Source organism: Collinsella aerofaciens (genome assembly GCF_015560135.1).
GTDB lineage: Bacteria > Actinomycetota > Coriobacteriia > Coriobacteriales > Coriobacteriaceae > Collinsella > Collinsella aerofaciens_AN.
This window is the reverse complement of record NZ_JADMRH010000002.1, coordinates 173,014-222,254: the sequence shown is the minus strand read 5'-3', so window position 1 is coordinate 222,254 and position 49,241 is coordinate 173,014. Positions and strand designations below refer to the sequence as shown.

The window sequence follows — 49,241 nt, the reverse complement described above, 5'->3', positions numbered from 1 at the left end:
CCCGACGGGAAACGAAAAAGCCCGGTTTTAAACCGGGCTCAACAAACACGCCTATTGACAATGGCTTTCTCATATTAGAGGGGTCGACGCCGTTAAGGCATTGACCCCTTAAACTGAGTAACGGCGCTGCCCAGCTCTTCACTACTTGGGCTGCCGTCGACTTTATTCTACCCACGGGTGCCAGGTTTAACAAATGGATTTTCGGTAACGAGGCCTCGGCAACCGCCGCCTTGATTGGCGACCCATGCTCTGCCACAGGCTGAGGGTTGTCGAAAAGTCGAACATTATAGCTACCCATAATATAGCCAGCTATAACGTCATTCGACGACCGGCGCAAACGCCCACGCGGACACGAAATGCGCTGCGGTGCCATTGGGGATTATGGGATGCGCTTTCCGCTCGAGGCCTCAACCGGAAACGGCATCCCGGTCTGAAGGTCAAATCCGGGGCGTAGTTTCCGCTTGAAGACCGATTCGGAAAGGTTGTCCCGTTCTGGAGCCAAATACTGGGTCGTAGTTTCCGCCAAGCATGCCATCCGGAAAGCGTGTCCCGTTCTGAGCCTGAATTCTGGGATGAACTTTCCACTGAAGCATCTACTGGAAAATGCATCCCGTTCCGAGGCTTAATTCTGGGATGCACTTTCCGCGGAGAGACTACCGTTTTTCGAAAAAGTACACGTCCCTAAACTTACCAGGTCTTCATAACTTGTTGCCGTTCACGGGAGCCGATCACCGCCCACCGATTCGAATGTAAAAATGTCGCCGAAAACAGGCCATCTACCTGCATGGTTAGATTTTGGTCAGCTTTTGGTCAGTTGGGCGGCAAGTTGCGGCTGATACGTTTTTTGCTACCCAAAAGGAGGCGGTAGCTCATGACCCATTGCAATGACCAACTCATCGACCAACTGCTCACTCAAGCCGAACAAGAGGGGCGCTGTCTGATTCCCCCGAGCACGGCAATCCGAAAAGCGCTCCTTCGGCGCATCGGCAGCGCGGTCGTCTCGCCCATGCCGGGACTGTTCGCGCGCAAAATGCGCTGGGATGAACTCAACCGGGCACAGCGTCATTGCGAGATTATTCGCGCCCTTGCGATCATCCACCCCGATTGGACGTTCTGCTCGTTTTCGGCCGCCTGCCTGCTGGGGCTCGAGGTCTCGTGGCGACATCTGAACGTTGTGCATGTCTGCAGCTCGACAAAGCCGTCGGCTCGCCCGGGCGCGCATATTCAGCGGCATCAGATCGAGCCGGCCGGAGCAATCCGTCTATCCGGCACATCAGTAACGCCGCCCATCCAAACGGCTACAGATTGCCTGCTGCAAACTGGCTTTGCAGACGGCATGCCCATTGCCGATTCGGCGATCTCAAAGCTCGGCCTTACGCGAGAGCAGTTGATGGAGGCCGTCGAACAACGAGCGACCGCCCGCAATGGTCGCGCGATTCGCACTGCCCTCACGACACTTCGATATGCCGACGCCCGCGCCGAGAGCGGTGGAGAATCGGTCGCCCGAGCCGTCATGATCGAGACGGGCTTTGCGCCCGACTGGCTTCAATACGAGCTGACGGACCCCTTCGATTCGGCCAAGCCCATACGAACGGACTTTGCCTGGGAGCGCCAGACGCGGGAACTCACACTGGGCGAGCTCGACGGGCTCATCAAATATACCGACCAGACCATGTTGGCCGGACGCACCACCGCCGAGGCGCTCGTTGCCGAACGACAGCGCGAGGCGCACCTATCGCTCTACGGTCACCCTCTGCTGCGCTTTACCATGAGCGAAGTCCGCTCGGCGGGTCTGCTCGCGAAAAGGCTGCAGACGGCAGGCATCCGGCAGACCGCTCTGCCGGCATGGCTCAACGAGGTGGAGTTGTAGGAGCTGTTGAGCTTATGCCCGTCTGCCTGCCAAACCGGGACACACTTTCCGGTTGAAGCTCCAACCGGAAAGTGTGTCCCACTCTGGAGCCGAATTCCGGGATGCGCTTTCCGCCAGAGGCTCTACCGGAAAGTGCATCCCATTCTGAGCATCGATTCTGGGATGTAATTTCCGCCGAGGGCTCCAAGGGGAAACTGCATCCCATTCTGAGCGCTCATTTCGGGACACGCTTTCCGCTCCAAGCAAAAGGCCCCGGCTCACGATGGAGCTGGGGCCAAAGGTGCAGCATATACAGTTGGTGTTGTGCGCGAACAGCCCATCAGCAATGCCGTCTGCGCCCTACCCACGGTGACGGGCGCGGCTGTACGGCGTATCCACCATGGGCAGATCCGGACGCAGCTTGCCGTCGAATGCGCGATAGGCGTTCTGCACGGCGGGCGCCGTGGGGATCGTTGCGATCTCGCCGATGCCCTTGCCGCCGTATGCCACGGGCAGCAGTTCGTCCTTCTCCACGTAGATGGCGTGGATATCCGGAATCTCGGGCGCGCGGAACAACCCGAGCGTGCCGTACCTTGCCTGGGGCACGCAGTCCTTGAGCGGCCAGTCCTCGGTAAGCGCATAGCCCATACCCATGAGCACGCCGCCTTCGATCTGACCCTGGATGGAGATGGGGTTGACCACCTTGCCGGAATCGTGCGCAGCATAGACCTCGCTCACGCGGCCGTCATCGTCCAAAATGACCACATGCGTGGCAAAGCCGTAGCAGATGTGGCTCTTGGGGTTGGGAACATCCGCACCCAGCTTGTCGGTCGGCTCCAAGTACACGTAGCCAAACTCGCATCCCTCGAGCGCCTTGATGGCGGTCGCGGGATCCTGAGGATGCATACCCTGACCGGAGACGAGCTCCTGCGTGCGCAGCTGGTAGGCGCGACCGTCGTCGTATTCGATCTTGACGCCGTCGCCATGCGCGCTCACAGGAGCATCAGGCGCAGGCTTACCAGCCTCGATGCCAACCATGGCATCGCGCAGCAGGAAGGCGGCGCCGCGCACGGCCTCGCCGGTCACGACCGTCTGACGCGAGCCAGACGTGGTGCCGGAGTCGGGAGCGTTCTCGGTGGAGCACTCGCCATTGGCAATGCAACTCAGCGGCAGACCGCACGCCTCGGCAACGTCCTGCAAAAAGACCGTGTTGCAGCCCTGGCCGATGTCGGACGTAGCGGCATAGACCACGGCCACGCCGTTCTCGACGCGGATCTTGCAGCGGCCGGCATCGGGCAGGCCCACGCCCACGCCGGCGTTCTTCATGGCGCAGGCAATGCCGGCATGTCCGGGATGCGCGTAGTAGGCATCCTTGACCTCGAGCAGCGTCTCCTTAAGTGCCGTGGAGCAGTCGGCAATCTGGCCGTTGGGCAAAACCTCGCCCGGCTCGATGGCATTACGGTAGCGAATCTCCCACGGATCCAGGCCGACCTTCTCGGCCAGCAGGTCGATCAGGCTCTCGAGCGCAAACTCGGACTGGCAAACGCCAAAGCCACGGTACGCGCCGGCAGGCGGGTTGTTAGTGTAGTAGCCGAAGCCGCGGATGTCGGTGTTCTGGTACTTGTAGGGGCCGACGGCATGCGTGCAGGCGCGCTCGAGCACCGGGCCGCACAGCGACGCGTAGGCGCCGGTGTCAAAGTTGATCTCGCAGTCCAGACCGGTAAAGTTGCCCTCGGCGTCGCAGCCCAGCGTAAAGGTGCCGTCCATGGCGTGGCGCTTGGGATGGAACGCGAGCGACTCGGCACGCGTGAGCTTGCACTTCACAGGACGCTGGAGCTTATAGGCAGCAAGCGCGGCCAGGTGCTGGATCGAAACGTCCTCCTTGCCGCCAAAACCGCCGCCCACAAGCATGGTCTCGACAACCACACGCTCGGGCTCGTTGTCCCAGCCAAACATGTGGGCGCACTCTTTGCGCGTATCGTAGGCACCCTGGTCGGTCGACTGCACCTTGACGCCGTTCTTGTACGGGAAGGCGACGGCGCACTCGGGCTCCAAGAAGGCATGCTCGGTAAAGGGCGTGGTAAAGCGCTGCGTCACGGTGAACGCGCTCTCCGCTAGCGCCTTGGCGGCGTCGCCGCGCGTCACGTGACGGCTCTGGCACACGTTGTCCTTGAGTTCCACCGTGTTGCCAAAGGCAAAGAAACTGTCATGCAGGCGCGGGGCGTCGGCAGCCCTAGCCTCGACAATGTTGCGCACGGGCTCCAGCGGCTCGTAATCAATCTTTACGAGCTTCTTAGCCTTCTCGAGCGTCGCCTCGTCCTCGGCAACCACCAGCACGATGGCGTCACCCACGCAGCGGGTGATATCGCCCTGGGCGATCATGACATCCCAGTCCTGGATAAGGTGGCCGACCTGGTTGACCGGCACGTCCTCGGCGCGCAGGATGCCCACCACACCGGGCAGGGCCTCGGCCTTGGAGGTATCAATGGAGAGCACGCGGGCGCGCGGATACTTGGAGCGCACGGCGCTAGCATAGGTCAGGCCCGGCTGATCGAGCTCGTCGATGTCGTCGGGATACTTGCCCTCGCCGAGCACCTTCTTGCGCACGTCGATGCGGAAGGCGCGCTTGCCCACACCGTAGTCGTCGCCGCGCTCCAGGTCCTCGTCGATCTGCTTTTCGCCGCGGAGCACCGCAGCTGCCAGCGAAATGCCCTCGATGATCTTCTTGTAGCCGGTGCAGCGGCAGACGTTACCGCGAATGGCGTACTTGATCTGCTCCTCGGTGGGCTCGGGGTCCTCAGCGATGAGCGCCGCGCCCGCCATGACCATGCCGGGGATGCAAAAACCGCACTGCACGGCGCCCACGGCACCAAAGGCGTACACAAAGGCCTCGCGCACGTCCTCGGGCAGGCCCTCGACGGTCACGATGTTGCGACCGGCGGCAAGAGCGGTGGTCAGTACGCACGCCTTGACGGCCGCACCGTCCACATGGATGGTGCAGGTGCCGCAAGCGCCTTCGGAGCAGCCATCCTTGGCGGAATGGATATGCAGGTCGTCGCGCAGGTAGCGCAGCAACGGTTTATTCTCCGTCGTCGTGCGCTCGACGCCGTTAACGGTAAAAGTGAATTCCTGTGCCATGGTGATTCCCTTCTACACGCCGGCGGCGATGCCGGTGCGGTCGTGGATGGCGCCATGCGGGCAGACGACGGCGCACATGCCGCACGACAGGCAGTCCACGCCGTCGATATGGGCGCAGTTGTCCTCGATGCGGATAGCGCCGGCAGGGCACTTTTTAGCGCACATGCCGCAACCGATGCAGCTCGTGTCGCAGATCTTGCGAGCGATGGCGCCCTTATCGGTGTTGTTGCAGCGCACCAGAATGTTCTGGTAGCCGGGAACGAAGGCAATCACGCGCTGCGGGCACGCCATGCCGCACAGGCCACAGCCCGTGCACTTGGAGCGATCCACGCGGGCGATGCCATCGACCAGCGCAATGGCGCCGTAGGGGCAGGCCGTGACGCAGGCGCCACAGCCAATGCAGCCTTCGCTGCAGCGGGCGTCGCCGCCTGCGGAAGCGCAACCACTTCCGCAGGCAACGTAGGCCACGTTATGTTGAATGGATTTGGCCATAAGAGACTCGCCTATTTCTTAAGAAGGTACGAATAGTTGTCGCGCACGGCCCTGATGGTCAGGCGGACGGCCTCGGGAAGACCGGTGTTGACGGCATCGACCGAGACGGTGCGGACCGTGCCGGCGACGCGAACCTTAAAGTGGTCCTCGTCCACGGCCAGGAAGCCCTCGTTCTCGGAGTTCTCCATGTCCTGCTCGCTCCAGAACAGGGTGAGCTTGTCCTTGTAGGGACGACCCTCCTGGTAGGGGCAGAACACGGCGCAGTTACCGCATTCGTTGCACATGCCGTCGACATGGACGACCTGATGCTTGGCCAGGCCCGGCACCTTAATTGCCACGTTGGCGCGGTTGGGGCACACATCGCAGCAGACCTCGCACACCGAGCCGCAGCCCAGGCAGCGGGTCTTGGTGCAGTTGCGCTTGTCGCGGCACAGCGACCCCTTGCGCTCGTAGCAGGTGTCCTCGCGGCCGGCCTGCTCGTTGCAGTCGGCGTACTTGTTAAAGTCCACGCCGGCGATGGCGCGGGCGACCTCGGCGGCGTCGGCGATAGCCTCGACCACGGTGGCCGGACCGCGACGGCAGTCACCGGCAGCCCAAACGCCCTCGACGCCGGTGGAGGTGGCGGCAAGGCGGCCGCGACGGTCGTGCTCGACGCCCGCGGCGTCGTACAGGCTGGCATCGATGCCCTCGCCCACGGCGCAGATCACCGTGGTGGCGGGAAGCTCGACGGTCTCGCCCGTGGCGACGGGGCTGCGGCGGCCGCTTGCATCCGGCTCGCCAAGCCCCATAACGTCGCAGGTCAGCACGGCGCCGTTGAGTGCCTTGGGCGCCAGCAGCTCGCAGAACTCAACGCCGTCGGCAAGAGCAAGATCAAGCTCTTCCTCGTCGGCGGGCATCTGCTTCTTGGTGCGACGATACACCAGACGCACGTTCTTCACACCAGCCAGGCGCTTGGCCACGCGAGCCGCATCCATAGCGGTGTTACCGGCGCCAATGACTACGACATCCTCGCCCAGCTCGAGCTTCTCGCCCTTCTTGGCGGCCTCGAGGAACTCCAGCACGTCGAGCTCGGCACCCTCGCCCAAGCCCGCAGAGCCGGGCATCCAGGCACCGGTGGCCACGACCACGTTGGTAAAGCCCTGGGCCTTGAGCTCTTCAATGGAATCCACGCGAGCATTGAGCTGTACCTTGGCGCCAAAGGCCAAGCAGAGCTCGGCATCGTGAGAGATATCGTCACTGGCGATACGGAACTCGGGGATCACGTGACGGACCACGCCGCCGAGCGAATCGCGGGCCTCGAAGATGGTGACGGGCACGCCGGCACGCGTCAGGAAGAACGCCGTCGCCAGGCCGGCCGGGCCGCCGCCGATAACGGCAACGTTGCGCTCGCCGTCGTTGGCGATGGCCTGGGCGCGCAGCTTGGGCAGCACGGCCGTCATGGCCTCGCGGGCGGCCTTGAGCTTGCTGGCGCGGATCTGGGCGCCCTCGGGCTCGTAGAACGCACGCTCGCAGGCACGGCCGCAGGGATGCGGGCAGATGGTACCGGTGATGAACGGCAGGGCGTTGCGCTCGATGATGATGTTGAGTGCGTCCTCGTAGCGGCCCTCGTCAACAGCCGCCAGATAGGCGGGAATATCCTGCTGGATGGGGCAGCTCGTGCGGCACGGCGTGGTAAAGCAGTCGGAAAGCGGGCTCTTGCCGGCGACCTTGCGGTCGGGCAGCGGGCGCAGCGGCTTCTTGTAGAGCGGGTTGGTGAGCGAGTCGGTCTGGATCGCAGTCACGGCCTCGAGAGAGACGCCCGCGAACGGCTTGCCATCCAGGTCGGTAAACTCGCCAGCCATCTGGCTAAAGCGCTCGTAGCCACCAGGCTTGAGTACGTCGGTCGCCAGGGTGACGGGCCAAATGCCGGCATCGTACAGGGCGCGGATGTTGTAGACCGTAGCACCGCCAGAGTAGCTAATGCGCAGCTTGCCATCGAACTGCTCGGTAATGCGGCGGGCGGCCTCGATGGTCAGCGAGAACAGCGAACGGCCGGACATGTACATCTCGGTGGAGGGCAGCTCGTTCCTCGTCACGTCGACGGGGAACGTGTTGGTCAGCTTGACGCCAAACTCCAGGCCGCGCTCGGCACACAGGGCAATCAGACGCTCAAACATGGGCACAGCGTCGACCCACTGCAGATCCTCGCGGAAGTGCGTGTCATCGAAGACGATGTAGTCGAAGCCCAGCTCGTTGAGGCGCTGGCGAGCAAACTCATAGCCCAGCAGCGTGGGGTTGCACTTGATGTAGGTGTTGAGACCCTTCTCGGTAATCAGATAGGTCGCGATGCGCTCGATCTCCGCCGGCGGGCAGCCATGCAGCGTGGACTCGGTAATGGAGTTGGAGACGCGCGCCGGGATGGACTCGACAAACGCGGCATCGACATTCTCAAACTTGTCCAGGTTAGCGAGCGCCCACGTGCGGCACTCGTTCCAAACCTCGGAGCCGCTGGCGTCCTTCATGCCCTCAATGTACGCATCGACCTTGGGGCTCTTGATGCCCTCGAGGTCATAACCCACGGACATGTTGAAGACAAAACCATCCGGGCTGCCCAGGCCGTACTCGCGAGCGATCAGGTGGCAGGCAAACCATGCCTTCACGTACTCGGCAAAGGCCTGCGGAACCTCGAGCTCGGTCGACCACTCGCAGTTGTAGCACTCGTCCTGCGCCACGATGCAGGGCTTGTTCACACACTTGGAGAGCTCCTCGCCGTCCATAACCTGAACGGTCTTGAGCTCAAAGAAGCGGGAACCGGCCACGTAGGATGCCACGATGTTCTGGGCCAGCTGCGTATTGGGACCGGCGGCCGGGCCAAACGGAGTCTCGATGCGCTCGTCAAAAATGGGAAGCGCGCCCTCCTGGTTGGTCGTGACCATCTTGCGCACGCCAAAGACGGCGCCCTGAGTCTTGTGCTCCTCGATGATCCAGTTCATCAGCTGCGAAAACGGGATCGGCCTCATGATGTCGCTCATAATGAGCTCCTCTCTGTAACGCCCGGCGAGACCGCGCGACGGGCGCAAATACGGTGTAGCGCTAGCACAGCGCCGGCGACCCCGCGGAGGCCGCCTATACGCGCGTCGAACGCGGCGAAACATCCGACGCGCGTGAATCTACTTGTAATTAGTAGGTGCGTTCGTTGAGCGTGCTCCAGAGCTTCTTGGACTCAGCCATGGTCCACGCGTTGATCTTGTCCTCATCAATGCCAACGAACTCGCGATCCTTGTACAGGACGCGGCCGTTGATGATGGTGGTGCGGCAGTTTTTGCCCATCATGCCAAAGAGCATGTGGCCGTCGATGTTCTCCTCGCTCAGCGGCGTAAAGGGCTTGTAGTCCATAACGATGACGTCGGCGGCAGCGCCGGCCTCGAGCACGCCGAGCTTGCGATCGAAGTACTTGCTCGCCATCTTGGCGTTGTTCTCGAACAGCATCGTCATGGCCTCGCACCAGCCCACGTTGGGCATGGCGGCGTTGTGGCGCTGAATGATCAGGAAGACCTTAAGGCTCTCGAGCATATCGTGGGTGTAGGCGTCGGTGCCCATGCACACGGGAATGCCGCGGCGGAAGAACTCGAGCACGGGGGCGCAGCCCACGGCGTTGCCCATATTGGATTCGGGGTTGTTGACGAGCCAGGTGCCGGACTCCTTGACGATATCCATCTCGGCAGGCGTCACGTGGATGCAGTGACCCAGCATGGTGTCGGGACCCAGCAGGTTGTGCTGCAGCAGGCGCTCGACGGGACTGATGCCGCCGCGGTTGAGGCGGGAGTCCCACACGTCGTTCATGCCCTCGCACACATGGATGTGGAAGCCGGTCAAGCCGTTGTTGGCCTCGGCCATCTTGTCCATGGTCTCGTCCGACAGCGTAAAGGTGGCGTGACCGCCAAACATGGCGGCGATCATGTGGTTGTCGTTATCGCGACGCTCCTTGGCGGCCCACTGGGCAAATTCGGCGTTCTCGGCAATGGCCTGGTCGCACTTTTCCTGACCGCGACGGTCGGAGACCTCGTAGCACAGGCACGAACGCATGCCCAGCTCCTGAGCTGCATCCTTAATGGTAAAGAGGCTTCCCGGGATCTCACAGAAGCTCGCATGGTGATCGAAGATCGTGGTGACGCCATCGCGGATGGAGTCAAGAATCGTGGCGTAGGCGCTGGCCTTGGTGCCGTCGAGTGTCAGGTTGTCGTCGATCTTCCACCACTGCTGCTCAAGATTCTCCAGGAAGTTAGTGGGGTTGCAGCCCTTAATGGCAAGGCCGCGGGCCAGACCCGAGTAGATGTGGGTGTGGCAGTTGATGAGTCCGGGCATGATGAGGTTGCCCTGGGCGTCGACGTACTCGGCATCCGGGTACTTGGCCTTGAGCTCGCACTCGGGGCCCACTTCGACGATCGTATCTCCGTCAATGGCGACCGCACCGTTTGGAATGAACGGGGCCTGAGCGTTGCGGGTAAAGACGGAACCGTTAGCGACCAGAAGCATGGATGCTCCCTTCGACATCAGAGGCGGGGTTTGACACCTCTGACATGGCGGAGTGCGAAGCGCCGGCCTACACCGGAAACGGGCCCTCTCCCGTCAACGCTTCACCAAAGGGACAAACCCTTTGAAGTGCGGCTTGGCGCCGCATGACGTCGGCGGACGAGGCGATGCGTCCACCGACGAATAGCACCGAATTGGTTACTTCTTGCTCTCGGGCAAGACCAGATCCACGGCAGCGTCCTTGGCAGCATCGATGTGTTGAGCCACGACCGGCGTCTGCGGAAGGATCAGGTTAAGGACAATGGCCATGATGGCGGTGGGAGTTACGGCATTGGAGCCGATGACGGTGGACACCCAGGCGGGCATACCCTCGCCGGCAAGGCAACCGCTGGCCATCCAGATACCCAGGCCAAAGACGACGGAGGTACCGACGATGGTGGTAGTGCGCTGCGTGAGGCCCTCGCGGGTGAACATGCGCACGCCGTTCATGGTGATGGTGCCAAAGACGCCGACGGTCGCGCCGCCGATGACGGGCTGCGGGATGGCGGAGAGCACGGCCGAGAGCTGCGGGAACAGGCCGGCGATGGCAAAGACGGCCGCGATGATCACAAAGACCCACTTGTTGACGACCTTGTTGGAGCAGATGATGCCCACGTTCTGGCCAAGGGCGCTGGTGGGAAGACCGCCCAGCAGGCCGCCGACCATAGAGGTGAGGCCCTGGGACACGATAGCGCCGGAGAGCTCGCGCTCGGTGGGCATACGGTCGATGGAGCCCAGGCAGGCGGCAGAGACGTCGCCGATAACCTGGATGGCAACCATGGGGAACACGACGGCGAGGGTAATGCAGACCTCGGGATCAAACTCGAGCGCATAGGGCATGAGCTTGGGAAGGGCGAAGACCTGGGCGGTGGCGACGCTGGAGAAGTCGATCATGCCAAAGGGGATGGAGACGATCATACCAACGATCATGCCAAAGAACACGGATCCCAGCTTGAGCGTGCCCTTGCCAAAGTTGGCGAGCGCAAAGACCACGGCGAAGGTGATAAGAGCGACGCACCAGGCCTGCGGGGTGCCCCACAGCGGCGTACCCATACCGCCGGCCATATACTTGACAGCCGTGGGATAGAGAGAGACGCCAATGGAGAAGATGACCGTACCGGTCACGACAGGCGGGAACAGCCACTTGATCTTGCTGTAGGCCAGACCAAAGAGGACCGCGACGGCGCCACCGACGATCTCGCCGCCCAGCAGCGCACCAAAGCTAAAGCCCGAGGCACCCATGGCCTGCAGGGCCGGCAGGAACGCGAAGGAAACGCCCATGACGATGGGCAGGCCGCCGCCGATGCGACGGAAGGGAGCGAAGGCCTGAAGGGCCGTATCGATCGCCGAAAGAATGAGCGCGACCTGGATGATGTCGGTGCTCTGCTGGCTATTAAAGCCGTAGACGCCGGCCATGATGACCGCCGGGGTAATGATGCCGGCAAACGATGCCAGTACGTGCTGAAGGGCACACGGGATCATTTCCTTAACGGGAGGCATGCCTTCGCGAGTGAACAGGGCTTCAGTGCCGTTCGTAACCGTCTCCTGGGTCATTTGACCACCAATCCTCGAAATAGTTGTTTTCGCATCTAACGCTCTATTGTGACGCAGTGCGGGGTTGAGGTTGTGCCTTCGTTGGATATCGTATTAAAGATGATTCTCATTCTCAATAATAATTTTTTGTTATCAGACTATTCTTAAGCTGAGATAACGAATTTCCGCAGGTCAGGAAAGTGTCCGGTCAAAATAGCATCTAACTTTTCTTTTGGTCAACCGTTTACCGCCAAATTCCTACCGTTCGTCTGTATTACGCAATGTACCTGCGAATATGCGAGATGAGGAATGGCGTGTTACCATGAGAAAAAATTGTTATGAACATTTCCGATTTCACCCCAAGGAGTTGCCCGTGAACGAGACCGTACGTCGCTTTTTGCCGATGGTCGATTTCCTGGAGCAGATACTCGGTAAGAACAGCGAAATCGTGCTGCACGATTTCTCAGATCCCGACCACGCCATCGTCGATATTCGCAACGGCATCGTGAGCGGCCGCAAGGTCGGCGGTCCCGCCACCGATCTGGCACTCAAGATCATGCACGACGCCAAGTATCGCGACCTGCCGTTTATTACGGGCTACGAGGGCCGCGGTGCCGGTGGCAAGACGTTGGAGTCGGCGACGTACTTTATCCGCGAGAATGACGAGATCGTCGGTATGCTCTGCGTCAACACCGACCTCTCGACCGTACGCTCCATCAACGCCATGGCGCAGCAGCTCATGGCGTGCTTCGACGCGGCGCCGACGCGCACGGAGCCCGCCCCTATCGAGGTCGAAAGCCTTTCGGAGTCCACACAGGAGCTCATCGACCGCAGCATTGCCGAGTTGCTGAGCGCGCGCGGGCTGGATGTAGCGTCGCTTGGTCAGGGCGACCGCGTGGACGTCATTCGCCACCTCAACGGCAACGGGGTGTTCATGCTCAAGGGCGCCGTGGCCTGCGCCGCCACCGCGCTGGGCATCTCGGAGCCCAGCGTCTACCGCTACCTGCAAAAAGTTCGCAAGGAGGGCTAACGAGCAAAATGGAGCGCAGCTCCACAAGCGATCCGTCACTTAACAAAAGACCCTGCAGCTCGCACGCGCTGCAGGGTCTTTTTGCATGTCATGTTTAGTTGTTGCCAACGCCTTAGAGAGCGGCGACGACCTCGATCTCGACCAGACCGCCAGCCGGAAGGGCGGCAACCTGGAAAGCGCTGCGCGCGGGGAACGGAGCCTCGAACTTGGAGGCGTAGATCTCGTTCACGGCAGCGAAGTCGGCAATGTCGGCCAGGTAGACCGTGGTCTTGACGACATCGGCAAACGTAGCGCCGGCGGCAGTCAGCAGGGCCTCGACGTTAGCAAGGGACTGCTTGGCCTGGGCCTCGACGCCCTTGGGCATCTTGCCAGTTGTGGGGTCGATGCCCAGCTGGCCGGACAGGAACACCATGTTGCCGGTCTGGATACCGGGGGAATACGGTCCGATGGCTGCGGGTGCGTTATCGGAAGACACGACGGTCTTGCTCATGTTTATCTCCTTACGGTTAACTAGAAAGCGTGAGCGCGGCGTTCGCACCGGGAGGCACAGTTCGGTCTGAACACCGCGCTTGATTGGGATAGTACTCAAGGTTTCCGCGCGATGCAAGATTATTATCAGTTTACGAGAATATTTTATCGCCCAACGGTTTCCCCGAACCGCTGAACGGTTCTCCACGGGGTCAGCCAGCCCAAGCTGCTGAAGACTTTATCCCGCTTGGAGCACGGGCATCGCCTGCCGCAACGGCACCACTATACTTTTGAATATCTGAGCATTTTGAAAGGCAGGATATGACCGCAACCGCCAGTCGAACCACCAACCGCAGACCCGAGCTTTTGGCGCCCGCCGGAGGGCCCGAGCCCTTTGCCGCCGCACTCGCCGCGGGGGCAGACGCCATCTATTGCGGCATGGGCAGCTTCAACGCCCGCCGCAAGGCCACCAACTTTACCGACGAGGCCTTTGAGCAAGCCTGCCGCGCCGCACATCTAGCCGGGTCGCGCGTCTACGTCACGGTCAACATCGTCATCAAGCAGTCCGAGATGGGCGATGCGCTGCAACTCATCCATCGCTGCTCCACGCTGGGCGCCGACGCCTTCATCATCCAGGACTGGGGCCTGTTCTTTGAGGTCAAGCGCACGATGCCCGGCATCGAGACGCATATCTCGACCCAGGCGAACATCCATGATGACCGCGGAACGCTTTGGTGCCGCGAGCAGGGCGCCGACCGCGTGACTCTCTCGCGCGAGCTCTCCATCGACGAGATCGCCGCCATTCACAACGCCGCGCCCGATGTGGACCTCGAGGTCTTTAGCCACGGCGCCATCTGCTTTTGCTACTCGGGTCTGTGCCTGCTGTCGAGCTTTGCCATGGCGGGCCGCTCGGCCAACCGCGGCATGTGCGCTCAGCCCTGTCGCCTGCCTTACGAGCTGATCGACGAGAACGGCCGCTCGCTCTCCCCTGCCGGTCGCGAGCGCGCGCTATGCCCGCGCGACACTAACACGTCGCAGCTTGTTCGCCGTCTGTATGACGCCGGCGCCGCATCGCTCAAGCTCGAGGGCCGCATGAAGGCTCCCGATTACGTGTACTCCATCGTCGATGTGTACCGTCACCAGATTGATGACATGCTGGCCGGGGTCGCCGTAGATAAGCACGAGGACGCCGCTCGCCAGCGCCAGCTCAAGCGCTGCTTTAATCGCGACTTTACGCACGCCTACCAGGATGGCACCTCGGGCGACGAGATGATGAGCTACGAGCGCTCCAACAACCGCGGCCAGATTGTGGGCACGGTGCTGGGCAGCCGTCTGGCCAACCGCGATGTACGCGGACTAAAGCCCGACGATCGCCGTCGCCGCGCCGCCATCGCCCGCATTGAGCTGCTTGAGCCCGTGGGCAAGGGCGACCTGCTGGAGCTTCGCCACGATAACGAGTTTGACCAGTTCCTGACCACCATTGCTGCCGATGATGCCGCCGCGGGCGACATCATCGAATGTCGCGTACCCCGCAGCATGCCCGAGGGCTGCCGCGTCCGCGTGATTCGCAGTCAGCGTGCCATCGACGCCGCCGGCGCCGCGCTCAAGCGCGATGTGCTGCGCCGCCGAGCTGTTGATGTGTCCGTCGTGGCGCGCCTGGGCGAGCCGTTTACCGTCACACTCACCTGCTGTGACAACCCCGCGCTCGCCGCCACCGCCACAGGCTTCACCGTCGAGGCCGCCAAGACTCGCGCCGTCGAGGCGGCAGACCTGGTTGAGCATGTGGGCCGTATGGGTTCCTCGCCCTTTGAGGCTGCGAGCTTTGACGTTTCGCTCGACGCCGGCTGCGGCATGGGCTTCTCCGCCGTGCACAAGGTGCGCGCCGCCGCCTGTAAAGCATTGGAGGAGACCATTCTGGCGCCGTACGAGGAGCGCGCGAAAACGCTCGAGATTCCGTTGCTCGACAAATGTACGCGCGCCATGCCCGAGCATTACCGCGATGAGCCGCAGATCTGCGCCGCCGTCACCACGCTCGAAGCCGCCGAGGCGGCTCGCGCCGAGGGCGCCGCGCGCATCTATATGACCACCGACGCGCTCGAGGCTGTCGGACTCTCCCCTGCCGATGCATTTGAGCAGGGTATCGTGCCCGTACTCGACGAGGTCTGCCGCGCCGTCGACCACGAGCGCGTCGATCCTTGGATCAATGCCGGAGCCACCGTCGCCGTCGGCAATATCTCCGAGCTCGCCGTAGCCGCGCATGCCGGCGCCACGGCCGAGATTCGCTCTTGCCTGCCGGTGCACAACATACCCTGCATGGAGGCGCTTGCCGAGCGCGGAGCCGGCGCATTTTGGCTCTCGCCCGAGATCACGCTCGACGAGATTGCCTCGCTCGGCGCCGCCGCGCCCGCGGCTCTGGGCATCACCGTCTTTGGCCGTCCGCGCGTTATGACGAGCGAACACTGCATTCTGCAGGTTGCCAACGGCTGCATCCACGATTGTGTCAACTGCCGTCTGCGTGCCCGCAAGCTCTCGCTCAAGAATATCGACGGAAAGGTCATGCCCGTCCGCACCGACATCCACGGCCGCTCTCGCCTGTACGATGCCTACCCCATCGACCTCACGCCGCAGGTTCCTCAGCTGCTCGATGCCGGTGTGCGTCGTCTCATGGTTGACGGAACGTTGCTCGAGACGGATGAGGTGAGCCGTGCCGTCGCCCGCGTCCGTCGTGCCGTCGAAGCGGCGCAGGCGGGCCGTAAGCCCGCCGCCCGTCTGCGCGGGGCGACCTCGGGCTGCATGTTTGTGGGAATCAGCTAACCGAAAGGCTTACACGTGAACGAAGAACCTCAAGTCCTCTACTGCGACGCCTGGCTCATGGCCATCGACAAGCCCGCCGGCATGATCGTCCACGGCGACGGCACCGGCGAGCGCACGCTCACCGACTACGCCAGCGACCTGCTGCTGGCGATGGGCGACGGCTTTGCCGCGACCGACATGCAGCCGCTCAACCGCCTGGACCGCGACACCACCGGCGTGGTGTTGTTCTCGCTCGACAAGCAGACGCAGCCCGCCTTTGACCAGATGGTCATCGACCACGCTTTCGAAAAGCACTACCTGGCGCTCGCCGAGGGCAAGATCGACTGGAACGAAAAGCTCATCGACAAGCCCATCGCCCGCGACCGTCACGACAGCCGCAAGATGCGCGTCGGCGCCAGCGGCAAGCCGTCTCAGACGCGCGTGAAGGTGCTCAAACGTCTTAAGAGCCGTCGTGGCCTGCCCACGCGCTCGTATATCGATGTCGAGCTGCTCACCGGCCGCAAGCACCAAATCCGTGTGCATCTGGCAAGCGAGCGCCATCCCCTGGTTGGCGACGACCTTTACGGAACGCCGCGCCCCTGCGGCCTGATGCTCCATGCCCACAGCGTGTCCTTTACGCATCCCGTAACCGGTGAGCACATCCACATCGAAGCCCCCTGCCCCTGGGAGCCCTAAAACCTGCCAAAAAGGGCAGGCACCTTTGTGGTGGTTTTGGCATTGTCCCATCGCTAGACCGTGATGACGTTGTCCATCGACTGGTACTTGGCGGGCACCTCGCCCGCGGTGATAACCGTTGCGTCACGGAAGTCCGCGAATTTTACGGGTGCCACCATGCCAAATTTGCTGGCGTCTGAGATTACGAAGCGTTTGGCGGTATGGCGCATCGAGATACGCTTTACTTGCGCTTCCTCGATATCGGGCGCCGTGAAGCCCTGCTCGGCGGCAATGCCGTTAGAACCCCAAAAGCCACAATTGAAGTTGTAACGGTCTAGGGTTGCCAGGGCATCGGGGCCAACGAGCGCCTCGGTCTCGGGCTTGAGCTCGCCACCTAACACCACGGTGCGCATGCCGCGCAAAGCAAGGTGCTGAGCATGGAGCACGGAATCGGTCACATAGGTGACACTCTCAAGGCGCGGAAGATGCTCGATGAGCTTGAGCGTCGTCGAGCCTGAGTCGATGTATACAAAGCTCTCGGGCTCCACAAGCGCCGCCGCACGGGCGCAGATACGCTCCTTGTCGTCGTTATGGAGGTCACTGCGCTCATTGAGCGTTAGGTCGCGCGTCACGTGCGCGCGCTCAAGACTCGTCGCTCCACCGTGGACCTTGGCGATGCGGTGCGCTCGGTCGAGCGTCTGCAGGTCGCGCCGAATGGTGGACGCCGTCACGCCCAGGGTATCGGCAAGCTCTGGCACAGTAACCGAGCCAGCCCGCTGCACCATCGACACAATCGTATTGAGCCTATCTTCCGCAAGCATCGCTTACTCCTCCTCGGGGTAGACGACTCCCCAATCGGCGCGGAGCTTGGTCATGAGCTCCATCACATCAGAAGCATAATCCAGAAGCTCACGCTTGGAATCGTCGCCGGCGACGGCCTGCTCGAGGTCAGCCATCTCGTAGCACAGGGCATAAGCCTCGGTGCCCGCGGCGACCTCCTCGCGATGACCGTCCGCGGTCCACACGATCGTCGCGTGATCGGCGCGCGGATACTCGTTGACCTCGATGTAGCACTTATCGAAGCTGATAACCGAGCGCTTGGGCTGCTTGGAGTGGAGCGTAAGGCTCACAACACCCAGCTGCTGGTCTGCATTACGGCAGACGATGCCGCCCGCAACGTCAACGCCGGTCTCACAGGTGTTGCCCAGCGAGACGACCTCAGCGGGCTGGCTTGCCATAAAGAGACGCATGACGGACAGGGCATACACGCCAATGTCGAGCATGGCGCCGCCGGCGAGACTACGGTTGTAGAACCGGTTGGTCAGGTCCCCGTACTCCTTATAGCTGCCAAAGTTGAGCTGGGCGAGGTTCATGCGACCAAAGTCGCCCGCATCCATGCGGCGGCGCAGCTCCTGATACAGCGGCATGTGAAGCACCGTGGTGGCGTCCATAAGGACGACGTTGTGCTCGTCGGCGATGGCACGCGCCTCGTCGAGCTCAGCGGAATTGAGGGTAATGGCCTTCTCGCAGAGCACGTGCTTACCAGCTGCCAGAGCGGCTCGCAGGTAGGTGATATGCGTGTTGTGCGGCGTGGTGATATAGACGGCGTCGATGTCCGGATCGGCGTAGAGGTCCTCGACCGTCTCGTACACCTTCTCGACGCCATACTGCTCGGCAAAAGCCTGGGCTTTGGAAAGCGTACGGTTGGCGACACCCGCGAGCTTGCGGCCGGCCAGCGCGAGGGACTGGGCCATTTGGTTGGCGATAACACCGCACCCGATCACTGCCCAGCGAAGCTCGGGAGCCGTAAAGATGTCGTTTGGGAACGGCTGATTCTGGACCGAGGCAAACGCCGCCTTTGCGGCTGCCTCGGCGTCGAGCGGAGCCTGTTTGGAATCTGCCATGATGTGCCTCCTGAGTCATCGGAAGTTCTTCATTTCTAACAACCCTATAGTCGCACAATTGCGCGCGTATCTGCTCGTGTTTGCGTATTTATTTGCTTATCGGTCATTATTTAGCCATAGTTGGCAGATGTTTGCGCGGCTATGCGCATTATCGCGCAAGGCTATGCGCGTAAATGCGCATGCGACGATCCTTGTGAAACATAAAGGGACGGAACACCAAAGCCCTAAAAGACAGACCCAGCTGTATTATTTCACCCCTCTGGGGGCATCAGACATCAAAGGATCGTCCCAAACTGCCGGCACATAGAGACTGTCCCCCCCCCCCCCCCAACGACTGGTCATTTAAGTCTGTCCCCAATGAATGGTCGTCCCCAGCTGCCGACAGAAAATGAACGCCCCCAGGTGCCGGCATTTCAACGGCCACTCATTTAAGTCTGTCCCCAATGAGTATGTCCCCAATGAGTAGGGATAGAAAAAGGCCCGGGTGCCGTGGGGCATCCGGGCCTTTGCTAGCAACTTGATGTTGCGGGCAGCTTAGAACTTGTGGCCGCACTTCTTGCAGACGCGCAGCTTGTTCTTGCCGTCCTTCTCGTGACCGACGCGGGTAACCTTACCGCACTCGGGGCAAACGAGATTGACGTTGGAGGCGTCGATGGGGGCCTCCTGCGAAACGATGCCGCCCTGCTGGTTGGCAGCGTTGGGCTTGACGGCCTTCTTGACGACCGAAACGCCCTCGACAACGACCTTGTTCTCGGCGGGGAGAGCACGCAGGACAACGCCCTGCTTGCCGCGATCCTTACCAGAGAGAACCTGGACCTTATCGCCCTTCTTGATATACATATATCTCCCCTAACTACAGGGTCTCGGGAGCGAGCGAGACGATCTTCATGTACTTCTTGTCACGAAGCTCGCGAGCGACGGGCCCGAAGATACGGGTGCCGACGGGCGAACCATCGTTATTGATGACAACGCAGGCGTTCTCATCAAAGCGAATGTAGGAGCCATCCTTGCGGCGGATCTCCTTAACGGTGCGAACGACGACGCAACGGACAACGTCCTTCTTCTTGACGTTGGCGCCAGGGGTAGCCTCCTGGACAGCACCGATGAACACATCGCCGATGCCTGCATAACGACGCTTGGAACCGCCAAGCACCTTGATGCAGCGAATCTTGCGAGCGCCGGAGTTGTCGGCGACGTTCAGCATGGTTTGCATCTGAATCATGGTAGATGTTCCTCCGAACTAAGAACCGAAGAGAGGTGCGCAGCCTTTATGCGGCCCGTGGTATGCAAGCCAGGCATACGCACATCTTCGGAAACGTACAAGTCGTAAGAGCGACTGCTTATTTAGCGCGCTCGACGACCTCGATGAGGCGCCAACGCTTCATCTTGGACATAGGACGGGTCTCCATAACGCGGACGGTGTCGCCCACGCCAGCCGTGCACTCCTCGTCGTGAGCGTGCAGCTTCTTGGAGCTGGTCATCATCTTGCCGTACTTGGGGTGACGCTTGCGCTCGGTGATGGTGACAACAATGGTCTTGGCACCGGAGACGGAGGTAACGACACCCGTACGGACCTTACGCGAGTTACGCGAATCAGTCATGTTCTCTCCTTAGGTCCTACTCGGCGACAGCGGACTTCTCCGCTGCGATCTCGCGGGCGCGCTGCTCCGTGAGGACGCGAGCGATGTCCTTCTTCACGGTGTTGACGCGAGCGGTGTTGTCCAGCTGGCTGGTGGCCATCTGAAAACGAAGGTTAAAGAGCTCGGCGCGCATTTCCTTCAGCTTCTCAACGAGCTGAGCGTCCGAGAGCTCACGAATCTCTGCGGGCTTCATTAGTTCTCCTCCTTGGCGGCGGCGGCGTCCTCAGCAGCCCACTTGGCCTCGAGAGCGGCCTCCTCAGCCATCTCCTTCTCGATGCGCTGCTCAGCGTTCTTAGCAGCAACAATCTTGGTCTTGATGGGGAGCTTGTGCTGCGCAAGACGCAGAGCCTCGCGAGCGACCTCCTCGGGAACACCCTTGACCTCGAACATGATGCGGCCGGGCTTGACGACGGCCACCCACTCCTCGGGGTTACCCTTACCAGAACCCATGCGAGTCTCGGCAGGCTTCTTGGTGATGGGCTTATCGGGGAAGATCGTGATGTAGACACGACCGCCACGCTTCATGTAGCGGGTCATGGCAATACGAGCGGCCTCGATCTGACGGTTGGTGATCCAATGGGCCTCGAGAGCCTGGATACCAAACTCGCCGAAATGCAGCTCGGTATTACCCTTGGCCTGGCCCTTCATGGAGCCACGCTGCACCTTGCGGTGAAGAATACGCTTAGGGGCAAGCACTACTGACCCCTCCTCTCGGAGTTACGACGACGAGGACGGGAAGAGCCCTCGAGTGCAGGGTTGGGAACAGGCTGGCCCGGGAGCTTCTCGCCCAGGTAAATCCAGACCTTCACGCCGCAAGCGCCCATGGTGGTGCTGGCGACAGCCGTGCCGTAGTCGATCTTGGCACGGAGGGTGTGCAGAGGCACGCGACCCTCGCGGTACCACTCACGACGGCCCATCTCGGCACCGCCGAGACGACCGGAGCACTGGATACGGATGCCCTTAGCGCCGGCCTTGCGGGCGGACTGGACAGCCTTGCGCATAGCGCGACGGAAGGCAACGCGGCCCTCGAGCTGCTCGGCGATAGACTGAGCAACGAGGTTGGCGTCGAGCTCGGGGCGCTTGATCTCGACAACGTCGACGGAGAGCTGGCCCTTGGAGACGCCAGCGACCTTCTCGAGCTCGGTACGGAGGGTATCGATCTCGGCACCCTTCTTACCGATGACAACGCCGGGGCGAGCAGTGAGGATGATGACCTTCACCTTGTCGCCAGCGCGCTCGATCTCGACGCGGGAGACAGCTGCGCGGGAAAGACGCTTCTCGAGGTACTTACGAATCTCGAGATCGTTACCGAGGGTCTTAGCGTAATCCTTCTCTGCGAACCAGCGGGAGCGCCAGTTCTCGGTGATGCCAAGACGGAAGCCGGTGGGGTAGACTTTCTGACCCATACAGCTTTACGCCTCCTTTCGAGGAGCAACGACGACGGTGATGTGGGAAGTACGCTTCAGAATGCGAGAAGCGGAACCCTTGGCGCGGGGACGGATGCGCTTAAGCGTCGGACCCTCGTCAACATAGGCAGCGGCGACAACCAGGTTGTCGGCACGCAGACCGTTGTTGTTCTCGGCGTTCGCAACGGCGGAACGGAGAACCTTCTCGACATCCACGGCGACGGCGCGGTCGCAGAAGTGGAGGATGTCGAAGGCCTGAGCGACAGGCTTGCGGCGGATCAGATCGACCACCAGGCGGGCCTTGCTGGGGGAAACACGCACGTACTTAGCGACGGCGCGAACCTCGGTGGCCTCAGTTTCAATAGACTTAGTTGCCATTTACGGTTAACCCCCTATTTGGCCTTGTGGCCACGGAACGTACGAGTCGGCGCGAACTCGCCGAGCTTGTGACCAACCATGGACTCGGTAACATACACGGGCACATGCTTGCGGCCGTCGTGGACGGCGATGGTGTGACCAACCATCTCGGGGAAGATGGTGGACGCGCGGGACCAGGTCTTCACGACGTCCTTCTTGCCAGCCTCGTTCATCGCGGTGATACGCGAGAGAAGGCGAGTCTCCACGAACGGGCCCTTTTTGAGACTTCTGCTCATAAGTGCTTTCTCCTAAAACTCGGTATCCGAAATTACTTCTTACGGCGACGAATGATGTGCTGGTTCGAGACCTTCTTCTTCTTGCGCGTACGAAGGCCCTTCGTCGGCTTACCCCAGGGGGTAACGGAGGGACGACCAGAGGTGTGGTTCTTGCCCTCGCCACCGCCGTGCGGGTGGTCGACAGGGTTCATGACGGTACCGCGGACGGTCGGGCGCACGTTCATGTGACGCTTACGGCCGGCCTTGCCGATGACGATGTTGGAGTGATCGGCGTTGCCGACCTCACCGACGGTGGCGCGGCAGGTAACGAGGATGCGGCGCATCTCGGAGGAAGGCATACGGACGATAGCGTACTTGCCCTCCTTACCCATCAGCTGGCAGGAGTTACCGGCGGAACGGGCGATAGCAGCGCCCTTGCCCGGCTGGAACTCGACGGCGTGGATGAGCGTACCGACGGGAATGTCGGCGAGGGGCAGAGCGTTGCCCGGCTTGATGTCGGCGTCAGAACCGGACATGATGGTCTGACCGACCTCGAGGCCCTTGGGGGCCAGGATGTAGCGCTTCTCACCGTCAGCGTAGTGCAGCAGAGCGATGCGAGCGGAACGGTTCGGATCGTACTCGATCGTGGCAACCTTGGCGGGCACGCCGTCCTTGTTGCGCTTGAAGTCGATCACGCGGTAACGACGCTTCACGCCGCCGCCCTGGTGGCGGGTGGTGATGCGGCCGTTGTTGTTACGACCGGCCTTCTTGGGCAGGGGCTCGAGAAGAGACTTCTCGGGCTTGGTGCAGGTGATCTCGGAGAAATCGGAGATCGTCTGCCAACGCCTACCAGCGGAGGTCGGCTTAAGGTGCTTTACAGCCATTACAATCCCTTTCAATAGGAATCCGTTAGCCATCGCAGACAGGGATTCGAGGTTCTGCCTCGGGTGCGATGACACCGGACGTATACACGGTTCCGGGCGTGTCCATTTTATACGCCCAAAACCTTGAGCTCTCGCCTCCCCTATTTGGGAGGCATGAGCTCACTCAACAGCAGCGAGTCTTAGGCCTGGTTGCCAAAGACCTCGATGGTGTCGCCCTCGGCCAGCGTGACGATGGCCTTCTTCCAAGAACGGGTCTTGCCGGCGACATAGCGCACGCGCTTGGTCTTGGGCTTGACCGTCAGGGTGTTCACGCGAACGACCTTGACGCCGAAGATCTCCTCGACAGCGTCCTTGATCTGATACTTGTTAGCATCCTTGGCGACCTCGAACGTGTACTTGTTCAGCTCCATGCCGGAGAAGGAACGCTCGGACACGATCGGACGGATGATGATCTCGTGGGCGGTCATTTATGCAAGCACCTCCCCGAAGTGAGCGGCGATGTCGGCGGGCATCAGCACAGCGTTGTTGTTGACGAGATCGTAGGTGTTGGCCTCGTCAGCGGTGATGATGAACGTCTTGGGAATGTTGCGGAACGACAGGTAGGCGTTGACGTCCTCATCGCGAACGATGATGGTCAGACGCTTGCCCTCAAGACCGAGAGCCTTGAGCATGGCGACGGCAGCCTTGGTGGAAGGCTTCTCGAAGCCGTAGTCGTTGACGAGCACGAGCTCGCCATCGGCCAGCTTGGCGGACAGCGCGGAGCGCATAGCCAGCTTGACCTCCTTGTTGTTCATACGCTTAGCGTAGGAACGGGGCTTGGGGGCGAAGACAACGCCACCGTGACGCCACTGGGCAGCACGGATGGAACCCTGGCGGGCACGGCCGGTGCCCTTCTGACGCCAAGGCTTCTTGCCGCCACCGGAAACCTCAGAGCGACCCTTAGCAGACTGGGTGCCCTGACGCCAAGAGGCCATCTGGCACTTGACGATGTGGTGCATAACGTGGATGTTCGGCTCGATGCCGTACACCTCAGCGGCGAGCTCGGCCTCGGCGACCTTCTTGCCCTCGCTGTTCTTTACTTCAAACTTTGCCATTTAAGTGTTCTCCTTGGTATGACGCTGGGCTAAATGGGCTGGGCCCTTAGGCCATACGGATGGCGACGAGACCATTCTTGGCACCCGGGACAGCGCCCTTGACCAAGATGAGGTTCTGCTCGGCATCGATGCGGACAACGGAAAGGTTCTTGACGGTAACGCGCTCGTTACCCATGTGACCGGCCATCTTGACGCCCTTGAGGACGCGCGCAGGATAGGCGCACTGACCGATAGAACCGGGGTGACGCTGGAAGTGAGAACCATGCGTCATAGGACCGCGGCGCTGACCCCAGCGCTTGATGCGACCCTGGAAGCCCTTACCCTTGGAGGTACCGATGACGTCGACCTTCTCGACATCAGCGAAATCAGCGACGGTGACGACCTCGCCGACCTTGTGCTCCTCGCCGTTCTCGACGCGGACCTCACGAAGGAAGCGAACAGGCTCGACGCCAGCCTTGGCGAAGTGACCAGCCATGGGCTTGTTCACGTTCTTGGCCTTGATGTCGCCGAAACCGATCTGGACGGCGTCATAGCCGTCGGTTGCCTGAGTTTTAACCTGCGAGACAGCGCAGGGGCCAGCCTGGATGACCGTGACGGGAACGACGTTGTCGTCCTCGTCCCAAACCTGGGTCATGCCAATCTTGCGGCCGAGAATCATGCTGATCAAGATATGATCCCAACTCTCGCGTGGTCTTGGGACAATGCGTACACCACCGAGCGTACGCCCCTAGAGGACCACTACTTACACGACGTGCTCCCCAGCCTTGTATTTCGCCCGGACTACCTGACAACCCTATTAAGCAGGCATTTTGTCCAGCCAGAATACTCCCCTGGTTTCACACAGCTGTTTAGTATACACGGCTGCGGGCGTATCCATCGAGATTCATATTTCACTCACATTGTTTACGCAGGTAAAGTGCGTGGCACGTCTCCCGAGCTTGGCAGAGGGGCGGGGCCGAGAGTAGTTAAGGTTGCTGCTCTACAGTCCTGCTCACGACGGAGAGCACATTAAGTGCTCTCCTGTTCGTGCGGAACTCGCGACAACCTTAACTACTCTCGGCCCCGCCCCTCTGCCAAGCTCGGGAGACGATACGTTGATGTCTGCTTAACTCTGCTCGCTCAGCTAATTACTTTGTTGAGGGTCCACTATTTGCTGGAGGGTGAACTTACATTGATGAGGTTCGCCTTCTACTTGTGGCTTTTGCTCATCGAAATCGAAGATCATGATGGCGCAGTTGGGGAGTTTTGTTGGGAGCTCGAAGCCCTCTGGGGCTGCAGCCTTGATGAATTGGCGGCTGGCGCTGCCGTGGCTTACTGCTAGGAGGGTTTCGATGCCCTCGGAGCCCATGAGATTGGTGAGGGCGCCTACCATGCGTTCTTGCAGTGCGCGGCTTCCTTCTCCTCCGAAGGGGACCAGGTCCTCGCCCGGATCCCAAACGTCGGTGGGCAGGGCGTCGTGGGGGCCTTCTTCGAAGGTGCCGTAGCTGCGCTCGATAATGCCTTCACAGAGCTCGACTGCGGCGTCCGGACCGAGGAGTTCGCATGCGACAAGACTTGCCGTGTCCATGGCTCGGCCTAAGGGTGATGAGACCACTTTGTCGGGGACGACGCTGTGGGCTTTGAGCCATGCGGCCGCTGCCCGTGCCTGCTGACGGCCCAGATCGGTGAGCGGTGAATCACAGCGACCCTGGACGAGCTTTTTGACGTTGAATTCCGTCTGGCCGTGGCGGAGTAGGTATAGGCGCTTCATGCTCTCCTCTTCTGTATAACTTGCTTTGCCGGCACAGCCCTACTCGTGGGTATGCCCTACGTAGTCTTCGTCGATCGTAATCTTGGCAATCGACTTGGGATATTCCGATTCGACCCGTTGTGCCAGCGCGTGCTTTAAGTCTTCGGCACTCATCTGCAGATCCGAGGGACGCACGCAGTCAAAGATCACGTTGGTGTGCGTGGGGCCCGGCACACAGCGCAAATCATGAATCGAAAGGCGGCTATCGATCTCTTGAGCCATAGCGTTGATGCGCAAGCGCATGCTCGCCACCTTTGGATCGTCGGTCACGATGGGGTCGTAGTGAAGTGTGACAATCATGCCGTCTTCGTTCCTAAACGACTGCTCGATGTTATCGAGCGTGTCGTGACTTTCCAGCGGGCTGGCCTCGGCTGCCATCTCGGCGTGAGCGCTTGCGAACTTCCTGCCCGGGCCGTAGTCGTGAACCATCAAATCGTGAACTCCCAAAACGCCGGGATAGCTCATGATCTTGTCTCGAATGTGCTTGACCAGCTTAGGATCGGGCGACTGACCCAAAAGCGGGCTCACCGTATCTTGAATAAGTTCAAAGCCGCTCCAGCCAATATAGGCGCCAACGGCAAGGCCAACCCATGCGTCAAGATTGATGTGCGTCACCTGCGAAACAATTGCACATGCCAGCACGGCGCCTGTGGCAAGAACATCGTTCTTGGAATCCTGGGCAGTCGCATGCAGTGTCTCGGACTCGATACGGTCGCCGAGCTTTTGGTTGAGCGCCGCCATCCACAGCTTAACAACCATCGAAAGCGCCAGGACTGCCACCAGGGCAAGCGAGAACTCGACAGGTTCGGGGTGGATGATACGCTCAAACGAGGACTTCACCAGTTCAAGGCCAATGAGAAGCACGAGCGCCGCCACGACAAGACCCGAGAGGTACTCGTAGCGACCATGGCCGTATGGATGCTCGGGGTCGGCGGGCTTGCTCGCCAGCTTAAAGCCCAGCACGCTCACGATATTCGAGCTGGCATCGGACAGGTTGTTCATGGCATCCGCCACAATCGAAACCGATCCCGAAACCACACCGATTGCGCCCTTCGCAGCACAAAGCGCCACATTGGCGACAATACACACCATGCCCGCTAACGTGCCCACACGCGCACGATCGCCCTGCGCGCGCTTAACTATCCACTCGACCATCTGCATCCGCCCCCACGGTACTACCTATATATCTATTGCTCAAACGGATTGTAGTGTAGCCACTTTGTCTCCCAGATACAAAGAGGCCGCAGCCCGCACGGGCCACGGCCTTGGAGCATGACAAAAGAATCGTCCTTTTGTCGCACAGGTTTATGCGCTTACTTCAGCAGCGCTCGCCACTGTTTCGGGTGAATCGGCCCCGTCTTCTGCCGCCTGTCCCTGCGCCGGCACCACGCCAAAGCAGTAGCTCAGCGCCGCAGACACCGCAAATGCCACACCGCCGGCAACGCAGCACCACAGCAGGTTCGAGATGCCGCCCGTGGCAAAGCCAATGACCATAAGGACATTCGTCATGCCGATGGTATAGGCCGTAACGTGGCCCACGGCCGCAACAAGGCCTCCGACGGCGCCGCCAATGGCCATGTACGTCAGGCACCTGCCATATTTAAAGCCGCAACCGTACAGCGCCGGCTCGCTTACGCCGCCAAGAATACCCGAGATTGAATAGCCCAGCATGAGTGCCTTCTCGTCCTTATCCGCAACGCGGAGCGACGCGCCAAAGGGCATGCCCCAAACGGCGAACGTCGCCATCGTCGCGGCGATCAGGATGCACGAATCCGTTCCCACACTCATAAACTGAGCATAGGCAAGCGATAGGACAACGTTGCTGACGCCTGCAATCTTAAGAAACTCCCAACCCGCGGCAAGCCCCATGAGCGTGAGCAGCGACACGATGCCACCGGAATTGCCAAGCATAAACATAAGCTGGCCCAACAGCATGCCCAGATAGCTGCCCGCCGGCGCCGTAATACACAGCGAAACCGGAACCATGACAAGCATGGTCGCAAACGGAACGAACGAAAACGCCACGGCCTTAGGGATAACGCGCTGAAAGAAACACTCCACTCGCCATAGCACGGGCACCGAGATGAGAACCGGAATAACAGTCGTCGTGTAATCGTTGACCGGCGCAGGAAGCAGACCATACACGGAAGTCATCGATGCCCCCGTCGTCGATGCGGCATCGACAAGCTTGAGTAAATCGGGTGCAATCAATACGCCGCCCAGCATCATGCCCAGCTGCTCCGAGCAACCGAGCTGGCGGGCGGCCGCCCAACCAAGATAAATGGGCAAAAAGTAGTAGCCGGCGTTATAGAGCCAACTGTAGAACAGGCGATAGATATCGGAATCGGCAGACCACAGGCCCAGCATGCCTTCGCCCATAATGACAGCGACGGTGCGGAACAACGCCGCGCAGACAATAAACGGCAGCGCCGACATCATGCTTTTGGACAGATAGTCCACCACGGCCATGGCGTTTGATGAAACCGACGTTGTAAACGAGGTGTTAGAAACTTGTAGCATGGAACGCCTTTCCCAATATGACATGCGGGCTGTCCCTTTGTCACATCGTGCGGTATCGACCGATTGCGCGGTACTTTTCGTAGCGGAGGTTTGTGAGGGTCGCGTCGTCGAGCTGCCCAAGCGTATCGAAGGCATCAAATGCCGAGGACATGACGGCACCGGCGATCTCCTCATGCGACAGGCCCTTATCGTCAACAATGCCGTCGATGATGCCGAGCGCCAGCAGATCGGGGGCCGTGAGCTTAAGCGCCTCGGCGGCCTCATCCGCACGCTCGGTATCCTTCCACAGGATCGACGCACAGGCCTCGGGGCTCACGACTGAATAGGCCGAGCTCGAGAGCATCAGGATGCGGTCGGCCACGGACAGCGCCAGCGCGCCACCAGAGCCGCCCTCGCCTGTCACCACCGAGACAATCGGTGTCTTAAGGCCGCTCATCTCCATGAGATTCTGAGCAATCGCCTCGCCCTGGCCGCGCTCCTCGGCACCGATGCCGCAAAACGCGCCCGAAGTATCGACCAGGCACAGAACCGGTCGACCAAACTTTTCGGCCTGGCGCATAAGGCGACGCGCTTTGCGGTAGCCCTCGGGATGTGCCATGCCAAAGTTGCGACGCATGCGCTCTTTGGTCGTGGTGCCGCGCTCGATGGCGATGACCGTTACGGGGCGCCCGTCTTTCCAGCCAATGCCAGCCACCACAGCGGCGTCGTCGCCAAAGTAGCGGTCGCCGTGCAGCTCCACAAATCCATCCAGGCCCAGCGAGATCATCTCGCCTGCCGTGGCGCGATCTGCCGAGCGGGTCTGTTTGACAATCTCGAGCGCGGTTTTTGGTGCGGCCGAGCGCTTGAACAAGTGTCCCAGCTTTTTGCCGCGGCGACCCGTATGCACGATCTCATGCGGTGCCCCCAGGCCGGGCGCGTGCCCTTCGTGCAGCGCCAGCAGCTCGCCTACCGTGAGCGCAATCTCGCCACGCGGAACAACGGCATCGCAAAAGCCGTGCTCCAGCAAAAACTCGGAGCGCTGGAATCCCTTGGGCAGGCGCTTGTGCATGTTCTGCTCGATCACGCGCGGGCCGGCAAATGCCGTCAGGGCATCGGGCTCGGCCAGGATAATATCGCCCTCCATGGCAAAGCTCGCGGTTACGCCTCCGGTCGTGGGGTCAGTGAGCACCGTGATATACAGGCCGCCCGCCTCGCTATGGCGCCTAACCGCCGCAGAGATTTTGGCCATCTGCATGAGCGAGGTCACGCCCTCCTGCATGCGGGCGCCACCCGATACGGTAAAGCCAACGACCGGCAGTCCCAGCTCGGTCGCACGCTCAAATGTGCGGCAGATCTTCTCGCCCACCACGGAACCCATCGAGCCCATCATAAAGTTGGCGTCCATAAAGAAGAGCGCCGTATCGCAACCGCAGATTTTGCCCTTGCCGCACACAACGGCATCGCGCTCGCCCGAACGTTCGCTCACGCTCTTGAGCTTGTCGGCATAGCCGGGAAACGAAAGGAAGTCCTCCGGCGCCAGACTGGCATCCCATTCCTCAAACGTGCCCTCGTCAATCGTCATGCGCATGCGGTCGCGCCCGCTCACGCGAAAGTGTTTGCCGCAACGAGGGCAGACCTCGAGGTTGTCGTGCAGGCGCGCCTCATCGATCACGCGGCGGCACTCCGGGCACTTGATAAACACGTGGCGCGCGGGAAACTCGGCGCACGACTCGGTCATCGGTCCCTCGAGGACGTTGACCGTCTTCGCTTTTCTATTCATCAGCATAGAGATGCCCCATCAGATCGGTGTGATACATGCCCGACAAGAACTCGTCGTTTGCCAGCACGTCGAGCTGAAGCTCGCTGTTTTCGCTCACGCCCTCAATCACGAGCTCGCCCAGGGCCGAGCGCATCTTGCGAATGGCGCCGTCACGCGTGGGCGCACACACGATGAGCTTGCCGAGCATGGAGTCGTAGTACGGCGGAACTTTCGCACCGGTAAACATGGCGGAATCCCAGCGCACGCGCGGACCACCCGGCACACGCAACGCGGTGACCGTTCCGCATGACGGCAGAAAGTCCGGCGTTTCGGCATTGATGCGACACTCCATGGCGTGGTTGCGGACCGGCATGTCCTCCTGCTCAAAGGGCAGAGGCTGGTCGGCTGCCACGCGCAGCTGCCACTTGACCAAGTCGGTATCGGTCACAAACTCCGTAACCGGGTGCTCCACCTGCAAGCGCGTGTTCATTTCCATAAAGTAGAAATTGCCGTCGTCCGAATACAGGAACTCGATGGTACCGGCTCCTTCGTAGCCGACGGCACGAGCCAGGTCACGCGCTGCCTTGTGCATGCGAGCACGAATGTCGTCGTGTCCGTCGAGGCACGGCGCGGGGCTCTCCTCGATAAGCTTTTGGTTGCGCCGCTGCACCGAGCACTCGCGCTCGCCGAGCGAAAACACATGGCCCTGCTTATCGGCCATAATCTGCACCTCAACGTGATGCGCCGGCGCGACGAACTTCTCCATGTAGCACTCGCCGTCGCCAAAAACGGCCTCGCCCTCGGCGCGTGCTTCAATAAAGGCCTTTGCCGCATCTTCCACGCGCTCGACCTTACGAATACCGCGACCGCCGCCGCCCGCACGCGCCTTAATAAGCACGGGGCAGCCAATGCGCTCAGCCTCGGCCGTTGCCTCCTCGGGACTTTTGAGCAAATCGCAGCCCGGCACGATGGGCACGCCCGCCGCGGCAGCCGTTCGACGCGCGGCGTCCTTGTCGCCCATGCTGTCGATCACCTTGGCCGAAGGACCGACAAACGCCAGGCCATACTTGTCGCAGTCGCGCACAAAGCTCGCCTTCTCGGAGAAAAAGCCATAGCCGGGATGAATTGCCTTAGCTCCCGACTTTACGGCACAGGTGAGCACGGCATCGTCGTTGAGGTAGCTCTCGGCAAGACGCGGACCGCCGATGCAATACGCCTCGTCGGCAAGCTGCACGTGCAGCGCGTCCGCATCGGCCGTGGAATAAACGGCGACGGTCTTGATGCCCATATCGCGGCACGCGCGGATAACACGGACCGCGACTTCGCCGCGGTTGGCGATGAGCACTTTGTCGAACATGAAGCCTTCCTTAACTTTCGTGCATGAGTGCAAAAGACATATCGGCGCGGCAGCAAACCTCACCGTTGACGCTCGCAGTACCCGTCGCAAAGCGGAACGGCCCGCGCGCACGCGTGATGGTGCACACCAGATCAACCGTGTCGCCCGGGCGCACCGGACGCTTAAAGCGCACCTTGTCCAGACTCGTGTAGAACGGCGTCGCGCCGCGCGCTTCCTCATCGCCCATCAGCAGCACGCAACAGTTTTGGGCGAGCATCTCGCACTGAATCACGCCGGGGACCACCGGGTTTCCCGGAAAATGCCCCTGCAAAAAGTACTCGTCGCCCGTAATCGTGATCTTGCCGTGGGCCTCGTCGCCCACCAGCTCGGCCTCGTCGAGCAAAAGCATCGGTTCGCGATGCGGCAACAGTTCCTTAAGCTCTTCTTTGTTCATGGATATCACCTATCCGATCCTCATGAGGCAGCTGCCAAACTCCACGAGGTCGCCGTCGGCCACGCAGATCTCGAGCACCTCGCCGTCTGCCTCTGCCGTCACCTCGTTGAGAACCTTCATGGCCTCGATGATGCAGAGCGTCTCGCCGGCCTTGACCTTAGAGCCCACGTGCACAAACGGCTCGTCGCCCGGCGCCGGGGCAGCATAGAAAACGCCGACCATGGGAGCGGTCACCTCGGTGCCCTTGGGCTCCGGTGCGGCGGCAGGTGTCTGCGCGGCGGGCTCCGGTGCGGCAGGCGCGACTGTGGGAGCTGCAACTGGAGCGGCCATAGCGCTCGGCATGGGCATGGGCACGGCAACCGGCTGTGCGGCGCTCGCGCGCTCGAGTTCGACCGCGGTGCCATCGGGCTCCTCAACGCGTACGCGCGTGAGGCCGCGGTCCTCCATAACATCGGCTATCTCGGCAAGTCTTTTGGAATCCATGCTCTAGCTCCTCGTATATCTACGCAGCGCGATGGCGACGTTGTGTCCGCCAAAGCCCAGGTTGGTCGAAAGCGCCCAGGTAAGGTCGGCGCGAACCGCGCGATTGGGCGTGTAGTCAAGATCGCAGGCGGGATCGGGCGTGTGGTAGTTAATGGTCGGCGGCACCACGCCCTGCTCGAGCGCCATGGCGCAGGCCATGACCTCGATGGCGCCCGTGGCACCGATCATGTGGCCGGTCATCGACTTAGTCGACGAGACGTGCGCGGCGCGCGCCGCGTCCTCGCCGAGCGCACGCTTAATGCCCGCCGTCTCGGACGAATCGTTGAGCTTGGTCGATGTGCCGTGGGCATTGATGTAGAGGCCCTCGGAAGGCCTGACGTCGCCCTCGGTCACCGCCAGCGATATCGCGCGGGCAATGCCGGCAGCCTCGGGATCAGGGCTCGTGATGTGATAGGCATCATCGGTGTTGCCGTAGCCCACGACCTCGGCATAAATGTGCGCACCGCGCGCCTGCGCATGTTCCATGCTCTCGAGCACGAGCACGCAGGCGCCCTCGCCCATCACAAAGCCATCGCGGTCTGCATCGAACGGGCGGCAAGCCGTCGCGGGATCAGGGTTGGTGGTCAATGCGCGGCAGGACGTAAAGCCCGCAACGGCATCGGGGATAATTGCAGCCTCGGCGCCGCCCGCGAGGATCGCGTCGGCATAGCCGTGCTTGATGGCGCGGAACGCCTCGCCCACCGCATGGGCCGAGGTTGCGCACGCGGTCACCACGGGCAGGGTCGGGCCCTTTGCCTTGTGGCGGATTGCGATATTGCCCGATGCCATGTTGGGGATCATCATCGCGATCATATAGGGCGATGCGCGACGGGGCCCACGTTCGGCAATCGTATGGACGTTGTCGACGAGCGTCGTCATGCCGCCCACGCCCGAGCCCACGTAGACGCCCAGGCGCTCGCGATCGATGGCGCCTTCGACATCAAAGCCCGCATCGTGCATGGCTTCGTCCGAAGCCGCCATCGCAAACTGAACGCAGGGGTCGAGATGCTTGGCGTCACGCTTGCCAAAGTACTCGTTGCCGTCAAAGCCCTTGACCTCGGCTGCCACCTTGACGGCAAACGCATCGGTATCGAAGTGCGTGATCGGGCCGATGCCGCACGTGCCGGCGCACATGGCCGCCCAGGTGGCAAGCGCGGTGTTGCCGAGCGGCGACACGGCACCGATACCGGTGATTGCAACTCTCTGTTCCATCATGGTCTCCTCATCCAAGCCGTTCTTCGGCCCTGGTTTCTACATCGCCATTCCGCCGTCGACGCGTACGACTTCGCCCGTAATGTAGGCAGCCGCATCGCTCACTAAAAATCGCACCACACCGGCCACCTCTTCGGGCTGCGCCATACGCTTAAGGGGAATCTGCTCCTCGGTTACCGTACGCACCTTCTCCGAGAGCTTTGCCGTCATATCCGTCTCGACAAACCCGGGGGCAACCGCGTTCACTCGTACGCCGCGGGGCGCAAGCTCGCGCGCCACCGCCTTGGTCAGGCCGATCACGCCCGCCTTGGAGGCAGCGTAGTTGGCTTGCCCGGCATTGCCCATCAGGCCCACGACCGAGCTCATGTTGACGACGCAACCGCCGCGCTGGCGCATAAAGGTCTTGGTGAGCGCGCGCGTCATGTTGAATGTTCCCTTGAGATTGACGTCGAGCACGCGGTCGAAGGCGTCATCGCCCATGCGCATGAGCAGGCCATCGCGGGTGATGCCAGCGTTGTTGACGAGCGCCCAAATGGAGCCAAAGTCGTTGAGGACCGCTTCCACGCACGCGTTGACGGCAGCGGGGTCGGCCACGTCACATTGATATGAGCGCGCCGTGGCGCCAGCCGCCTCGCAGGCGTCGCACGTCTCGCGCGCCGCATCGACGCTGCCGGCATAGACGACGGCGATATCGTAGCCATCCTCCGTCAGACCGATAGCGCAGGCGCGGCCGATACCCCGCGAGCCGCCCGTGACCAGTGCCACGCGACGTGAGTCGTTGCGCTCGAGCGCGCCATTGTTCAAGTTGCCCATGTCATTCCTTTCGGGTTACAGCCCTGTGGACTATGCGAGCTCGTCGGCAATAGCTGCGACCTGCTCGGCCGTCTCGCACGAATACACACGAACGTCGCTCAGCGTACGCTTGACCAGGCCGGACAGCGTTTTGCCGGGGCCGACCTCAATAAATGTGTCGATGCCTTGATCCTGCAGAGCATGCAGTGTATCGACCCAGCGTACGGCATGGCTCACCTGATTGGCCAAGACATCCGATGCCGTCTGGGGGTCCGCCGGATAGGGCGCCGCCGTCATATTTGCCAAAACAGGAATGAGCAACGGGGACGGCGCGTGACCGGCCTCAATATATGCGGCAAGGCCACAGGTTGCCTCGGCCATATAGGGGCTATGAAATGCACCCGACACCGCGACCTTCATGGCGCGGCCGCCAGCCTCTTTTACTAGGACGTCGAGGGTCTGCAGCGCATCGGGCGCTCCGGCCACAACCGTCTGCTGGGGACTGTTGTAGTTGACCGGCCAGCAGTCCTCGCCGGCCTGCGCAGCCAGGTTCTCGACTTGCGCAGCATCAAGTTTGATGACGGCGCGCATGCCGCCGGGGTGACGCTCGGCCGCCGTGGCCATCAATGCCGCGCGCTCACACACGAGCTCAAAACCCGCTCGCGTATCGAATGCCCCCGCAAAGGTGAGTGCAGCGACCTCGCCCAGCGAGAATCCCGCACAGGCGGCAGGCACCACGCCGCGCTCGCGCAGGGCGACGGCGACAGCCAAGTCGTGCACGAACACGCAAGGCTGCGTGTTCTCGGTCTGCGAGAGCTCCTCCTTGGAGGCGCTCCGGCACTGCTCGCTCGTCCCCGGGCGCACCTCATCGGCAATGGCGAACACCTCGGCAGCCGCCGGCGATGTCTCGATCAAGTCGACGCCCATCGCGGGGTGCTGGGCACCCTGGCCGGCAAACAAAAACGCTACGCCACCCATGCGCACGCACCCTTCAGGACGTACTCGGCGCCATCGACCAGGTCGTCAACGATTTCGCGTGCGCTCTGGCGCTCGTTGACCATGCCGGCAATCTGTCCACACAAAAACGAACCCTCTTCGTAGTTGCCGTCCTTGGCGGCCTTACGCAGCGCACCGGTTCCCATAGCACCGAGCTCCTCGGCACTCGCACCGGAACCCTCGCTCTTGGCATAGGCGTTGGTGAAGGGGCTCTTGAGGGCGCGCACCGGATGTCCCGTCGAGCGACCGGTCGCACGCGTCGAAGTGTCGTTGGCCTTCAGGACCATCTCCTTGTACTGCTCCGAGACGGTACACTCATCGGCAACGAGAAAACGCGTGCCCACTTGGACGCCAGCGGCGCCAAGCATAAAGGCGGCCGCCACCCCGCGGCCATCCGCGATACCGCCGGCGGCCACAACGGGAATGTCGACCGCATCGACGACCTGCGGCACCAGTGCCATCGTCGAGGTCTCGCCAATATGGCCGCCCGATTCGGTACCCTCGGCAACAACCGCCGTGGCTCCACGACGTGCCACGAGGCGCGCCAGCGCCACCGAGGCAACGACCGGGATGACCTTGATGCCCGCCTCGTTCCACGCCTTCATGTACTTGGCGGGATTGCCGGCGCCCGTCACGACGACCGGCACTCGCTCGTCAATCACGACCTGTGCAACCTCGTCGGCAAACGGGCTCATGAGCATGACGTTGACGCCAAAGGGCTTATCCGTCTTGGCGCGCAGCTCATGAATCTGGTCGCGAAGCCAGTTGGCGTCGGCGTTCATGGCCGCGATGATGCCTAAGCCACCCGCCTCGGACACTGCGGACGCCAGCGAGGCATCGGCAATCCAGGCCATACCGCCCTGGAACACGGGCTTTTCGATGCCGAGCAGATCGCAGAGAGGAGTCTTGAGCATCTCTACTTCTCCAATGCCGCCTCGACCGTATCGGCGAACTCGCCGACTGTCTTGGGGTTCTCCTCGGTATCGAGCTGGATGCCAAACTCGTCCTCGACGGCAACGAGGATCTCGACGGTGCCCAGGCTGTCGAGACCAATCTCCTCGAGCGTGGACTCGGGCTTCATCTCGACATCGTCAAGACCGGCGGTCTCGCGGATAACGTCGCAAACGCGCTCGAAGGTCTTCTGATCTGCCATGGTAGTTCTCCTTTGGTTGTGCCCTAGGGGCGTTTTTTCCTATGTGCAACTACTTCCAACGAAGCAGATAGCCACCTATATCCAGGCCGGCGCCAAATCCAACGAGGGCGATGGTGTCGCCCGTGTGAAGTGCACCGGCGTTTGCCAGCCGGTCGAGGGCAAGCGGAATGCATGCGCTCGAAATGTTGCCGGTCTCGCGCAACGTGCGAACCACACGCTCGTCCGGCACGCCCAGACGCTTGACCGCCTGGCTCAGGATTCGTTCGTTAGCCTGATGGAATACAAAATGATCGATGTCTTCGACCAAAATGCTCGCATCGATCGCAAGCTTATGGACCGTGTCACAGATGGCGTTGACGCCGAACTTGAACACGCGGCGGCCATTCATGGACAGCACGCTCGCGCTATCTGCGGAAGCCTTAAACGGCGAGGTACCGACCAGACCGGGAACGCGCAACGTCTCGACGTCGGGCGCCGTCGAAAGCTCAACGGCAAGGGGGTTGTCTCCCCCAGCTTCAATCACTGCGGCGCCTGCCCCATCGCCAAATAGCACGCAGGTGGCACGGTCGGTCCACTCGAGCGCGCGCGTCATCTGCTCGGCAGCAACAACAAGCACGCGCTCGGCACGGCTGCGGGCGATATAGCCCTCGGCGACATCGAGCGCAAATACGAAGCCGGCACAAGCCGCCGAGACATCGAAGGCAGGGCACGTCGCGCCTAGTCGCTCAGCAACGGCACACGCCTCGGCGGGAACAAGGTGGTCACCCGTCGTCGTCGAGCAGACGATCAGATCCAGCTGGCTCGCGTCGATTCCGGACACCTGGAGTGCCCGCTCGCTCGCTGCTACGGCAAGGTCGTCAAGTGACTCGGTGGTGCAGACGTGGCGGCTCTTGATACCTGTGCGAGTAAAAATCCACTCATCCGAGGTATCGAGGAACTCAGACAGCTCGTCATTGGAAACACTGCGCTCAGGAAGTGCCGAACCTGTTCCAAGAATCGTGAAACCCATCACTAACCTCCTTTGAGTTGTTGACGTGTTTACATCGACCAAGAGAGGATAACGCATTTCAGTCTTTGTTGACGTGTTAACATTAAATTGTCCAAATGCGACAAAGGCTTCACATTGTGTCTATCTCTCGACACCATTGCGTCATTCACTTATTCAATAAGGAGGTAGCAGCCGCTATGGATGCCCAATTAACGATTGTCGATGTAACCGGATCGACCAACGATGACCTGCTCGAGGCAGGAAAACAGGGTGCGCCGCACGGCACAGGACTTGCCGCCCGCGCGCAAACGGCAGGACGCGGCCGGCGCGGCCACAAGTGGGATTCAACCGCCGGCAACCTATTGCTTTCGATTGTCCTGCGTCCATGCGTTAATCCCGCAAAGTACTCTGGTCTTGCCGCCGTCAGCGGCCTAGCGGTGCTCGAGGCACTCGAAAAGCAAGGCCTTGCAAGCGAAATAGCCCTCAAGTGGCCCAACGACCTGGTCGCGCGAGGACGCAAGCTCGGCGGCATTCTGGTCGAGGCCGCACGCGATAACGAAGGCAAACCTTTCGCCGTCTGCGGCATTGGTGTCAACGTAAACTACACGCCCCAAGAGGTGCCCGATGGCGGCCTGGCGGCAATTGGCCTCTCGGACCTCAACGAGAGCGTTCCCGCCGTCGACATGCTCCTCGATGAGGTCTATCACGCAGTTATAGACGCTGTAGATACCTGGGCAGAGCGCCTCAACGCCATGGAAGAAAACGCCGGACCGCTCGCGCCCGTCCACGACGAATATGTCGCACACCTCAATTGGATTGGGGAGCACGTTATCGCCCGCTCCCCCGCTGGAGACGAGCTGGCACGCGGCATATTTAGAACGGTCGACGATTGCGGCCGCGCAAGCATTGAGACCGAGAGCGGCTTGTGCGTCTTCCACTTCGAAGAAGCGTCCTTGCGCCCCCTGAGCGAATAGGGCGCCGCAGCCATCAGCTCGGCAGACGAATTCGCTATCCCAAAATCTAAACTCAAAACAAAAGAGCCCCGCTACCAAGATGGCAGCGGGGCTCTATAAGCTATGAGCGATATCGCTTAGAGCTTGATGTCGATGTCGACGCCAGCGGGGAGGTCGAGACGCATGAGCGAATCAACGGTGCCCGAGGTGGGGTCGAGGATGTCGATGAGGCGCTTGTGGGTGCGCATCTCGAACTGCTCACGGGAGTCCTTGTTCACGTGCGGCGAGCGGATAACCGTGTACAGGTTGCGCTCGGTGGGCAGGGGGACAGGACCGGAAACGCGAGCGCCGGTCTTCTGAGCGGTCTCGACGATGAGCTTCGCGGACTGATCGACGACCTCGTGATCATAGCCCTTGAGGCGAATGCGGATCTTCTGGGTAGCCAACTTAAACCTCCAAAGAGTGCGAGAGATGTTCTCGCGGATTACGTAACAGGGAGCTCGAACTTAGGCGTTCTTGCTCATGACCTCGTCCACGATGGACTTGGGCGCGGGCTCATAAGAGTCGAACTGCATCGTGTAGGATGCACGGCCCTGGGTCTGGGAGCGAAGGTCGGTAGCGTAACCGAACATCTCGCCCAGCGGCACCTTGGCACGGATGAGCTTGCTGTTCTTGCGATCCTCCATGCCCTCGATCTTGCCGCGGCGACCGGAGAGGTTGCCCATAACGTCGCCCATGTACTGCTCAGGGGTCTCGACCTCGACAGCCATGATCGGCTCGAGCAGCTGCGGATCGGACTTCTTGAGGGCGTCCTTGATAGCCATGGAACCGGCGATCTTGAAGGCGGCCTCGGAGGAGTCGACCTCGTGGTAAGAACCGTCGAACAGGGTGACCTTAACGTCGAGGACCGGGAAGCCGGCGATAACACCGGTGTTCAGGGCCTCCTGGATGCCCTTGTCGATGGACGGGATGTACTCCTTGGGCACGACGCCGCCGACGATAGCGTTGACGAACTCGTAGCCGAAGCCCTCCTCCATCTTCTCGAGCTTGATGACGGCGTGGCCGTACTGACCGCGACCGCCGGACTGACGGACGAACTTGCCCTCAGCCTTCTCGACGTCGTGACCAGCGGTCTCGCGGTAGGCAACCTGGGGCTTACCAACGTTAGCGTCAACCTTGAACTCGCGGAGCAGACGGTCGACGATGATCTCGAGGTGCAGCTCGCCCATGCCGGCGATGATGGTCTGGCCGGTCTCGTGGTTGGTGGACACCTGGAAGGTCGGGTCCTCCTCGGCGAGCTTGGTCAGAGCCAGGGACATCTTGTCCTGCTCGGCCTTGGTCTTGGGCTCGATGGCAACGTCGATAACGGGCTTAGCGAACTCGATCTTCTCGAGGACGATCTCCTTGCCCTCGGCGCACAGGGTGTCACCGGTGGTGGAGTTCTTGAAGCCGACGCAAGCAACGATGTCGCCGGCGGCAGCGTCGTCACGGTCGATACGCTCGGCGGCGTTCATCTCGAGGATGCGGCCGAGGCGCTCGCGCTGACCGTTGGAAGCGTTGACCACGTAGGAGCCGGACTCGGCACGGCCGGAGTAAACGCGGACGTAGGTGAGCTTACCGACGAACGGGTCGGTCATGATCTTGAAGACCAGGCCGGAGAAGGGCTCGTCGAAGGAAGGATGACGCTGGATCTCCTCGCCGGTGTCCGGATCGGTACCGGTGACAGCCTCAACGTCGAGCGGGCTGGGCAGGTAGTCGACGACAGCGTCGAGCAGCTCCTGAACGCCCTTGTTCTTGTAGGCGGAACCCACGAAGACGAGGTTGAGCTCGTTGGCCAGAACGCCCTTACGCAGAGCCGCCTTGAGCTCCTCGACGGTGAAGTCCTCCTCCATGAGGATCTTCTCCATGAGCTCGTCGTCAAAGCTGGCAGCAGCGTCGAGGAGCTCCTCGCGCTTGGTGGCAGCGATGTCGGCAAACTCAGCCGGGATCTCGTCCATCGGCTCGGGGTAGGTCATACCCTTCTCGTCGGCCTTGAAGTCCCATGCAGTCATGGTGACCAGGTCGATGACGCCCCAGAAGTTGTCCTCGGCGCCCATCGGGACCTGAGCGGCCACGGCGTTAGCGTCGAGACGATCCTTCATGGTCTCGATAGCGTTGAAGAAGTCAGCGCCCACGCGGTCATACTTGTTGATGAAGGCGATGCGGGGGACGTTGAAGGTAGAAGCCTGACGCCAAACGGTCTCAGACTGGGGCTGAACGCCGGCAACGGCGTCGAAGACGGCGACAGCGCCATCGAGGACGCGCAGGCAGCGCTCGACCTCGGCGGTGAAGTCAACGTGGCCCGGGGTGTCGATGATCTGGATGCGGTAGTCCTTACCGTCCTTGTTCCAGAAGCACGTGGTAGCAGCGGAGGTAATGGTTACGCCGCGCTCCTGCTCCTGAACCATCCAGTCCATGGTGGCAGCGCCCTCATGGACCTCACCGATCTTGTGGGTCTTACCGGTGTAGTAAAGAATACGCTCGGTCGTGGTGGTCTTACCGGCATCGATGTGGGCCATGATGCCGATGTTACGGGTATCGGAAAGCTTGTACTTAGGCTTAGCCATGTTAGTTCCTTACCTTAACTTACCAACGATAGTGAGAGAACGCGCGGTTGGCCTCGGCCATCTTGAAGACGTCCTCACGCTTCTTGACGGAAGCGCCCAGGCCGTTGGAAGCGTCGAGGATCTCGTTGGCGAGACGCTCGGCCATGGTCTTCTCCTTGCGAGCGCGGGAGAAGTTGACGATCCAGCGGATACCCAGAGCGGTGGAACGACGGGAGTTGACCTCCATCGGGACCTGATAGGTAGCGCCACCGACACGCTTGGGCTTAACCTCGAGCGTGGGCTTGACGTTGTCCATAGCCTTCTTGAAGGTAGCGAGAGCGTCGCCACCCTCGGACTTCTCGGCAACGATCTCGAAAGCGGTGTAAACGATGCGCTCAGCGGTGGCCTTCTTGCCGTCAAGAAGGACCTTGTTGATGAGCTGAGTCACCAGGCGGTTGTTGTAAACGGCGTCAGGCTGAACCTCACGACGATTAGCTGCTGCACGACGCGGCATGTGAAATCTCCTTAAGTGTCTACCGTGCGGCGCTTAGGCGGCACACGGCGAAAGTATCAAAACGTTATCTGGCTTATTTGGCCTTGGGGCGCTTAGCACCGTACTTGGAACGGGCCTGCATACGGTTCTGGACCGGAGCAGCGTCGTAGGCGCCACGGATGACGTGATAACGGACACCAGGGAGGTCACGGACACGACCGCCGCGGACGAGCACGATGGAGTGCTCCTGCAGGTTGTGGCCCTCACCCGGGATGTAAGCAGTAACTTCGATGCCGTTGACAAGGCGAACACGGGCAACCTTACGAAGAGCCGAGTTCGGCTTCTTGGGGCTCGTGGTGAAGACGCGGGTGCACACGCCGCGCTTCTGGGAGTTGTGCTGCAGGGCAGCGTTCTTGGACTTCTTGGGCACGGAACGACGGCCCTGGCGAACCAGCTGGTTAATAGTAGGCAAAGCGTACTCCTTCTCGAATGATTCCAGCTTTCTGTAAAGTGCAACGGCTTGAATCGAGGGGTCAGCATCCCCCTACGAAACACGCAGTTCGATAGGATACGTGGCGTTAGCTGTGTCGTCAACAGACCACGCCGCCGGGCGTATCCTAAAATACCCACATTTCCGCAAAGCCTACACAAAAGGAATCCCCTTCTGTGCGCGTGGGCGGATTCCCGGTCCGGGCGGCACAGGGGTTAAGTTTGCTGCTCTACAGTCCTGGCTCGCACGGAGGCCACATTAAGTGGCCTCCGGCTCGTGCGGAACTCGCGACAAACTTAACCCCTGTGCCGCCCGGCCCGGGAATCCGACGTGCTCTTCGGGGCAGCGTTCCTCACCAAAAAAGACCCGCTCCCCTGTTGGGAAACGGGTCTTTGGAAGGGAGGTTAACGTACTAGGAAATTACTCCTCGTCGTTGTCCTTGGCCTCTTCGGCGTCGTCGGTGTCCACGAGCTGGTTGAGCAGCTCGTCGAGGGACGCCATGTCCTCGTTGATGGCACCGTTGGCGGGAGCCTTCTTGTCGTCGATCGGGGCGCCCAGGAGCTCCTCGTCGGCGTCGGCGTGATGCGTCGGAGCGGAGGTACCCAACAGGATATCGTCCGGACCGTCGGGGCTAAAGACCATCTGCAGCAGCTGCGAGAGGTCTTCCTCGTCGGCAACGTCGTCGTTGTTCTCGAGGATGTAGAGCAAGTCGTGGGCCTCCAGGCCGTCACGGAGCTCCTCGATCGCCTTGGCACCGATGCCGTCGATGCGCAGCAGATCCTCCTCGGACTTGCCGACCAGGTCGCCGACCGTCTCGATGCCGACTTCGCTGAACTTGTTGGTCCAGCGCTGCGACACGCCCAGGTCGTCGAACAGGTACAGACGAGCCTTCTCGGCGGAGATGGTGTGGCCGTTGCGGGTGAACGAGCCGTCAGCACCACCGAACTCGTCGTAGCCGGCCCAGTCGAGCTGCTGCGGGAGCTGCTCGTCCAGGTCCTTGAGCTCCACAGGAGCCCACTCGGGCAGCGACTTGGCGTTGGGCGAAGCCGGGCCGTCGATGTCCACGTAGCCGTCGGCCGTGCGATACGTCAGCTTGGCGTTGGCGTACGGCTTGAGGCCGGTACCGGCAGGAATCTTCTTACCGACGATGACGTTGGACTTAAGGTCGAGCAGGTGGTCGACCTTGCCCTCAATGGCAGCCTCGGTAAGGACGCCGGCGGTACGGATGAACGAAGCGCTCGACAGCCAGGAGTCGATGTTGGACGCGACCTTGAGCGTACCCAGGATGACGGGCTCGGCCACGGGAGCCTGACCGCCCAGACGGGCAACGCGCTCGACCTCGTCGGCGAACTCATAGCGGTCGACGTACTGACCAAGCAGGTACTTGGAGTCACCGGGGTTGGTGATCTGAACGCGACGCAGCATCTGACGTGCGAGCACCTCGATGTGCTTGTCGTTCAGGTCAACGCCCTGGCTGGTGTAGACGTCCTTGACGCTCTCAACGAAGGTGTGCATCGTCGACTCGATGTCGGTCAGCTTGCGCAGGTTGCGGAAGTTGACGAAGCCCTTGGTGATCTGATCGCCGGCGCGAACCTCGCAGCCGTCCTCGATCTCGGGCATAAAGCGCACCGAAGCGGGGACGCGACGCTCGTCGAGGACACGGGTGTGATCCTCGGAGTCGGTGAGCGTCAGCACGTACTCGGACTTCTCGGGCTTAATCGAGAGGTGACCGGAGTACGGAGCCAGCTCGGCCTCGCGACCCAGGATCTTCTCGTTGACGTTGCCGACGATATCGAACATACGGCTGACCGTAGGCAGACCCTGCGTAATATCGTCGACGCCAGCGACGCCGCCGGAGTGAATGGTACGCATCGTAAGCTGCGTACCGGGCTCGCCGATGGACTGGGCGGCAATAATGCCGACCGCGGTACCGATGGCGACCGGACGACGGGTGGAAAGATCCCAGCCGTAGCACTTCTGGCACACGCCGTACTTGGAGCGGCAGGTGAGCAGCGCGCGAAGCTTGACCTTCTTGAGGCCCGCATCGACCATCTTCTGGATGTCGGCGACCTTCTCGATGTAGCCGTCCTGCTCAAAGAGCACGGTGCCATCGGGAGCCACGACGTCCTCGATGAAGCAACGGCCGACGAGGTCGGTGTTGAGGTCGGTGGTGCCGGGGATGATGAGGTTATAGGTAACGCCCTCGTGCGTGCCGCAGTCCTCCTCGCGGACGATGACGTCCTGGGCCACGTCGACCAGACGACGGGTCAGGTAACCAGAGTCCGAGGTGTGGGATGCGGTATCGACCAGGCCCTTACGGGCGCCGTAGGTCGAAATGAAGTACTCGAGCGGCAGCAGACCCTCGCGGAAGTTCGCCTTAATGGGAAGGTCGATCGTCTCGCCGGACATGTCTGCCATCAGGCCACGCATGCCACCGAGCTGACGCAGCTGGGTCTTAGAACCACGGGCGCCGGAGTCGGCCATCATGTACAGCGGGTTCTCCTCGTCGAACATGTCGAGCATGAGCGCTGCAACCTTATCGGTACAAGCGGTCCACTCGTTAACGACTTCGATGTGGCGCTCCGTCTCGTTGATGAAGCCCTCCTCGAAGTACTCGTTGATCTGGTCGACGTTGGCCTGGGCGCGGTCGAGCAGCTCCTGCTTCTCGGCAGGGATGAGAGCGTCCCACACCGAGATGGTGAGGCCGGCGCGGGTAGCGTAGTGGAAGCCAGAGTACTTGATGGCGTCGAGGATCGGGCCGACCTTGGCCTCGGGGTAACGATCGCAGCAGTCCGCAACCAGCTTGGCCACGTCGCCCTTGACCATCTTGTAGTTCATGAACTCGTAGTCTTCGGGCAGGCACTGGCGGTTGAAGATGATGCGGCCGATAGACGTCTCGAAGCGAGCGGTCTTGTTGCCGGTGACGTCGTAGTCGACGAACTCGTTCTTGCCGTTCTTGACGCGGAAGATACGGGTGCCGTCCTCGTTGATGACGTTGGCATCGGCAGCGGACACGCGGACCTGGATCTTGGCCTGCATGTCGACCTCGGAGCGGCAGTCATAGGCGTGCAGCGCGTCGTCAAAGCTCGAGAACACGTGGTTCTCGCCCGGCAGACCCTCGCGAACCTGGGTGAGGTAGTACACACCGATGATCATGTCCTGCGAAGGGATGTTGACCGGCTTGCCGGATGCCGGCGAGCGCAGGTTGTTCGCAGAGAGCATGAGCACGCGGGCCTCGGCCTGAGCCTGACTGGACAGCGGAACGTGGACAGACATCTGGTCGCCGTCGAAGTCGGCGTTGAAGGGCGAGCAGACCAGCGGATGCAGGTGGATAGCCTTGCCCTCGACCAGCACCGGCTCAAAGGCCTGGATGGACAGACGGTGCAGGGTCGGTGCACGGTTGAGCAGCACGACGCGGCCGTCGATGACCTCTTCGAGGATGTCCCACACAAAGGTGGCACCGCGGTCGATAGCGCGCTTGGCGCCCTTGATGTTCTCGACCTTGCCAAGCTCGACCAGGCGCTTCATGACGAAGGGCTTGAAGAGCTCCAGCGCCATGGTCTTGGGCAGACCGCACTGGTGCAGCAGCAGCTTAGGGTCGGTAACGATGACCGAACGGCCGGAGTAGTCGACACGCTTACCCAGCAGGTTCTGACGGAAACGACCCTGCTTGCCCTTGAGGGCCTCGGCGAGCGACTTGAGCGGGCGACCGCCACGGCCAGAGACCGGGCGACCACGACGGCCGTTGTCGAACAGGGCGTCCACGGACTCCTGGAGCATGCGCTTCTCGTTGTTCACGATGATCGCGGGGGCGTCCAGGTCGAGCAGGCGCTTGAGTCGGTTGTTACGGTTGATCACGCGACGGTACAGGTCGTTGAGGTCGGACGCGGCGAAGCGGCCACCGTCGAGCTGGACCATCGGGCGCAGATCGGGCGGAATGACCGGAATGACGTCCAGAATCATATTCGCGGGGCTGTTACCGCCCTTCAGGAAGGCGTCAACGACCTCGAGGCGCTTAACGGCCTTCTCGCGCTTCTGCTTCTGGGAGTCCTCGTCGGCGATGATGGCCTTGAGCTTCTCGGCCTCGGAAGGAAGGTCGATGGCAGCGAGCAGGTCGCGGACGGCCTCGGCACCCATGCCACCCTTGAAGTACATGGAGTAGTAGCGAGTCATCTCGCGGAACAGCGGCTCATCGGAAATGAGGTCGCGCTCGCTGAGCTTCATGAAGGCGTTGAAGGCGTCCGTGCGGAGCTGCTTCTCGTCCTTGCACTCTTCCTCGATGTCGACGATGCCAGAGGCGATCTCCTCGGGAGTCAGCGGCTCCTCGTCGGAGAACTCGTCAAAGTTCTCGGGGTTGCCCTGCTCCTTGAGGGACTCGATCTGGCGGGCGCACTCGGCATCGATCTCTTCCAGATCGGCGGCGAGCTCCTCGCGCAGGTCGTCGGCGTCGGCCTCGCGAGCCTCGTAGTCAACCTCGGTGATGATGTAGCTGGCAAAGTACAGAACCTTCTCGAGGTCCTTGGACTTGATGTCGAGCATACGGCTCATCGGGAAGCTCGTGGGGCTCTTGAAGTACCAGATGTGGGACACGGGAGCGGCGAGCTCGATGTGACCCATGCGGTCGCGACGCACCTTGGCCGAGGTGACCTCGACGCCGCAGCGCTCGCAGACGATGCCCTTAAAGCGGATGCCCTTGTACTTGCCGCAGGAGCACTCCCAGTCCTTGGCGGGACCGAAGATCTTCTCGCAGAACAGGCCGTCCTTCTCGGGCTTGAGGGTACGGTAATTGATGGTCTCCGGCTTCTTGACCTCACCGTGCGACCAGGAACGGATCTGGTCGGCGGAGGCAAGGGAGATCTTTACCGAGTCAAAATCAGTAGCTTCGAAATCTGCCACAGTCAACTACTCCTTATCAGTGGTCGTGGCGGCGACAGCCTCGGGTGCCTCGGCGGTCTCGGCATCCTGGGCCTCGACGTCGGCGTCAACGCCGGCGAGCGCAGCCAGGTCGTCGAGAGCAGAGGTCTCCTCGGCGGTCACAGGGGCGGAGGCGTCCTCGTCAGCATCGTGCATGGGCTCGATGTCCAGCGCGAGGGAACGGATCTCCTTGACGAGAACCTTGAAGGACTCGGGGATACCCGGAACCGGAACGTTCTCGCCCTTGACGATGGACTCGTAGGTCTTGACGCGGCCCACGGTATCGTCGGACTTGACGGTCAGGATCTCCTGCAGGACGTTGGAAGCACCGTATGCGTACAGTGCCCAAACTTCCATCTCGCCGAAGCGCTGGCCGCCGAACTGGGCCTTGCCGCCCAGAGGCTGCTGGGTAACCAAGCTGTAAGGGCCGGTCGAACGGGCGTGGATCTTGTCGTCGACCATGTGGCCGAGCTTGAGGATGTAGGACGTACCCACGGTAATGGGCTCGCGGAACTCCTCGCCGGTGCGGCCGTCGAACAGACGGGTCTTGCCGCGCTCGTCAAGCTGGGTGACGAACTCGGGACGCATGTGATCGCCAAAGGCAGCGGTGGCCTTGTTGAGCATGTTCTTGTTGGCACGACGAATGACCTCGGCGATCTCGTCCTCCTTGGCGCCGTCGAAGACGGGCGTGGCGGTGAAGAACGGACCGGGGACGTACTTGTCGGAGTCGGCCTGCTCGGTATCCCAACCGCAGGCAGCAGCCCAGCCAAGGTGGCACTCGAGCAGCTGGCCGACGTTCATACGCGAAGGAACGCCCAGCGGGTTGAGGATAACGTCGATCGGGGTACCGTCAGCCATGTAGGGCATGTCCTCGACCGGCAGAACGTTACAGATAACACCCTTGTTGCCGTGGCGGCCGGCGATCTTATCGCCCTGCTGGATCTTACGACGCTGGGCGACGTAGACGCGCACCTGCTCGTTGACGCCGGGGGCCAGATCGTCGCCGTTCTCGCGGCTAAAGCGGACGACGTCGATGACGCGACCGTAAGCGCCGTGAGGCATCTTAAGGGAGGTGTCGCGGACGTCGTGGGCCTTGGCACCGAAGATGGCGCGCAGCAAGCGCTCCTCGGCGGTCAGAGCGCTCTCGCCCTTAGGCGTGACCTTGCCGACCAGGATGTCGCCAGGGCCGACCTCGGCGCCGATGCGGATAATGCCGTCCTCGTCGAGGTTGGCAAGCATATCCTCAGAGAGGTTCGGGATCTCGCGGGTGATCTCCTCGGGGCCGAGCTTGGTGTCGCGGGCATCGATCTCGTGACGGGTGATGTTGATGGTCGTCAGCAGGTCCTCGGCCACCAGGCGCTCGGACACGACGATACCGTCCTCGTAGTTGAAGCCTTCCCACGGCATGTATGCCACGGTGAGGTTCTGACCCAGTGCGAGCTCGCCATGATCGGTCGAAGGACCGTCGGCCAGAGGCTCGCCCTGCTCAACGGTGTCACCGACGCGCACGAGCGGACGGTGGTTGATGCAGGTGGACTGGTTGGAGCGCTGGTACTTGGCCAGGTGATACTCGTCCATGCCGCCGGCATGCTTGACGATAATCTTGGCGGCGTCGGCAAAGATGACCTCGCCGGCGTTCTTGGCCAGGGTGACCTCGCCGGAGTCCAGAGCGGCGCGACGCTCCATGCCGGTACCGACATAGGGAGCGGCAGGGTGAACCAGCGGCACGGCCTGACGCTGCATGTTAGCGCCCATCAGCGTACGCTTGGCGTCGTCGTGCTCGAGGAACGGGATCAGCGTGGCTGCGACGGAGAGCATCTGACGCGGCGAGACGTCCATGTAGTCGACGTCCTCGACGGGCACGTCGGCGGGAGCGCCGAAGGAGCCGTCGAAGTCGCGGGTACGGGCGATCACGCTGTGCGGGCGGACGATCTTGCCCTCGGCATCGGTCGTGATGAACTCGTTGGTCTTGGGATCGAGCGGCGTGTTGGCCGGCGCGATGACGTGCTTCTCTTCCTCGTCAGCGGTCATCCAGTCGATCTGGTCGGTAGCAACGCCGTTCTCGACGCGACGGAACGGAGCCTCGATGAAGCCGTACTCGTTGACGCGGGCGTAGAGGGCGAGCGAGCCGATCAGGCCGATGTTGGGGCCTTCGGGGGTCTCGATCGGGCACATGCGGCTGTAGTGCGAGTTGTGAACGTCGCGGACGGCCGTCGG

General features: G+C 61.5%; 43 protein-coding genes and 1 pseudogene (1 of these 44 running past the window's edge). 5 read left to right on the top strand and 39 right to left on the bottom strand.

Features of this window, described 5'->3' with window-relative positions; translation table 11 throughout:
* Window positions 1–871: 871 nt before the first annotated feature.
* Complete coding sequence (locus I2H19_RS01970) at window positions 872–1,870, top strand: hypothetical protein (protein ID WP_195620930.1); 999 nt, start codon at window positions 872–874, stop codon at window positions 1,868–1,870.
* A gap of 339 nt (window positions 1,871–2,209) precedes the next feature.
* On the opposite strand, the gene xdh is transcribed toward I2H19_RS01970, so the two are convergent.
* The 5 genes from xdh to I2H19_RS01945 form a co-directional block, all read right to left on the bottom strand.
* Window positions 2,210–4,987: a selenium-dependent xanthine dehydrogenase gene (gene xdh, locus I2H19_RS01965; protein WP_195620929.1), complete on the bottom strand. Its 2,778-nt coding sequence runs from the start codon at window positions 4,985–4,987 to the stop codon at window positions 2,210–2,212.
* A gap of 12 nt (window positions 4,988–4,999) precedes the next feature.
* On the bottom strand, window positions 5,000–5,479 hold the full coding sequence (locus tag I2H19_RS01960) for a 4Fe-4S binding protein (protein ID WP_055285180.1): 480 nt from the start codon (window positions 5,477–5,479) through the stop codon (window positions 5,000–5,002).
* A gap of 11 nt (window positions 5,480–5,490) precedes the next feature.
* The gene (gene ygfK / locus I2H19_RS01955) at window positions 5,491–8,490 is read right to left on the bottom strand and encodes a putative selenate reductase subunit YgfK (protein ID WP_195620927.1); all 3,000 of its coding nucleotides are present in this window, start codon (window positions 8,488–8,490) and stop codon (window positions 5,491–5,493) included.
* A gap of 148 nt (window positions 8,491–8,638) precedes the next feature.
* Window positions 8,639–9,994 (bottom strand): putative aminohydrolase SsnA, encoded by a 1,356-nt coding sequence (gene ssnA, locus I2H19_RS01950; protein WP_195620925.1) that lies wholly within the window; start codon window positions 9,992–9,994, stop codon window positions 8,639–8,641.
* A 195-nt stretch (window positions 9,995–10,189) separates the two neighbouring features.
* Window positions 10,190–11,584, bottom strand: coding sequence for a uracil-xanthine permease family protein (locus I2H19_RS01945; protein ID WP_055285183.1), 1,395 nt, complete (start codon window positions 11,582–11,584; stop codon window positions 10,190–10,192).
* A 352-nt stretch (window positions 11,585–11,936) separates the two neighbouring features.
* On the opposite strand from I2H19_RS01945, the gene I2H19_RS01940 reads away from it, so the two are divergent.
* The gene (locus I2H19_RS01940) at window positions 11,937–12,593 is read left to right on the top strand and encodes a helix-turn-helix transcriptional regulator (RefSeq protein WP_271745430.1); all 657 of its coding nucleotides are present in this window, start codon (window positions 11,937–11,939) and stop codon (window positions 12,591–12,593) included.
* Between the two features lie 112 nt (window positions 12,594–12,705).
* Here I2H19_RS01940 and I2H19_RS01935 read toward each other — a convergent pair whose 3' ends face one another.
* Window positions 12,706–13,083 carry a RidA family protein gene (locus I2H19_RS01935; protein ID WP_195620922.1) on the bottom strand — a complete coding sequence of 126 codons (378 nt, stop codon included), beginning with the start codon at window positions 13,081–13,083 and terminating at the stop codon, window positions 12,706–12,708.
* A gap of 299 nt (window positions 13,084–13,382) precedes the next feature.
* Between I2H19_RS01935 and I2H19_RS01930 the strand changes: the two genes are divergently transcribed.
* Together I2H19_RS01930 and I2H19_RS01925 are read left to right on the top strand one after the other, a co-directional pair.
* On the top strand, window positions 13,383–15,875 hold the full coding sequence (locus I2H19_RS01930) for a peptidase U32 family protein (RefSeq protein ID WP_195620921.1): 2,493 nt from the start codon (window positions 13,383–13,385) through the stop codon (window positions 15,873–15,875).
* A gap of 15 nt (window positions 15,876–15,890) precedes the next feature.
* On the top strand, window positions 15,891–16,550 hold the full coding sequence (locus tag I2H19_RS01925; RefSeq protein WP_233509079.1) for an RluA family pseudouridine synthase: 660 nt from the start codon (window positions 15,891–15,893) through the stop codon (window positions 16,548–16,550).
* Window positions 16,551–16,603: 53 nt separating this feature from the next.
* Here the strand turns inward: I2H19_RS01925 and I2H19_RS01920 are convergent, their stop codons facing one another.
* The 27 genes and pseudogenes from I2H19_RS01920 to I2H19_RS01790 all read right to left on the bottom strand — a co-directional run bounded on the left by I2H19_RS01920 (window position 16,604) and on the right by I2H19_RS01790 (window position 37,610).
* Window positions 16,604–17,350: a DeoR/GlpR family DNA-binding transcription regulator gene (locus I2H19_RS01920; RefSeq protein ID WP_195620918.1), complete on the bottom strand. Its 747-nt coding sequence runs from the start codon at window positions 17,348–17,350 to the stop codon at window positions 16,604–16,606.
* 3 nt (window positions 17,351–17,353) lie between these two features.
* Entirely contained in the window at window positions 17,354–18,433 is a 1,080-nt protein-coding gene (locus tag I2H19_RS01915; RefSeq protein WP_195620916.1) for a Gfo/Idh/MocA family protein, read from the bottom strand.
* A 534-nt stretch (window positions 18,434–18,967) separates the two neighbouring features.
* A complete protein-coding gene (gene rplX, locus I2H19_RS01910; RefSeq protein ID WP_006235043.1) occupies window positions 18,968–19,273 on the bottom strand; it encodes a 50S ribosomal protein L24 in 306 nt (101 codons plus the stop codon).
* A 13-nt stretch (window positions 19,274–19,286) separates the two neighbouring features.
* Window positions 19,287–19,655 carry a 50S ribosomal protein L14 gene (rplN, locus tag I2H19_RS01905; RefSeq protein ID WP_006235041.1) on the bottom strand — a complete coding sequence of 123 codons (369 nt, stop codon included), beginning with the start codon at window positions 19,653–19,655 and terminating at the stop codon, window positions 19,287–19,289.
* Between the two features lie 118 nt (window positions 19,656–19,773).
* Entirely contained in the window at window positions 19,774–20,034 is a 261-nt protein-coding gene (rpsQ, locus tag I2H19_RS01900) for a 30S ribosomal protein S17 (RefSeq protein WP_006235040.1), read from the bottom strand.
* A gap of 16 nt (window positions 20,035–20,050) precedes the next feature.
* Window positions 20,051–20,266, bottom strand: coding sequence for a 50S ribosomal protein L29 (rpmC, locus tag I2H19_RS01895; protein ID WP_006235039.1), 216 nt, complete (start codon window positions 20,264–20,266; stop codon window positions 20,051–20,053).
* 86 nt (window positions 20,267–20,352) lie between these two features.
* Window positions 20,353–20,769: pseudogene (gene rplP / locus I2H19_RS01890) on the bottom strand (50S ribosomal protein L16); the annotation flags it as partial.
* Window positions 20,769–21,479, bottom strand: a complete 711-nt coding sequence (rpsC, locus tag I2H19_RS01885; RefSeq protein ID WP_006235037.1) for a 30S ribosomal protein S3 — start codon at window positions 21,477–21,479, stop codon at window positions 20,769–20,771. The gene rpsC and the pseudogene rplP, both read right to left, overlap by 1 nt.
* 6 nt (window positions 21,480–21,485) lie before the next feature.
* Window positions 21,486–21,857, bottom strand: coding sequence for a 50S ribosomal protein L22 (gene rplV, locus I2H19_RS01880; protein WP_006235036.1), 372 nt, complete (start codon window positions 21,855–21,857; stop codon window positions 21,486–21,488).
* A 14-nt stretch (window positions 21,858–21,871) separates the two neighbouring features.
* Entirely contained in the window at window positions 21,872–22,132 is a 261-nt protein-coding gene (gene rpsS, locus I2H19_RS01875; RefSeq protein WP_006235035.1) for a 30S ribosomal protein S19, read from the bottom strand.
* Between the two features lie 32 nt (window positions 22,133–22,164).
* Window positions 22,165–22,995 (bottom strand): 50S ribosomal protein L2, encoded by an 831-nt coding sequence (rplB, locus tag I2H19_RS01870; protein WP_022094198.1) that lies wholly within the window; start codon window positions 22,993–22,995, stop codon window positions 22,165–22,167.
* A 179-nt stretch (window positions 22,996–23,174) separates the two neighbouring features.
* Window positions 23,175–23,462: a 50S ribosomal protein L23 gene (gene rplW / locus I2H19_RS01865; RefSeq protein ID WP_022094197.1), complete on the bottom strand. Its 288-nt coding sequence runs from the start codon at window positions 23,460–23,462 to the stop codon at window positions 23,175–23,177.
* Window positions 23,463–24,089, bottom strand: a complete 627-nt coding sequence (rplD, locus tag I2H19_RS01860; protein WP_195620914.1) for a 50S ribosomal protein L4 — start codon at window positions 24,087–24,089, stop codon at window positions 23,463–23,465. It lies immediately after the preceding gene.
* Between the two features lie 46 nt (window positions 24,090–24,135).
* On the bottom strand, window positions 24,136–24,756 hold the full coding sequence (gene rplC, locus I2H19_RS01855) for a 50S ribosomal protein L3 (protein WP_035137484.1): 621 nt from the start codon (window positions 24,754–24,756) through the stop codon (window positions 24,136–24,138).
* 456 nt (window positions 24,757–25,212) lie between these two features.
* Window positions 25,213–25,839 carry a histidine phosphatase family protein gene (locus I2H19_RS01850; RefSeq protein ID WP_195620911.1) on the bottom strand — a complete coding sequence of 209 codons (627 nt, stop codon included), beginning with the start codon at window positions 25,837–25,839 and terminating at the stop codon, window positions 25,213–25,215.
* Between the two features lie 39 nt (window positions 25,840–25,878).
* A complete protein-coding gene (locus I2H19_RS01845) occupies window positions 25,879–27,033 on the bottom strand; it encodes a cation diffusion facilitator family transporter (RefSeq protein WP_229077188.1) in 1,155 nt (384 codons plus the stop codon).
* A gap of 150 nt (window positions 27,034–27,183) precedes the next feature.
* Complete coding sequence (locus I2H19_RS01840) at window positions 27,184–28,398, bottom strand: PTS transporter subunit EIIC (protein ID WP_195620910.1); 1,215 nt, start codon at window positions 28,396–28,398, stop codon at window positions 27,184–27,186.
* A 40-nt stretch (window positions 28,399–28,438) separates the two neighbouring features.
* Window positions 28,439–30,163 carry an acetyl-CoA carboxylase, carboxyltransferase subunit beta gene (gene accD, locus I2H19_RS01835; RefSeq protein WP_195620909.1) on the bottom strand — a complete coding sequence of 575 codons (1,725 nt, stop codon included), beginning with the start codon at window positions 30,161–30,163 and terminating at the stop codon, window positions 28,439–28,441.
* Window positions 30,150–31,493: an acetyl-CoA carboxylase biotin carboxylase subunit gene (locus I2H19_RS01830; RefSeq protein WP_195620908.1), complete on the bottom strand. Its 1,344-nt coding sequence runs from the start codon at window positions 31,491–31,493 to the stop codon at window positions 30,150–30,152. The genes accD and I2H19_RS01830 overlap by 14 nt, the downstream gene beginning before the upstream one ends.
* A gap of 10 nt (window positions 31,494–31,503) precedes the next feature.
* Entirely contained in the window at window positions 31,504–31,926 is a 423-nt protein-coding gene (gene fabZ / locus I2H19_RS01825; RefSeq protein ID WP_117563763.1) for a 3-hydroxyacyl-ACP dehydratase FabZ, read from the bottom strand.
* Window positions 31,927–31,935: 9 nt separating this feature from the next.
* The gene (gene accB / locus I2H19_RS01820) at window positions 31,936–32,409 is read right to left on the bottom strand and encodes an acetyl-CoA carboxylase biotin carboxyl carrier protein (protein WP_022094191.1); all 474 of its coding nucleotides are present in this window, start codon (window positions 32,407–32,409) and stop codon (window positions 31,936–31,938) included.
* 3 nt (window positions 32,410–32,412) lie between these two features.
* Window positions 32,413–33,660, bottom strand: coding sequence for a beta-ketoacyl-ACP synthase II (fabF, locus tag I2H19_RS01815; protein ID WP_195620951.1), 1,248 nt, complete (start codon window positions 33,658–33,660; stop codon window positions 32,413–32,415).
* 39 nt (window positions 33,661–33,699) lie between these two features.
* Complete coding sequence (gene fabG, locus I2H19_RS01810; protein ID WP_195620906.1) at window positions 33,700–34,473, bottom strand: 3-oxoacyl-[acyl-carrier-protein] reductase; 774 nt, start codon at window positions 34,471–34,473, stop codon at window positions 33,700–33,702.
* Between the two features lie 30 nt (window positions 34,474–34,503).
* Entirely contained in the window at window positions 34,504–35,430 is a 927-nt protein-coding gene (locus I2H19_RS01805) for an ACP S-malonyltransferase (protein ID WP_195620904.1), read from the bottom strand.
* Complete coding sequence (gene fabK, locus I2H19_RS01800) at window positions 35,418–36,362, bottom strand: enoyl-[acyl-carrier-protein] reductase FabK (RefSeq protein WP_195620903.1); 945 nt, start codon at window positions 36,360–36,362, stop codon at window positions 35,418–35,420. Before fabK ends, I2H19_RS01805 begins: the two co-directional genes overlap by 13 nt.
* Window positions 36,363–36,364: 2 nt before the next feature.
* Window positions 36,365–36,601 carry an acyl carrier protein gene (locus I2H19_RS01795; RefSeq protein ID WP_006235019.1) on the bottom strand — a complete coding sequence of 79 codons (237 nt, stop codon included), beginning with the start codon at window positions 36,599–36,601 and terminating at the stop codon, window positions 36,365–36,367.
* A 49-nt stretch (window positions 36,602–36,650) separates the two neighbouring features.
* Window positions 36,651–37,610 (bottom strand): 3-oxoacyl-ACP synthase III family protein, encoded by a 960-nt coding sequence (locus I2H19_RS01790; protein WP_055309399.1) that lies wholly within the window; start codon window positions 37,608–37,610, stop codon window positions 36,651–36,653.
* Between the two features lie 176 nt (window positions 37,611–37,786).
* Here I2H19_RS01790 and I2H19_RS01785 point away from each other — a divergent pair, with 176 nt between their 5' ends.
* Entirely contained in the window at window positions 37,787–38,563 is a 777-nt protein-coding gene (locus I2H19_RS01785; RefSeq protein ID WP_158554570.1) for a biotin--[acetyl-CoA-carboxylase] ligase, read from the top strand.
* 116 nt (window positions 38,564–38,679) lie between these two features.
* On the opposite strand, the gene rpsJ is transcribed toward I2H19_RS01785, so the two are convergent.
* The 6 genes from rpsJ to rpoB all read right to left on the bottom strand — a co-directional run.
* Window positions 38,680–38,988, bottom strand: coding sequence for a 30S ribosomal protein S10 (gene rpsJ / locus I2H19_RS01780; protein ID WP_022094184.1), 309 nt, complete (start codon window positions 38,986–38,988; stop codon window positions 38,680–38,682).
* Between the two features lie 60 nt (window positions 38,989–39,048).
* A complete protein-coding gene (gene fusA / locus I2H19_RS01775) occupies window positions 39,049–41,148 on the bottom strand; it encodes an elongation factor G (protein ID WP_022094183.1) in 2,100 nt (699 codons plus the stop codon).
* Between the two features lie 19 nt (window positions 41,149–41,167).
* On the bottom strand, window positions 41,168–41,641 hold the full coding sequence (rpsG, locus tag I2H19_RS01770) for a 30S ribosomal protein S7 (RefSeq protein WP_006235013.1): 474 nt from the start codon (window positions 41,639–41,641) through the stop codon (window positions 41,168–41,170).
* Between the two features lie 73 nt (window positions 41,642–41,714).
* Window positions 41,715–42,092, bottom strand: coding sequence for a 30S ribosomal protein S12 (gene rpsL / locus I2H19_RS01765; RefSeq protein ID WP_006235012.1), 378 nt, complete (start codon window positions 42,090–42,092; stop codon window positions 41,715–41,717).
* A 438-nt stretch (window positions 42,093–42,530) separates the two neighbouring features.
* Window positions 42,531–47,006 carry a DNA-directed RNA polymerase subunit beta' gene (locus tag I2H19_RS01760; RefSeq protein ID WP_172677957.1) on the bottom strand — a complete coding sequence of 1,492 codons (4,476 nt, stop codon included), beginning with the start codon at window positions 47,004–47,006 and terminating at the stop codon, window positions 42,531–42,533.
* A gap of 6 nt (window positions 47,007–47,012) precedes the next feature.
* Window positions 47,013–49,241, bottom strand: the 3' portion of a protein-coding gene (gene rpoB / locus I2H19_RS01755) for a DNA-directed RNA polymerase subunit beta (RefSeq protein ID WP_271745422.1). It continues 1,263 nt past the right edge of the window; the window shows 2,229 of its 3,492 coding nt (coding positions 1,264–3,492); its start codon lies off the right edge, out of view — the gene reads right to left on this strand; the stop codon is at window positions 47,013–47,015.

What these genes read in the sequence shown, in the direction of transcription:
- I2H19_RS01970 (WP_195620930.1), top strand. Translation starts at nt 872, where the DNA reads ATGACCCATTGCAATGACCAACTCATCGACCAACTGCTCACTCAAGCC.
- xdh (WP_195620929.1), bottom strand. Translation starts at nt 4,987, where the DNA reads ATGGCACAGGAATTCACTTTTACCGTTAACGGCGTCGAGCGCACGACG.
- I2H19_RS01960 (WP_055285180.1), bottom strand. Translation starts at nt 5,479, where the DNA reads ATGGCCAAATCCATTCAACATAACGTGGCCTACGTTGCCTGCGGAAGT.
- ygfK (WP_195620927.1), bottom strand. Translation starts at nt 8,490, where the DNA reads ATGAGCGACATCATGAGGCCGATCCCGTTTTCGCAGCTGATGAACTGG.
- ssnA (WP_195620925.1), bottom strand. Translation starts at nt 9,994, where the DNA reads ATGCTTCTGGTCGCTAACGGTTCCGTCTTTACCCGCAACGCTCAGGCC.
- I2H19_RS01945 (WP_055285183.1), bottom strand. Translation starts at nt 11,584, where the DNA reads ATGACCCAGGAGACGGTTACGAACGGCACTGAAGCCCTGTTCACTCGC.
- I2H19_RS01935 (WP_195620922.1), bottom strand. Translation starts at nt 13,083, where the DNA reads ATGAGCAAGACCGTCGTGTCTTCCGATAACGCACCCGCAGCCATCGGA.
- I2H19_RS01930 (WP_195620921.1), top strand. Translation starts at nt 13,383, where the DNA reads ATGACCGCAACCGCCAGTCGAACCACCAACCGCAGACCCGAGCTTTTG.
- I2H19_RS01920 (WP_195620918.1), bottom strand. Translation starts at nt 17,350, where the DNA reads ATGCTTGCGGAAGATAGGCTCAATACGATTGTGTCGATGGTGCAGCGG.
- I2H19_RS01915 (WP_195620916.1), bottom strand. Translation starts at nt 18,433, where the DNA reads ATGGCAGATTCCAAACAGGCTCCGCTCGACGCCGAGGCAGCCGCAAAG.
- rplX (WP_006235043.1), bottom strand. Translation starts at nt 19,273, where the DNA reads ATGTATATCAAGAAGGGCGATAAGGTCCAGGTTCTCTCTGGTAAGGAT.
- rplN (WP_006235041.1), bottom strand. Translation starts at nt 19,655, where the DNA reads ATGATTCAGATGCAAACCATGCTGAACGTCGCCGACAACTCCGGCGCT.
- rpsQ (WP_006235040.1), bottom strand. Translation starts at nt 20,034, where the DNA reads ATGACTGATTCGCGTAACTCGCGTAAGGTCCGTACGGGTGTCGTTACC.
- rpmC (WP_006235039.1), bottom strand. Translation starts at nt 20,266, where the DNA reads ATGAAGCCCGCAGAGATTCGTGAGCTCTCGGACGCTCAGCTCGTTGAG.
- rpsC (WP_006235037.1), bottom strand. Translation starts at nt 21,479, where the DNA reads ATGGGTCAGAAAGTCTACCCCACCGGCTTCCGTCTTGGCATCACCGAG.
- rplV (WP_006235036.1), bottom strand. Translation starts at nt 21,857, where the DNA reads ATGGCAACTAAGTCTATTGAAACTGAGGCCACCGAGGTTCGCGCCGTC.
- rpsS (WP_006235035.1), bottom strand. Translation starts at nt 22,132, where the DNA reads ATGAGCAGAAGTCTCAAAAAGGGCCCGTTCGTGGAGACTCGCCTTCTC.
- rplB (WP_022094198.1), bottom strand. Translation starts at nt 22,995, where the DNA reads ATGGCTGTAAAGCACCTTAAGCCGACCTCCGCTGGTAGGCGTTGGCAG.
- rplW (WP_022094197.1), bottom strand. Translation starts at nt 23,462, where the DNA reads ATGACCGCCCACGAGATCATCATCCGTCCGATCGTGTCCGAGCGTTCC.
- rplD (WP_195620914.1), bottom strand. Translation starts at nt 24,089, where the DNA reads ATGGCAAAGTTTGAAGTAAAGAACAGCGAGGGCAAGAAGGTCGCCGAG.
- I2H19_RS01850 (WP_195620911.1), bottom strand. Translation starts at nt 25,839, where the DNA reads ATGAAGCGCCTATACCTACTCCGCCACGGCCAGACGGAATTCAACGTC.
- I2H19_RS01845 (WP_229077188.1), bottom strand. Translation starts at nt 27,033, where the DNA reads ATGGTCGAGTGGATAGTTAAGCGCGCGCAGGGCGATCGTGCGCGTGTG.
- I2H19_RS01840 (WP_195620910.1), bottom strand. Translation starts at nt 28,398, where the DNA reads ATGCTACAAGTTTCTAACACCTCGTTTACAACGTCGGTTTCATCAAAC.
- accD (WP_195620909.1), bottom strand. Translation starts at nt 30,163, where the DNA reads ATGCTGATGAATAGAAAAGCGAAGACGGTCAACGTCCTCGAGGGACCG.
- I2H19_RS01830 (WP_195620908.1), bottom strand. Translation starts at nt 31,493, where the DNA reads ATGTTCGACAAAGTGCTCATCGCCAACCGCGGCGAAGTCGCGGTCCGT.
- fabZ (WP_117563763.1), bottom strand. Translation starts at nt 31,926, where the DNA reads ATGAACAAAGAAGAGCTTAAGGAACTGTTGCCGCATCGCGAACCGATG.
- accB (WP_022094191.1), bottom strand. Translation starts at nt 32,409, where the DNA reads ATGGATTCCAAAAGACTTGCCGAGATAGCCGATGTTATGGAGGACCGC.
- fabF (WP_195620951.1), bottom strand. Translation starts at nt 33,660, where the DNA reads ATGGAACAGAGAGTTGCAATCACCGGTATCGGTGCCGTGTCGCCGCTC.
- fabG (WP_195620906.1), bottom strand. Translation starts at nt 34,473, where the DNA reads ATGGGCAACTTGAACAATGGCGCGCTCGAGCGCAACGACTCACGTCGC.
- I2H19_RS01805 (WP_195620904.1), bottom strand. Translation starts at nt 35,430, where the DNA reads ATGGGTGGCGTAGCGTTTTTGTTTGCCGGCCAGGGTGCCCAGCACCCC.
- fabK (WP_195620903.1), bottom strand. Translation starts at nt 36,362, where the DNA reads ATGCTCAAGACTCCTCTCTGCGATCTGCTCGGCATCGAAAAGCCCGTG.
- I2H19_RS01795 (WP_006235019.1), bottom strand. Translation starts at nt 36,601, where the DNA reads ATGGCAGATCAGAAGACCTTCGAGCGCGTTTGCGACGTTATCCGCGAG.
- I2H19_RS01790 (WP_055309399.1), bottom strand. Translation starts at nt 37,610, where the DNA reads ATGGGTTTCACGATTCTTGGAACAGGTTCGGCACTTCCTGAGCGCAGT.
- I2H19_RS01785 (WP_158554570.1), top strand. Translation starts at nt 37,787, where the DNA reads ATGGATGCCCAATTAACGATTGTCGATGTAACCGGATCGACCAACGAT.
- fusA (WP_022094183.1), bottom strand. Translation starts at nt 41,148, where the DNA reads ATGGCTAAGCCTAAGTACAAGCTTTCCGATACCCGTAACATCGGCATC.
- rpsG (WP_006235013.1), bottom strand. Translation starts at nt 41,641, where the DNA reads ATGCCGCGTCGTGCAGCAGCTAATCGTCGTGAGGTTCAGCCTGACGCC.